Here is a 54265-nt window from a genome sequence, read left to right on the forward strand (position 1 = left end):
GCGGGCCTGGCCGAAGTCATCAAGTACGGTCCTATTGCCGACATGGAATTCATGGCCTGGCTCGAGGACAACCTCGATGCGCTGCTGGTCGGCGACAAGGCGGCGCTGGCGCATGCGGTCAAGCGCAGCGTGGAGATCAAGGCCTGGGTCGTGAGCCAGGACGAGCGCGAAGGCGGGCTGCGCGCGGTGCTCAACTTCGGTCATACCTTCGGCCACGCGATGGAAGCCGGCATGGGCTATGGCGTCTGGCTGCACGGCGAAGGCGTGGCCGCGGGCATGGTCATGGCCGCGCGCCTGTCGCGCCGCCTGGGTCTGGTCGACGAGGAATTCGTGCAGCGCCTGGTGCGCCTGATTGCGCGCGCGGGCCTGCCCACGCGCGGCGCGATCATCGCCAGCCGCGACAACGCGGGCCACTACCTGCAGCATATGCGTGTCGACAAGAAGGCCGAAGGCGGCGAGATCCGTTTCGTGCTGATCGCCGAGCCGGGCAAGGCCATGGTGCGTTCGGCGCCCGACAAACTGGTGCGCGAAGTGATAGACGCTTGCTGCCTCTGAGCAACAACCAGCCCATGGACGCGCATCCGACAGGCCTGGCGCGCTGGGCCTGCAGGCCCGCGGACACGCGTGGCCGGCTGCACGAGGAGGCGCCCGCGCCCACGCGTTCCGATCACCAGCGCGACCGCGATCGTATCGTGCACTCGTCGGCGTTTCGCCGGCTGGTCTACAAGACCCAGGTGTTCCTGAACCACGAGGGCGATCTGTTTCGCACGCGGCTCACGCATTCGCTCGAAGTCGCGCAGTTGGGCCGTTCGATCGCGCGCTCGCTGCGGCTCAACGAAGACCTGGTTGAAGCCATCTGCCTGGCGCACGACCTGGGTCATACGCCGTTCGGCCACGCGGGCCAGGATGCGCTCAATGAATGCATGCGCGAGTGGGGCGGTTTCGAGCACAACCTGCAAAGCCTGCGCGTGGTCGACCGGCTCGAAGAGCGTTACCCCGGCTTCGACGGCCTGAATCTCACTTTCGAGACACGCGAAGGCATTCTCAAGCACTGCTCGCACGCCAACGCCGAGCGCATAGAGCAGCGCGAGCCCGGCGGCATTGCCCAGCGTTTTCTGCGCGGCGAGCAGCCTTCGCTCGAAGCCCAGCTGTGCAATCTGGCCGACGAGATTGCGTACAACGCCCATGATGTCGACGACGGCGTGCGCTCGGGTCTGATCGGCATGGAGCAGCTGCTGGCCGTGCCGCTGTTTGCGCGCTACCACGCGCTGACGCTCGATCAGTACCCGCAGATTGCGGCGCAGCCGCATGGCCAGCGCCGGCTGCTCTACGAAACCATACGCCGCATGCTCAGCGACCAGGTCTATGACGTGGTGGCCGAGAGCCAGGCGCGGCTGGCGCTGACAGACCCCGCCGACGCCCATGCCGTGCGGCTGGCGCCGCCGCTGGTCGCCTTCAGCGCTTCGATGCGCGCCGAATCCACGCAGCTCAAGCGCTTTCTGTTCCAGAACCTCTACCGTCATCCTCAGGTGATGCAGACCACCGACCTGGCCCAGGTCGTGGTGCGCGAGCTGTTTGCGATTTACCTTGTACGCCCGCAGGAAATGAAGCCGCGCTATGCCGAGCGCGCGCACGACGCGGGCGACGCCACTGCGCTGGCGCGCGTGGTCTGCGACTTCATTGCGGGCATGACCGACCGCTATGCGGCGCGCGAGCACGCCAGACTCACCGGCAGGCAGCTGCTGAGCTGAAGGCGCGCGCGCGATTGCCCGTGGCCCAGCGCCGGCGCGCCGTGATCGCTACAATTGCCGACCCCCACCAACGCTTTCGCATGGCCGCGCCGCCCACAATGCGCGCAGCCCTGGCGCACGCGTGCACGACAAGGCTTTCCCATGACCGAATTTTCCTCTGCGCCTGATCTGCAGGCCTATCCCACTGACCTGGTCATCGAAGACACCCGGCGCTGGCTCGAAAAGGCGGTCATAGGACTGAACCTGTGCCCGTTCGCCAAGGCGGTGCATGTCAAGAACCAAGTGCATTACGTGGTCAGCGAAGCCACGGATGCGCGCGGCGTGGCCGAGCAGCTTCAGGTCGAGCTCGAGGCACTGGCCGAAATCTCGCCCGAGAAGCGCGACACCACCTTGCTGATCGTGCCGCATGCGCTGCAGGACTTCCTCGATTTCAACGACTTCCTGGAACTGGCCGACGAGCTGGTCGAAGCCATGGACCTGGGCGGCATCCTGCAGGTGGCCTCGTTCCACCCGCAGTTCCAGTTCGAAGGCACGGAAGTCGACGACGTGACCAACTGCACCAATCGCGCGCCGTACGCCATCCTGCATCTGCTGCGCGAAGACAGCATAGACAAGGCCGTGGAAGCGTTTCCCGAAGCCGAGGCCATCTACGAGAACAACATGCAGACGCTGGAAAAGCTGGGCATCGTCGGCTGGCTGGACCTGGGCGTGGGGGCGAGCTGCCCGGTGACGGGCCATACGGCGGCCGCCAAGGAAAGCGCATAAATGGCGCGACAGGACAAACAGAGCGCGAAGAAGGCGCCGCAGGATCCGTTCGCGCAGCTCGAGCTGCGCCCCGGCCAGTCCATCGAGCTGCTCAAGGCGCTGCACATTCTCACGCGCGAAGGCAAGATCAACCAGGATTCGCGCCGCAAGCTCAAGCAGGTCTACCACCTCTATCAGTTCATTGAGCCCTTGCTCAAGGAGCTGTCGGCGGACGAGCACGCGGTGACGCTGGCCGACCATGGCGCGGGCAAGTCGTACCTGGGCTTCATTTTGTACGACCTGTTCTTCAAGGCCCTGGGCCGCGGCCAGATCTACGGCATCGAAACCCGCGCGCCGCTGGTCGAAGCTTCGCAGGCGCTGGCCGCGCAGCTGGGCTTTGACCGCATGCACTTCCTCAACATGTCGGTGGCCGAATCGGCACGTCTGGAATCCATGCCTGAGCGCTTTGACGTGGTCACGGCCCTGCATGCCTGCGATACCGCGACCGACGATGCGATTGCGTTCGGCCTCGAGAAGAAGGCCAGGGCGATGGTGATCGTGCCCTGCTGCCAGGCCGAAGTCGCGGCCTGCCTGCGCGAGACCAAGGCGCTGAGCCTCACGCGCACGCCGCTGGCCGAGCTCTGGCGCCATCCCATCCACACGCGCGAAATGGGCAGCCAGATTACCAATGTGCTGCGCTGCCTGTTTCTCGAAGCCTCGGGCTACCAGGTCACCGTGACCGAGCTCGTGGGCTGGGAGCACAGCATGAAGAACGAACTGATCGTCGCGCGCTTCACGGGCAACCGCAAGCGCAGCGCGGCCGAGCGCCTGCAGCAGCTGCTCAAGGAATTCGGGCTCGACAGCCTGGGCGAGACGCGGTTTCGGTTGCCGTCCGTGGCCCAGGACTGATCCGCCAGCCTTGCCGGGATAATGGGGTTGCGCCCTTCGACAAGCTCAGGGCGAACGGCGGGTGGATTCCGTTCGCCCTGAGGTTCTATGGTTTTCGTCAAGCGTTTACCGCCATCCGTGAACCATCGAAGCAGCTTTTCTGCTTGAACAGCGCGAACGCTACACGCAGCAGTTTTCGAGCAAGCACGATCAGCGCAGCTGTCGTGCTCAATCCCTTTTTGCGCTGAGCCTCATACAACCCGCTCCAAGTCTTGGTTCGCGCAGCTGACATCGCGGCTGCAAACAGCAGGCGCCGGATCTCCGGCCAACCCCGCTTGGACAGCCGCCTTTGGCCCATCTTCTTGCCCGAATCATTCGGGCGTGGGTCCAGTCCGGTGAATGCAACCACTGCATCCGAACTACGTTCTTGCATACGCCCGAACAGCATCACAAGCAGCGATCCGCAGACCAGACCCAGTCCTGGTACAGAGGTAATGTGTTCGAATGCCTGTTGGCTGGGTGGGTCCATCTTGATGGCCGCAGCAAGTTTCGCATCGACGCGCTCGATGGCTTGCTTCAACGCCTGAAGCACCGGGGCATCCAAGCTCTTGAGCATCTTGCTGTGGCTGCCCGCTTGCGTCAGCGCGCTGCGCTGACGCACCAAGGTTGCGCGGTGGCCAATGAGTTCACGCACTTCTTCTTGGGTCTGTGTGGGCGGCTGCCATTGGCGCAGTTGCTCATGCTCACGGCAAACGTAGCGCGCCAGCATAAGGGCATCAATGCGGTCGGTCTTGCCGCGCTGGCCCACAGACTGCGCATAGCGGCGCGCGTCCAGCGGGTTGAGCACATAAACGCTCAGGCCTGCTGCATGTGCAGCCTGTGCCAGCGCCTGGTGATAGCGGCCTGTCGATTCAAGCCCTATCGCGCATCCACAAGGCAGTGCGCGCAGCAACTGGGCTATACCTTTGGCGGTGTTGTCGAATCGCTGCACACGAGTCTGTCCCTGAATGGCGACGTCCAAATGCGCGCTTGCCACATCCACACCAACAAAATTAGTAGCTTGTTGGATCTTCATCGCTCAAAATACGAGTGCCGGGGTGGACCCTGCTGTCGGCGTGAGCTTGCAAGAATTGGCGATCGAGACTGCAAATGCAGGTGACGTCGCCAGGTTCCTTATCGACGCTCGGCGCAGGGATGGGGTAATGACTCAAGAAGTCGGTCCGTTGGGTCTAAAGCAACGGCCGATGCCTGTCGATGTCCCTCCATCCCGGCTCCTCGCCCTTTCTTGAAGTTTGGTTGATGGAGACCAAACCATACAAGCTTGTCGAAGGGTGAACGGCCCTGCCTCAAGGCAAAGGCATGTATCTCCATTCCCAGAGCGTTCCTCCAACATGGCCCGTCTCCCCCGCCTGACCCTCGCATCCCTGCCGCACCACATCATCCAGCGCGGCAACAACGGCGCGGAGATCTTTGTCGACACCGCCGACTGCAACCAGATGCTGGACCTGCTGCGCGAGATGGCCAGGCGCTTCGCGGTCGACATCCATGCCTATGTGCTGCTGCCCGACCAGTTCCAGCTGCTGCTGACGCCCGAGACCGACACCGGCCTGCCGCAGTTCATGCAGTCGGTGGGGCGCAGCTATGTGCGTTACTTCAACAACCGCCATGGCCGCAGCGGCACGCTGTGGAACGGGCGCTACCGCGCCAATGTGGTGGACCCCAACCAATATCTGCTGGCCAGCATGGTCGCGCTGGACTGGAGCCCGGTGCGCGCGGGCCTGGCGCGCGAACCCGCCGACTACGCCTGGTCCAGCTATGCGCACAACGCGGGCCTGCGCTACACCACGCTGGTCCATCCGCATCCCTCGTTCTGGGCGCTGGGCAATACGCCGTTTGCGCGCGAAGCCGGCTACAAGGCCGCGGTCAATGAAGGCCTTTCGGCCGAGAAGCTGGAGAGCATAGAACAGGCCGCACTGCGCGGCTGGGCCCTGGGTTCGCCGCAGTTTGTCGCCGAGCTGCAAAGCCGCACCCAGCGCCGCGTGGTGCGCCAGCGCGCGGGCCGTCCGCCGAAAAACCCTTCAGAAATGCCGAACTGACGCGGCTGCTTGAATTCCTTGCTTGCCAAATAAGGGTTTCTTGCTCCTGATTTTGATGTGTCCCTAATTTATTATCCGAATAAAATCATCGGGTAATAATTGAATCTGACCCCAATTATATTTTCTTGCATAGGTTGATGCACTGTCGTAATCTCGGGCTCCCTGCGAAAATAACTGAGGATTCCGCCATGACTACGGCTGCCGAGATCACCCATCTCCAAGAACACGGTCTGTATTCCAAGAGCAATGAGCACGACGCGTGCGGCTTGGGATTTGTCGCCCACATCAAAGGTGAGAAGCGCCACGACATCGTGACCGGTGCGCTCAAGATCCTCGAGAACATCGACCACCGTGGCGCCGTGGGCGCAGACAAGCTCATGGGCGACGGCGCAGGTATCCTGATCCAGATCCCCGACCAGCTGTACCGTGAAGAGATGGCGCTGCAGGGCGTCGCGCTGCCGCCCGCGGGCGAGTATGGCGTGGGCATGATCTTCCTGCCCAAGGAACACGCTTCGCGCTTGGCCTGCGAGCAGGAGATGGAACGCGCGATCAAGGCCGAAGGCCAGGTGCTGCTCGGCTGGCGCGATGTGCCCGTGAACCTCGACATGCCCATGTCGCCCACGGTGCGCGCCAAGGAGCCCGTGCTGCGCCAGGTGTTCATCGGCCGCGGCAACGACGTGATCGTGCAGGACGCGCTCGAGCGCAAGCTGTATGTGATCCGCAAGACCGCCAGCGCCGCCATCCAGGGCCTCAAGCTCAAGCACAGCAAGGAATACTACGTTCCCAGCATGAGCAGCCGCACCGTGGTCTACAAGGGCCTGCTGCTGGCCGACCAGGTGGGCGTTTACTTCAAGGACCTCGAGGACGAGCGCTGCGTCTCGGCCATCGGCCTGGTGCACCAGCGCTTCTCGACCAACACCTTCCCCGAATGGCCTCTGGCCCACCCCTACCGCTACGTGGCGCACAACGGTGAAATCAACACCGTCAAGGGCAACTACAACTGGATGCGCGCGCGCGAAGGCGTGATGGCTTCGCCCGTGCTGGCCGAAGACCTCAAGAAGCTCTATCCCATCAGCTTTGCCGACCAGTCCGACACCGCGACGTTCGACAACTGCCTCGAGCTGCTGACCATGGCCGGCTACCCCATCAGCCAGGCCGTGATGATGATGATTCCCGAACCCTGGGAACAGCACGAGTCCATGGACGAGCGCCGCCGTGCTTTCTATGAATACCACGCCGCGATGATGGAACCCTGGGACGGCCCGGCATCGATCGTGTTCACCGACGGCCGCCAGATCGGCGCCACGCTGGACCGCAACGGCCTGCGTCCTTCGCGCTATGTGATCACCGACGACGACCTCGTGATCCTGGCTTCCGAAGTCGGCGTGCTGCCCGTGCCCGACAGCAAGATCATCCGCAAGTGGCGTCTGCAGCCCGGCAAGATGCTGCTGATCGACCTGGAGCAAGGCCGTCTGATCGAAGACGAGGAGCTCAAGGCCAACATCGTCAACACCAAGCCCTACAAGCAGTGGATCGAGAACCTGCGCATCAAGCTCGACGACGTCGGCGGCAAGGGTTCGGTCCAGCCGCCCGTCGCCACGCTGCCGCTGCTCGAGCGCCAGCAGGCCTTCGGCTTCACGCAGGAAGACATCAAGTTCCTGCTGGCCCCCATGGCCGCCAAGGGCGAGGAGGGCGTGGGCTCGATGGGCAACGACAGCCCGCTGGCCGTGCTGTCGGACCGCAACAAGCCGCTGTACAACTATTTCCGCCAGATGTTCGCCCAGGTGACGAACCCGCCCATCGACCCGATCCGCGAAGCGATCGTGATGTCGCTGGTGTCGTTCATCGGCCCCAAGCCCAACCTGCTGGACATCAATCAGGTCAACCCGCCGATGCGCCTCGAAGTGCACCAGCCGGTGCTCGACTTCGAAGCCATGGACAAGCTGCGCAACATCGAGCAGCACACCCAGGGCAAGTTCAAGAGCGTGACCATCGACATCACCTACCCGCTGTCGTGGGGCAAGCAGGGCGTCGAAGCCAAGCTGGCTTCGCTGTGCGCCCAGGCCGTCGATGCGATCCGCGGCGGCGCCAACATCCTGATCATCAGCGACCGTGCGCTGTCGGCCACCCAGGTCGCGATTCCCGCGCTGCTGGCGCTGTCGGCCATTCACCAGCACCTGGTGCGTGAAGGCCTGCGCACCACAGCCGGTCTGGTCGTTGAAACCGGTACGGCGCGCGAAATCCACCATTTCGCCGTGCTTGCCGGCTACGGCGCCGAAGCCGTCCATCCCTACCTGGCGATGGAAACTCTGCTGCACATGGGCAAGGACCTGCCCGACGACCTGTCGGGCGAGAAGGCCGTCTACAACTACGTCAAGGCCATCGGCAAGGGCCTGTCGAAGATCATGTCCAAGATGGGCGTGAGCACCTACATGAGCTACTGCGGCGCGCAGCTGTTCGAGGCCATTGGCCTGAGCACCGACACCGTCGACAAGTACTTCACTGGCACGGCCAGCCGCATCGAAGGCATCGGTGTCTTCGAGATCGCCGAGGAAACCATTCGCAACCACCTGGCCGCGTTCAGCGACGACCCGGTGCTCGAGACCATGCTCGAAGCCGGCGGCGAGTACGCCTGGCGCGCGCGCGGCGAGGAGCACATGTGGACGCCCGACGTGATTGCCAAGCTGCAGCACGCGACGCGCTCCAACAACTTCAGCACCTTCAAGGAATACGCCCAGCTGGTCAACGACCAGAGCCAGCGCCACATGACGCTGCGCGGCCTGTTCGAGTTCAAGGGCGACCCGGCCCAGGCCATCGCGCTGGACGAAGTCGAGTCGGCGGCGGAGATCGTCAAGCGTTTCGCGACCGGCGCGATGTCGCTGGGCTCGATCTCGACCGAAGCCCATGCGACGCTGGCCGTGGCCATGAACCGCATCGGCGGCAAGAGCAACACCGGCGAAGGCGGCGAGGATCCCAAGCGCTATCGCAACGAACTCAAGGGCATCCCGATCAAGCAGGGCGAAACCCTGGGTTCGGTGATCGGCGCCGACCAGGTCGAAGTCGATGTTCCGCTGCAGGACGGCGATTCGCTGCGCTCCAAGATCAAGCAGGTCGCGTCGGGCCGCTTCGGTGTCACCGCCGAGTACCTGTCGTCGTCGGACCAGATCCAGATCAAGATGGCCCAGGGCGCCAAGCCCGGCGAAGGCGGCCAGCTGCCCGGCGGCAAGGTCACCGAATACATCGGCCGCATGCGCCACTCGGTGCCGGGCGTGGGTCTGATCTCGCCCCCACCGCACCATGACATCTACTCGATCGAAGATCTGGCACAGCTGATCCACGATCTGAAGAACGTCGCTCCGCATGCCGACATCTCGGTCAAGCTGGTGTCCGAAATCGGCGTCGGCACGATTGCCGCGGGCGTCACCAAGTGCAAGAGCGACCACATCGTGATTGCCGGCCATGACGGCGGCACCGGCGCTTCGCCGCTGTCGTCCATCAAGCATGCTGGCGGTCCCTGGGAAATCGGCCTGGCCGAAACCCAGCAGACGCTGGTGCTCAACCGCCTGCGCGGTCGTGTGCGCGTCCAGGCAGACGGCCAGATGAAGACCGGCCGCGACGTGGTCATCGGCGCACTGCTGGGCGCCGACGAGTTCGGCTTCGCCACCGCTCCGCTGGTGGTCGAAGGCTGCATCATGATGCGCAAGTGCCATCTGAATACCTGCCCCGTGGGCGTGGCCACGCAGGACCCCGTGCTGCGCAAGCAATTCAGCGGCAAGCCCGAGCATGTCGTGAACTACTTCTTCTTCGTTGCCGAAGAAGTTCGCCAGATCATGGCCCAGCTGGGCATTCGCAAGTTCAACGACCTGATCGGTCGCTCCGACCTGCTCGACACCCGCAAGGGCCTGGAGCACTGGAAGGCCCAGGGCCTGGACTTCAGCCGCCTGTTTGCCCAGCCCATCGTTCCCGCCGACGTGCCGCGTTTCCATGTCGACACGCAGGATCACCTGCTGGACAAGGCGCTCGACGTCAAGCTGATCGAGCGCTGCAAGCCCGCGATCGAGAACGGCGAACCCGTGCGCCTGATGGAAGTCGCGCGCAACGTGAATCGTTCGGTCGGCGCGATGCTGTCGGGCGCCGTGACGCGCTCGCATCCCGAAGGTCTGCCGGATGACACCATCCGCATCCACTTCGAAGGCACGGGCGGCCAGTCGTTCGGCGCCTTCCTGTGCAAGGGCATCACGCTCAACGTCACCGGCGACGCCAACGACTACACCGGCAAGGGCCTGTCGGGCGGCCGCATCATCGTGCGCCCCAGCCATGCCTTCCGCGGCGCTTCGGTGTCCAACACCATCGTCGGCAACACCGTGATGTTCGGTGCGACCAGCGGCGAAGCCTTCTTCAGCGGCGTGGCCGGCGAACGTTTCGCGGTGCGCCTGTCGGGCGCGACGGCCGTGGTCGAAGGCACGGGCGATCATGGTTGCGAATACATGACCGGCGGCACCGTGGTGGTGCTGGGCAAGACCGGCCGCAACTTCGCGGCTGGCATGAGCGGCGGCGTGGCCTATGTGTATGACGAGGACGGCAAGTTCGCCCAGCGCTGCAACACCGCGTCGGTGACGCTCGAGAAGGTGCTGCCGCACAGCGAATTCGCGACCACCGTGAACCCGGGCATCTGGCACCGCGGCGAAAGCGACGAACAGCAGCTGCGTGCGCTGGTCGAAGCCCACAGCCGCTGGACCGGCTCCAAGCGGGCGCGCGAGCTGCTCGACAACTGGGCCGCGGCGCGTGCCAAGTTCGTCAAGGTCTTCCCGTCCGAATACCAGCGTGCCCTGTCTGAAATCCATGAACGAAAAGCGAAGGAAGCCATTGCTGCGAAAGCAGAACTAGCTACAGAGTCCGAGCCAGTCGTGGCCATTTGATCGCCCGACAAGCCAAAGCCATTCGCCAATCATTCAAGGACAGTTTCATCATGGGAAAAGCCACCGGTTTTCTGGAGTACGAGCGCATCGAAGAGGGCTACAAGCCCGTTGCCGATCGCCTCAAGAACTACAAAGAGTTCGTCATCGCGCTGACGCCCGAGCAGGCCAAGGTGCAGGGCGCGCGCTGCATGGACTGCGGCACGCCGTTTTGCAACAACGGCTGCCCGGTCAACAACATCATTCCGGATTTCAATGATCTGGTGTATCGCGGCGACTGGGAGAACGCGATCAAGGTGCTGCACAGCACCAACAACTTCCCCGAGTTCACGGGCCGCATCTGCCCCGCGCCCTGCGAAGCCGCCTGCGTGGTGAACATCAACGCCGCGCCTATCGGCATCAAGAGCATAGAGCACGCGATCATCGACCGCGCCTGGGCCGAAGGCTGGGTCAAGCCCATGCCCGCGGCCGTCAAGACCGGCAAGACCGTGGCCATCATCGGCGCCGGCCCGGCCGGCATGGCCGCGGCCCAGCAGCTGGCGCGCGCCGGTCACAGCGTGACGCTGTTCGAGAAGAACGACCGCATCGGCGGCCTGCTGCGCTACGGCATTCCCGACTTCAAGATGGAGAAGTCGCACATCGATCTGCGCGCCAAACAGCTCGAAGCCGAAGGCGTGACCATACGCTGCGGCGTGCTGGTTGCGGGCGCCGAAGGCCTGGGCAAGGACTCCAAGGTCACCAACTGGGCCAAGGAAACCGTCTCGCCCGAAAAGCTGATGGCCGAATTCGACGCCGTGCTGCTGTCCGGCGGTGCCGAGCAGTCGCGTGACCTGCCCGTTCCCGGCCGCGAACTCAATGGCGTGCATTTCGCCATGGAGTTCCTGCCCCAGCAGAACAAGGTCAACGCCGGCGACAAGCTCAAGAACCAGATCCGCGCCGACGGCAAGACCGTGATCGTGATCGGTGGCGGCGATACCGGCAGCGATTGCGTCGGAACCTCGAACCGCCATGGCGCCGTGAGCGTCACGCAGTTCGAGCTGATGCCCATGCCGCCCGAGCAGGAAAACAAGCCGCTGGTCTGGCCCTACTGGCCCTACAAGCTGCGTACCTCTTCCAGCCATGACGAAGGCTGCGAGCGCGAGTTCGCCATCGGCACCAAGGAATTTCTCGGCGAGAAGGGCCAGCTCACGGGCGTCAAGACCGTGCGCCTGGAATGGAAGGACGGCAAGATGACCGAAGTTCCTGGCTCCGAGCAGATTCTCAAGGCCGACCTGGTGTTCCTGGCGATGGGCTTTGTGAGCCCGGTGGCGTCCATCCTGGAATCGTTTGGCGTCGAGAAGGACCAGCGCGGCAACGCCAAGGCCACGACCGACGCCGCCGTGGGCTACGCCACCAGCGTGCCCAAGCTGTTTGCCGCCGGCGACATGCGCCGCGGCCAGTCGCTGGTCGTCTGGGCGATACGCGAAGGCCGCCAGGCCGCGCGTGCGGTCGATGCCTTCCTGATGGGCAAGAGCACGCTGCCGCGCTGAGCTACTTAGGCCCCGCCAAAAGGCGCTTCCGTTAGGGGGTGCCTTTTTCGCTTTCACAGCATGCTTTTTCTGCGGGCAGGAGCCGGGTCTCGGCCCGGCAGCCGAGGTACTTTTCTTTGCTTCGCCAAAGAAAAGTACCCAAAAGAAAGGCGAGCCCTGCTGTCTGCGACCCTGCGCTGCGCTCCGGGCAACCTGTCGTGCTCGGTCCCGGGCTGCGCCGCGGAACTCGCTACGCGCCTGCGGCGCTGCGCTCGGACAACCGCGGCGAGTCAGATGACGAAGCCTCCGTGTCCTTCGGCACTCCGGCCAGCCCGGGCCCTGCGCGCGCCAGGCGCAGCCAGAAGGGCGGGGGGCGGGATAGCTTCTTTGTGATGCTTACGTCATGTGCCGTTATTTAGCGAAGCAGTCGCAGGCGTGGGATGGCGTCCGCTCCGCACCAGACCACGGCGTTCTGTTCGTAGGTCCGGCCCCATTCGCTTGCCGCTTGTTCGCTCATTCCTTCGACAAGGCAGCCGGGTTCAGGCGGCCAGCCATTGGTAGGATGCCGGCCCACGGCAGGCAGCCAATGCCAGCCGGCCTGTTGCAACTCCTGCTCCAGCCGGGCCTGGCGCGCCTGATTCTCGGCATGGGGCAAAGACTGGCTAAAGGGATTCCAGGCCGTGATCACGCAGCCCGCGGCGATATGACGGCGCGTGTAGTACGTGGCCAGCGCAGCACAGGGCTGGTCGATGCGCAGCACGAAGTCCGGCCCGGCGTGGACGATGTAATCGGTCTCGCGATAGGCCCGTATCGTTGCGGGATCCATGAAGATACGTTCAGATGGTGGCATAGTGGTGGAAAACACAAGTGAAACCAGGGGAGGTTTGACGCGCCCTTATGCGTTTTGAGCAGGTCTGGGCGACAATAGCTGCCTCCCTTGCATGTCGGCAGGCGCAGCGCGCGCCTCTCGCACACTGCTTTTGCCGTGTTTCCTCATTTTTACCGCCATGAAAAAACGTAATCTCGTCGCGATGCTGGCCCTGAGCGCCATTTTGGCTGCCTGTGGCAAGAATGAGCCCAAGCCTGCCACCGATGTGGCGCCTGCGCCTGCGGCTGCCGTGACCAAGGTGGTGGTCGGCCTGGACGACAACTTCCCGCCCATGGGCTTCCGTGACGAGAAGAACGAACTGGTCGGTTTCGACATCGACCTCGCCCGCGAAGCCGGCAAGCGCATGGGCCTGGACATGCAGTTCAAGCCCATCGACTGGAGCGCCAAGGAAGCCGAACTCGCGGGCAAGCGCGTGGACATGCTGTGGAACGGCCTGACCATCACCGAGCAGCGCAAGGAAAAGATCGCGTTCTCCACGCCCTACATGGAAAACCACCAGATCATCGTGGTGCTGGCCAACGGCGGCATCAAGACCAAGGCCGATCTGGCGGGCAAGGTCGTGGGCGCGCAGGACGGCAGCTCGGCCGTCGACGCGATCAAGAAGGACGAAGCCGTGGCCAAGAGCTTCAAGGAATTGAAGACTTTCGGCGACAACATCACCGCGCTGATGGACCTGTCCGCAGGCCGTCTCGATGCCGTGGTGGTCGATGAAGTCGTTGGCCGCTTCCACGTCGCCAAGAAGGCCGAAGAGTACCGCGTGCTCGACGAGAACTTCGGTGTCGAGGAATATGGCGTGGGCCTGCGCAAGGAAGACACGGAACTGCTGACCAAGCTCGAAGCCTCCATGGCTGAAATGAAGAAGGACGGCAAGGCCGCAGAAATTGCCACCAAGTGGTTCGGCAAGGACATCATCAAGTAAGCAGACAGTCCAGCGCCAGGCACCGGCTGCGCCCTCATAGGCCTGCCGGTGTTTTGCGTTTCTGGACCACAAGGCAATTGCATGGAATACGTTCTCTCCCTCCTGGGGCCCCTGTCCCAGGGGGCGCTGGTCACACTGAAGCTGTTCGTGGTGACGCTGGTCCTGGCGGTGCCGCTGGGGCTGGCGCTGGCGCTGGCGCGCGTCTCGCGCTTCCGCGCGCTGGCGCGGCTGGTCAACGGCTATATCTGGCTGATGCGCGGCACGCCGCTGATGCTGCAGATGCTGTTCATCTACTTCGCGCTGCCGTTCGTGCCCGTGATCGGTGTCCGCTTTGACGACTTTCCCGCTGCTGTTGTCGCCTTCTCGCTCAATTACGCTGCCTACTTCGCGGAAATCTTCCGTGCGGGCATACAGTCGATAGACCGTGGCCAGTACGAGGGTGCAAAAGTGCTGGGCCTGACCTATGGCCAGACCATGCGCCGCATCGTGCTGCCGCAGATATGGCCGCGCATCCTGCCGCCCATGAGCAACGAGACCATCACGCTGGTCAAAGACACTTCGCTGATCTACGTGCTCGCGCTCAACGACCTGCTGCGCGCCGCGCGCGGCATCGTGCAGCGCGACTTCACGACCACGCCGTTCATCGTGGCCGCGTGCTTTTATCTTGTCATGACCCTGGTGCTGACCTGGGGCTTCCAGTACCTGGAGAAACGCTATGCCAAATACGACGCTTGAGAAGACGGCCGCGTCGGCGGCAGGCAGCGACGTGATGATCAGCGCGCGCGACATCTGCAAGGGCTTCAACGGCCTGCCCGTGCTGCGCAATGTGTCGCTCGACCTGCTGCGCGGCGAGGTCGTGGCGGTCATCGGTCCGTCGGGCTCGGGCAAGAGCACGTTCCTGCGCTGCCTCAACCACCTCGAGACCATAGACAGCGGTCACATCCATATCGAAGGCGAGCTGCTGGCTGAAACCAGCGCCGCGGGCGTCTGCAGCTATGTGCCCGACGCGCAGATCCGCCACATCGGCCGCAAGATGGGCATGGTGTTCCAGTCGTTCAATCTGTTTCCCCACCTCACGGTGCTGGAGAACGTGATCGAGGCGCCGATGGTCGTCAAGGGAATGGCGCGCGGCCAGATCGTGCCGCGCGCCGAAGCGCTGCTGCAGAAGGTCGGCCTGTTGGAAAAGCGCAACAGCTACCCCGCGCGCCTGTCGGGCGGGCAGAAGCAGCGCGTGGCGATCGCGCGCGCGCTGGCCATGGAGCCCGACATCCTGCTGTTCGACGAACCGACGTCGGCGCTGGACCCCGAACTCACGGGCGAAGTGCTGCGCACCATGCGCGAGCTGGCCCAGGAGAGCATGACCATGCTCGTGGTCACCCATGAAATGGGCTTTGCGCGCGAAGTCGCGCACCGCGTGGCGTTCATGGACCGCGGCGAACTGATCGAATCGGGGCCGGCCGCGGAATTCTTTGCGCAGCCAAAACACGCACGCACGCAGGCATTTCTGCACAATATGCTTTAACCCAATTGCCGCTGCAGCCCCTAAAACGGGGGCTGTTTCCGGAAGGTTAGTGTCAGCAAACATACATGGATGTATGTAATCGTTTAACATCACGTACGTGATGAATTCTTGTTTTTTCCTGTAGGAACCGTCGGTCCATGACAGCACCCGCGCCACTGGTCGAACTGCGCAACGTAACGTTTGGTTATGGTGAGCGGGTGATCCTGCGCGACCTCAGTCTGCAGATACCGCGCGGCAAGGTCACGGCGCTGATGGGGGCATCGGGCGGCGGCAAGACCACGGTGCTGCGCCTGATCGGCGGCCAGCAGCGTGCCCAGCAGGGCCAGGTGCTGTTCGACGGCCAGGATGTCGGCGCCATGGACCAGGCGCAGCTCTATGCCGCGCGCCGGCGCATGGGCATGCTGTTCCAGTTCGGCGCGCTGTTCACCGACATGAGCGTGTTCGACAACGTGGCCTTCGCGCTGCGCGAGCACACCGACCTGCCTGAAGCGCTGGTGCGCGACATCGTGCTGATGAAGCTCAATGCCGTGGGCCTGCGCGGCGCGCGCGGCCTCATGCCCAGCGAGATTTCGGGCGGCATGGCGCGGCGCGTGGCGCTGGCGCGCGCGATCGCGCTGGACCCCGAACTGATCATGTATGACGAGCCTTTCGCCGGCCTGGACCCGATTGCGCTGGGCACGGCCGCGCACCTGATACGCGAGCTCAATGACGCGATGGGCCTGACCACGGTGCTGGTCTCGCACGATGTGTTCGAGACCTTCCAGGTCGCCGACCATGTGATCATTCTCGGCCCGGCCTGTGTCGCGGCCCAGGGCACGCCTGCCGAAGTCATGGCCAGCACCGACCCGCTGGTCGACCAGTTCGTGCATGCGCGCGCCACGGGTCCCGTGCCATTTCATTACCCAGGCCCCGATGCGGCCCAGGACTTCGGTCCGGGAGGTCGCGCATGAACCGCTTTCACCCGGCGCGCATAGGCCGCGCCGCGCGCGAACAATGCACCGCCATCGGCCAGGCCACGCGCCTGCTGCTGCGTCTCATAGGCCTGCTGGGCGCGACGCTGCGCCGGCCGCGGCTGATGGGCGACCAGATCCATTTTCTCGGCAACTACTCTCTGGCCATCATCGGCGTGTCGGGCCTGTTCGTCGGCTTCGTGCTGGGCCTGCAGGGCTATTACACGCTGCAGCGCTATGGTTCGGCCGAAGCGCTGGGCCTGCTGGTCGCGCTGTCGCTGGTGCGCGAGCTCGGCCCCGTGATCACGGCGCTGCTGTTCGCGGGGCGCGCGGGCACGGCGCTGACGGCGGAGATCGGCTTGATGAAGGCCGGCGAGCAGCTCAGCGCGATGGAGATGATGGCCGTGGACCCGGTGCGCCGCATTCTCGCGCCGCGTTTCTGGGCCGGCGTGATCGTGCTGCCCTTGCTTGCCGCGGTGTTCAGCGCCGTGGGTGTGATCGGCGGCTGGATTGTCGGCGTGCTGATGATTGGCGTGGACGGCGGCGCATTCTGGGGCCAGATGCAGCAGGGCGTCGACTGGTGGGCCGATCTGGGCAACGGCGTTCTCAAGAGTCTGGTGTTCGGCGTGGCCGTGACCTTCGTGGCGCTGCTGCAGGGTTATCTGGCCAAGCCTACGCCCGAAGGTGTTTCCCGCGCGACAACGCGCACCGTGGTGATGGCCTCGCTGGCCATCTTGGGGCTGGACTTCCTGCTCACCGCGACGATGTTCAGTATTTGATGCTCCCACCAGGTGGGTGAGAGGAAGATTCATGCAGCAATCCAAAAGTGACGTGTGGGTGGGCCTGTTTGTGCTGCTTGGCGCAGCGGCCCTGGTGTTCCTGGCCTTGCAGTCGGCCAATCTGCTGAGCCTGAGCTTTCAGCAGACCTATTCCGTGAGCGCGCGTTTCGACAACATCGGCGGGCTCAAGCCCAAGGCCGCGGTGCGCAGCGCCGGCGTGGTCGTGGGCCGCGTGCAGTCGATCACGTTCGACGACAAGACCTTCCAGGCCAGCGTCAACCTGGCGCTGGAAAAGCAATACAGCTTTCCCAAGGACAGCTCTCTCAAGATCCTGACCAGCGGACTGCTGGGCGATCAATATATAGGCATAGAGGCCGGAGCGGATGAAGCCGTGCTCGCTCCCGGCGACCGCATCATCGCCACCCAGTCGGCCGTGGTGCTGGAAAACCTCATTGGACAGTTCCTTTACAACAAGGCGGAAGATGGTGGCTCCAGCGCTCCTGCACCGGAAAAACAATGACCACAACCAACTTGGCGGGTGCGCCCCGCAAACCAATTCTCCTGGCTCAGCGTGGCCTGTGTGGCGCCGCACTGATGCTGGCGCTCGCGCTCACCGGTTGCGCCACCACGGCCGACCCCCGGGCCGCGGGTGACAGCGCGACGCCCACCACGGCGTCCAATCCTGCCGACCCGTTCGAGTCGTTCAACCGCAGCATCTACAGCTTCAACACTGCGCTCGACGACGCGGTGCTCAAGCCCGTGGCCACCCTGTACCGCGATGTCACGCCCGCAGTCGCGCGTGACGGTGTCGGCAATTTCTTCTCCAACCTCGGCGATGCCTGGTCGTTCGTCAACAACCTGGCCCAGGCCAAGGGCGAAGGCGCCTATTACAGCATCGTGCGCTTCAGCGTCAACACGGTGTTCGGTATCGGCGGGCTGTTCGACGTGGCCAGTGAAATGGGGCTGCCGCGCCGTCCCCAGGACTTCGGCCTGACGCTGGGCCGCTGGGGCGTGCCCACCGGCCCTTACGTAGTGCTGCCGCTGCTGGGGCCGTCGACGGTACGTGACACCGCGGCCATGCCTGTCGACGTCAAGGGCAACCTTCTTGGATATACCCATGACGTGCCGGTGCGCAACAGCATGGCGGTGCTGGGTCTGGTCGACAAGCGCGCGCGCCTGCTGCAGGCGGGCGACATGCTCGATGCCGTGGCGCTCGACAAGTACAGCCTGACGCGCGATGTCTACCTGCAGCTGCGGGGTCAGCGTGCCCCGGGTGACGGGCTTGACGCCGATGATTTCAGCAGCGACGACGATGCCGGCATGCTGCCGCCCGAAGAATAAGGGCTGCTTGCATCTGCTTGCATCCCTTGACATGCGCGTCATCATCCACACGGCGCGCTCAAGCACAATTGGAAGCGACGAGGTCTGCAAGGCCTGCGCTTCAAAAAGGAAAATACGATGATGAATCGACGTATCTGGGCCACCACCGCTGCCGCCTGGCTGGCTTTGTCGGCGGCCCTGCCGATGGCGGCGCAGGCCGCCGAAGAAACTCCCGACGCGCTGGTCAAGCGCGTGTCGGCCGATGTGCTGGACACGATACGCAATGACAAGACGCTCAAGTCCGGCGATGTGGCGCGCGTCAGCGCACTGGTCGACAAGGTGGTGATGCCGCATGTGAACTTCCAGCGCATGACTTCCGCGGCGGTGGGCCCCAAGTGGCGCGAAGCCACGCCCGAACAGAAGCAGCGGCTGCAGGCCGAGTTCAAGGCCTTGCTGATCCGCACCTATTCGGGCGCGCTGGCCCAGGTCAATGACCAGACCGTGGTGGTCAAGCCCATGCGCGCCGCAGCCGGCGACAAGGATGTGCTGGTGCGCACCGAAGTGCGCGGCAAGGGCGATCCCATTCAGCTCGACTACCGGCTGGAGCAAAAGGACGACGGCGCCTGGAAGATCTACAACCTGAACGTGCTGGGCGTGTGGCTGGTCGAAACCTATCGCAGCCAGTTTGCCCAGGAAATCAATGCGCGCGGCATCGACGGCCTGATCCAGGCGCTGGCTTCGCGCAACAAGGCCTGAGGCGCAGCGCAATGGAGGCCGCACGCCTGCAACTGCCCGCCGAACTGACGCACGCGCAGGCGCGGGCCTGCGCGCAGACGCTGTCTGCGCAGATAGCCGCCGCATCCGAAGTCCGTCTGGACGTCGATGCGTCGGCGCTGGTGAGCTTCGACTCGTCGGCGCTGGCGGTGTTGCTGGAATGCCGGCGCGCGGCGCTTGCGGCCGGTAAATCGCTGGCGGTCGCGGGCCTGCCCGCGGGCTTGCAGTCCATGGCCAGGCTCTATGGCGTGCAGGCGCTGCTGGTGCCCGACGGCGCGCTGCCGGCCGCTTAAGGCGCGCAGCACCGTCGGCGCACGCGGCTTTCGGCGCACCGGCAGCGAACAATGCGGGGTCGGGCTTAAAATGCCAAGTTCCCATGCCCGCTGTCTCATTCCAATCCATCTCCAAGACCTACCGCACGCCCAAGGGCGTGTTCCGGGCCCTCAATGACGTCAGCCTGGACATCGAGGAGGGCGAGTTCTTCGGCCTGCTCGGGCCCAACGGGGCGGGCAAGACCACCTTGATCAGCATTCTGGCTGGCCTGGCGCGCGCCGACAGCGGCCATGTGCTGGTCCAGGGCAGCGATGTCCAGGCCGATTACGCCCAGGCGCGCCGCAAGCTGGGCATCGTGCCGCAGGAACTGGTGTTCGATCCGTTCTTCAATGTGCGCGAGGCGCTGCGCTTCCAGTCGGGCTACTTCGGCGTCAAGCACAACGATGCCTGGATAGACGAGCTGCTGCACAGCCTGGGCCTGACCGACAAGGCCGATGCCAACATGCGCCAGCTCTCGGGCGGCATGAAGCGCCGCGTGCTGGTCGCGCAGGCGCTGGTGCACAAGCCGCCCATCATCGTGCTCGACGAACCGACGGCCGGCGTCGACGTCGAGTTGCGCCAGACCCTGTGGCACTTCATCGCCAAGCTCAACAAGCAGGGCCATACCGTGCTGCTCACCACCCATTACCTCGAAGAGGCCGAAGCGCTGTGCAGCCGCGTGGCCATGCTCAAGCAGGGCGAAGTCGTCAAGCTGTCGAGCATGTCCGACCTGCTCAAATCGGCCTCGGCCAATGTGCTGCAGTTCAAGACCAACAGCCTCCTGCCCGAACACCTGCGCGCCGCGGCGCGCGTCACCGGGCGCATCGTGCAGATGCCCGCGCATGACGCGGGCGACATCGAACGCTACCTGTCCGCGCTGCGTGAAGCCGGCGTGGTGATCGAAGACATGGAAATCCGCCGCGCCGATCTGGAAGATGTATTCCTCAACGTCATGGGCGAAGCCAAGGCCACGGCGCAGACCGGGAGCGTCGCATGAGAGGCTGGCAGACCCTGTTCTACAAGGAAGTGCTGCGTTTCTGGAAAGTCAGTTTCCAGACCGTGGCCGCGCCCGTGCTCACGGCCGTGCTGTACCTGCTGGTGTTCGGCCATGTGCTCGAAGGCCGGGTGCTGGTCTATGACCGCATCAGCTACACCGCGTTCCTGATTCCCGGCCTGGTGATGATGAGCGTGCTGCAGAACGCGTTCGCCAACAGTTCCTCGAGCATCGTGCAGAGCAAGATCATGGGCTCGATGGTGTTCATCCTGCTGACGCCGCTGTCGCACTGGGCCTGGTTCACGGCCTATGTGGGCTCGTCGGTGCTGCGCGGGCTGCTGGTCGGTCTGGGCGTGTTCATCGTCACGCTGTTCTTCGCCGTGCCCGAATTCGCCGCGCCGGTCTGGATCCTGGTGTTCGTGGTGCTGGGCGCCGCGCTGCTGGGCACGCTGGGCGTGATTGCCGGGTTGTGGGCCGACAAGTTCGACCAGATGGCCGCGTTCCAGAATTTCCTGATCATGCCCATGACCTTCCTGTCGGGCGTGTTCTATTCGATACAGTCGCTGCCGCCGTTTTGGCAGACAGTAAGCCACCTGAACCCGTTCTTCTACATGATCGACGGCTTCCGCTACGGCTTCTTTGGCCAGAGCGATGTATCGCCCTGGGTCAGCCTGGCCATCGTCGGCGGTGCCTGGCTTGCCGTGAGCGCGCTGGCCGTGCATCTGCTGCGCACCGGTTACAAGATTCGCCATTGAGTCGCTTCGCGATGACTCTTTTTGTTTGCCCCCTTGCCCCGGCCTCTGTGGCCGAGGCTTCGCAGGCCGCGACAGCGGCGCTGCGCGAGATCTGACATGACTGCCGACCAACTCAAAGCCATCATCAGCGCAGGCCTGGCCTGCGAAATCCTGGAAGTCGAAGGTGACGGAAGTCACTGGTACGCGACCATCGTCAGCACCGCCTTCGAAGGCCAGCGTCCGCTGCAGCGCCAGCGCCTGGTCTACGGCACGCTGGGCGACCGCATCCAGACCAATGAGGTCCATGCACTGTCCATGAAGACTTTCAGCCCCGCCGAGTGGGCCAACAAGGCCTGAGGCCTGCGAACAACGCCTTCGCGCCTGCGTTCAAGGCCGTTTTAACTTTTATTTAGGCCTACCAGCCATGGACAAACTCCTGATTCGCGGCGGTCATCCGCTGCACGGTGAAGTCTCGATTTCCGGCGCAAAGAACGCCGCCTTGCCCGATCTGTGCGCCGCGCTGCTCACCGACGAGCCGGTGGTGCTGCGCAATGTGCCGCGTCTGCAGGACGTGTCGACCATGCTCAAGCTGATCCGCAACATGGGCGTCGAGGCCGAGCATGCGTCCGACGGCTCGGTGCGCATAGACGCCAGCCGCCTGTCGACACCCGAAGCCCCGTACGAGCTGGTCAAGACCATGCGCGCCTCGGTGCTCGCGCTGGGCCCGCTGCTGGCGCGCTTCGGCGAAGCCACGGTGTCGCTGCCCGGCGGCTGCGCGATCGGCTCGCGCCCCGTGGAGCAGCACATCAAGGGCCTGCAGGCCATGGGCGCGCAGATCGTGGTCGAGCATGGCTACATGATCGCCAAGCTGCCCGCGGGCCGCACGCGCCTGCAGGGCACGCGCATCACGACCGACATGGTGACCGTGACCGGCACCGAGAACTTCCTGATGGCCGCGTCGCTGGCCGAAGGCGAAACCGTGCTGGAAAACGCGGCAATGGAGCCCGAAATCGTCGATCTGGCCGAAATGCTGATCAAGATGGGTGCGCGCATCCAGGGCCATGGCACCAGCCGCATCACCATCCAGGGTGTGGAGCGCCTGCACGGCTGCGATCACCAGGTGGTCGCCGACCGCATCGAAGCCGGTACCTTCCTGTGCGCCGTTGCCGCCACGGGCGGCGATGTGCTGCTGCGCCATGCGCGCGTGGACCACCTCGGCGCCGTGCTCGACAAGCTGCGCGACGCGGGCGTGCACATCGAGGAAGTCGAAGGCGGGTTGCGCGTGCAGTCGCAAGGCCGTCTCAAGGGCCAGAGCTTCCGCACCACCGAATACCCGGGTTTCCCGACCGACATGCAGGCCCAGTTCATGGCGCTGAACGTCATTTCCAACGGTGCGGTGTCGGTCACCGAAACGATTTTCGAGAACCGCTTCATGCATGTCAACGAACTGGTGCGCCTGGGCGCGAAGATCCAGATCGACGGCAAGGTGGCGCTGGTCGAAGGCGTGGAACGCCTGTCGGGCGCGACCGTGATGGCCACCGACCTGCGCGCTTCGGCCAGCCTGGTGATCGCCGGCCTGGTCGCCACGGGCGAGACCGTGGTCGACCGCATCTACCACCTCGACCGTGGCTACGACTGCATGGAAGCCAAGCTGCGCGCGATCGGCGCCGATATTGAAAGAGTCTGATGATTACCCTTGCCCTGTCCAAAGGCCGGATCTTTGAAGAAACCCTGCCGCTGCTGGCGGCCGCCGGCATCGAAGTGCTGGAAGATCCCGAAAAATCGCGCAAGCTGATTTTGACCACCAACCAGCCCGACCTGCGCGTGGTGCTGGTGCGCGCCACCGATGTGCCGACCTATGTGCAATATGGCGGCGCCGACCTGGGCGTGACCGGCAAGGACACGCTGATCGAGCATGGCGCCCAGGGCCTTTATCAGCCGCTGGACCTGCGCATCGCGCAGTGCCGCGTGAGCGTCGCCGTGCGCGCCGATTTCGACTATGCGCTGGCCGTGAAGCAGGGCTCGCGCCTCAAGGTCGCGACCAAGTACACCGAGATCGCGCGCAACTTCTTCGCCAGCAAGGGCGTGCACGTCGACATGATCAAGCTCTACGGCAGCATGGAACTCGCGCCGCTCACGGGCCTGGCCGACGCCATTGTCGATCTGGTCTCCACGGGCAATACGCTCAAGGCCAACCATCTGGTCGAAGTCGAGCGCATCATGGACATCAGCTCGCATCTGGTCGTCAACCAGGCGGCACTCAAGCTCAAGCAGGCGCCCATGCGCCGCCTGATCGACGTGTTCGCGCGCGCCACGCAGGCCCAGGCCTGAACCCACGCCCTCATTGAAGCCGGAAAAAATGAAAGCCACGCCTCTTCGCCTGCGCACCGACAGCGCCGATTTTGAAACCGCCTTCCAGGCCCGCCTGCATTGGTCGGCCGACACCGATGCGGCCATCGAGCAGCGCGTGGCCGACATCCTGGCCGACGTGCAGCAGCGCGGCGACGCCGCGGTGCTCGAGTACACGCAGCGCTTTGACGGTCTTGCAGCCACCGACATGGCGGCGCTGGAACTCACGGCCGAGGAACTCAAGGCCGCGTTTGACGGCCTGCCCGACGAGCAGCGCCAAGCGCTGCAGTCGGCCGCCGAGCGCGTGCGCCGCTATCACGAGGCGCAGAAGAAGGCCAGCGGCGAAAGCTGGAGCTACCGCGACGAGGACGGCACGCTGCTGGGCCAGAAGGTCACGCCGCTGGACCGCGTGGGCATCTATGTGCCCGGCGGCAAGGCGGCTTACCCGTCGAGCGTGCTGATGAACGCGATTCCGGCGCATGTGGCCGGTGTCGGCGAAATCATCATGGTCGTTCCCACGCCCCAGGGCGCGAAGAACGCGCTGGTGCTGGCCGCGGCCCACGTGGCCGGCGTGCACCGCGCGTTCACCATAGGCGGCGCCCAGGCCGTGGGCGCGCTGGCCTACGGCACGCAGACCGTGCCCAAGGTCGACAAGATCACCGGCCCGGGCAATGCCTATGTGGCCAGCGCCAAGAAGCGCGTGTTCGGCACCGTGGGCATAGACATGATTGCCGGCCCTTCGGAAATCCTGGTGCTGGCCGACGGCAGCACGCCCGCCGAATGGGTGGCCATGGATCTGTTCAGCCAGGCCGAGCATGACGAGCTGGCGCAAAGCATTCTGCTGAGCCCAGACGCCGACTACCTCGACGCCGTGCAGCGCGAGATCGACCGCCTGCTGCCCGAGATGCCGCGCGCGGCCATCATTGCCAAGAGCCTCAACGACCGCGGCGCGCTGATTCTCACGCGCGACATGGAAGAAGCCTGCGCGATCAGCAACCGCATCGCGCCCGAGCATCTGGAAGTCTCCAGCCAGGACCCGCACCGCTGGGAGCCGCTGCTGCGCCACGCGGGCGCGATCTTCCTGGGTGCCTACACCAGCGAATCGCTGGGCGACTACTGCGCCGGCCCCAACCACGTGCTGCCCACCAGCGGCACGGCGCGCTTTTCCTCGCCGCTGGGGGTCTACGACTTCCAGAAGCGCTCCAGCCTGATCGAAGTCAGCGAAGCCGGCGCGCAGACGCTGGGGCGCATTGCCTCGGTGCTGGCGCATGGCGAAGGCCTGCAAGGCCATGCGCGCGCCGCCGAAATGCGCTTGAAAGACTGATTTTTCCCGGATCCTGCCGCAAGGCAGCCAAGCCACGGTCTTGCAGCAAGCCGTGGCTTTTTTATTGCACGGCAAAAATGCACGAAAACCGTGAGACACGAATTTCGTGTCACACGAAGTTCGTGTAAACTTGCAGCCATGAAGAACGTGACCATCACCGTGGACGACAACGTGCTTGAATGGGCACGCGTGGAAGCGGCCCGGCGTGGCACCAGCGTGTCGCGCATGGTCGGCGACTTCCTGGCCGAAATGCAGCGCCGCGAAGACGCCTACGAGCGCGCCTACCTGGCCTGGCGCACCGACGAACGCACCTGGGAGGCGGGCGAGGCCAGCCCCGCGGCGCGCAGCGTGTGCTTTGCGCGCACCGGAGACGCCGCATGAGCCGGCCCAATCCGCTGCGCCAGCCGGTGTTTGTCGACACCTCGGTGCTGGTGTGCGCCGAGAACATTGCCGATCCCGCGCAGGCCGCCGTGCTGGCCTGGCTGGACCGCCTGTGGCGCGAGCGCCTGGGCCGCGTGAGCGCGCAGGTGCTGGCCGAGTTCTACGAAACCGTGACCGGCGCACGCCAGCCGCCCATGCCCCAGGGCGATGCGCGCGCGGCCATGCGCCGCTATCAAACCTGGACGCCGTGGCAGATCGATGCCGCGACGTTCGAGACCGCCTGGGCCGTCGAGGCCCGCCACCAGCTCGCCTGGGGCGATTGCCTGGCGCTGGCCGCGGCCCAGCACAGCGGCTGCGAGACGCTGCTGTCGCTGCAGCTGCCGCACGGCGCGCAGTATGGCGGCGTAGAGATCATTCATCCCGTCCAGCAGCCCGTCGTGGAGTTGGCTGGCGCCGGGGCAGAGGACTGAAGTCATGACACAACCGCAGAATCTTTCGCGCGCGCTGGAGCGCATCCGTGCCGACGTTCGCGCCATGCACGCCTATGTGGTGCAGCCCGCGACCGGCATGCTCAAGATGGACGCGATGGAAAATCCGTTCGGCCTGCCGTCCGGATTGCAGGCCGCGCTGGGCGCGCGCCTGGGCGCCTTGCCGCTGAACCGTTATCCCGGCGAGCGGCTCGAGGACCTCAAGCAGGCGCTGATGGACTACGCGGGCGCGCCCGCGGGCTCGGCCATCCTGCTGGGCAACGGCTCGGACGAGATCATTTCGCTGCTGGCCCTGGCCTGCGCCCAGGCGGGCGAGCGCGCCAAGCTGCTCGCGCCCATGCCGGGCTTCGTGATGTACCCGATGAGCGCGCAGCTGCAGGGCCTGGACTTCGTCAACGTCTCGCTGGACGCCGATTTCGCGCTCGACGAGGCCGCGATGGTCGCGGCGATTGCCGAGCATCGTCCGGCAATCACCTATCTGGCCTACCCCAACAATCCCACGGCCACGCTCTGGGACGAAGCCGTGGTGCAGCGCGTGATCGACGCCGCCGGCGCCCAGGGCGGCCTGGTGGTCATGGACGAAGCCTACCAGCCGTTCGCCAGCCGCAGCTGGATCACGCGCATGCACGCCGAGCCCGAGCGCAATGCGCATGTGCTGCTGATGCGCACGCTCAGCAAGTTCGGCCTGGCCGGTGTGCGCCTGGGCTATCTGATCGGCCCCGCGGCCCTGGTCGGCGAGATCGACAAGGTGCGCCCGCCCTACAACGTGAGCGTGCTCAACGCCGAAGCCGCGCTGTTCGCGCTTGAGCACACCGAGGTGTTCGCGGCCCAGGCCGCCGAACTGTGCGCAGCGCGCGGCGAACTTCTGAGCGCGCTGCGCGCCATGCCCGGCGTGCACAAGGTCTGGGACAGCGAAGCCAACATGGTGCTGATACGCGTGGCCGACGCCGCCGGCGCCCATGCGCGCATGAAGGCGCGCGGCGTGCTGGTGAAGAATGTTTCGGCCATGCACCCCTTGCTCGATCAATGTTTGCGTCTGACCGTGGGCAGCACGGCCGACAATGCCCTTATGCTTGCCGCATTGGAAGCTTCGATATGACCTCCTCCGCCCTCATTCCCTCCTCCGCCAGCGCGCCGCGCACCGCGGAAGTCAGCCGCAACACGGCCGAAACCCGCATCACCGTGCGCATCAACCTTGATGGCACGGGCCAGAACCAGCTCAGCAGCGGCATCGGTTTTCTCGACCACATGCTCGAGCAGATCGCGCGCCACGGCCTGATCGACATGGACGTGCAGTGCGAAGGCGACCTGCACATCGATGGCCACCATACGGTCGAAGACATAGGCATCACGCTGGGCCAGGCCTTTGCGCGCGCCGTCGGCGACAAGAAGGGCCTGCGCCGCTATGGCCACGCCTATGTGCCGCTCGATGAGGCGCTGTCGCGCGTGGTGATCGACTTCTCGGGTCGCCCGGGCCTGCACATGGACGTGAAGTTCACCGCCGGACGCATTGGTCAGCTCGACACGCAGCTGGTCTACGAGTTCTTCCAGGGCTTCGTGAACCATGCAGGCGTCACCGTGCACATCGACAATCTCAAGGGCTTCAACGCCCACCACCAGTGCGAGTCGGTGTTCAAGGCGTTCGCGCGCGCGCTGCGCGCCGCGCTGGAAATTGACCCGCGTGCGGCCACCACCATTCCCTCGACCAAGGGCTCTCTGTGACAATGGGGATGACGGCGCGCTGATGCGCGCTCCAATCTCGATCCGACAGCTATGAATATGCAAGCAAATACCGTCGCCGTGGTCGACTATGGCATGGGCAATCTGCGTTCGGTCTCGCAGGCCGTCAAGGAGGCAGCAAAGGGCACGGGCTGGCAGGTCGTGGTGACCGCCGATCCCGACGTGGTGCGCGCCGCCGACCGCGTGGTGCTGCCCGGCCAGGGCGCGATTCCCGACTGCATGCGCGAACTCACGGATTCGGGCCTGCGCGAGCCGGTGCTAGAAGCCGCACGCAGCAAGCCGCTGTTTGGCGTCTGCGTCGGCATGCAAATGCTGCTGGACCACAGCGAGGAGGGCGATACGCCCGGCCTGGCGCTGATTCCCGGCGAAGTGCGCAAGTTCCAGCTCGAAGGCCGTACCCAGCCCGATGGCAGCCGCTTCAAGGTGCCGCAGATGGGCTGGAACCGCGTGCACCAGACTGTGCATGGCGGCCAGGCCCACCCCATCTGGCAAGGCGTGCCCGACGACAGCTTCTTCTATTTCGTCCACAGCTTCTACGCGCAGCCGCTTTCGGCCGCGCATTGCGCGGGCGAGGCCGACTACGGCGGTCGCTTTGCCGCGGCCATTGCGCGCGACAATATTTTCGCCACCCAGTTCCATCCCGAGAAAAGCGCCGACCAGGGCCTGGCCCTGTTTCGCAATTTTCTGCACTGGAAACCCTGATTCCTGTTCCCCGCCGGCCCTGCCGGCAATCTTTCCTCTCCAATCATCATGCTGCTCATTCCCGCCATTGACCTCAAGGACGGCCACTGCGTTCGCCTCAAGCAGGGCGACATGGACCAATCCACCACTTTCGGTGAAGACCCCGGGGCCATGGCCCGCAAGTGGGTCGATGCGGGCGCGCGCCGCCTGCATCTGGTCGATCTCAATGGTGCGTTCGCGGGTGCGCCCAAGAACAATGCGGCGATCAAGTCCATTCTTGCGGAAGTCGGCAACGAGATTCCGGTGCAGCTCGGCGGTGGCATTCGCGACCTCGACACCATCGAGCGCTACATCGACGCCGGCATGCGCTACGTGATCATCGGCACGGCCGCGGTGAAGAACCCCGGCTTCCTGCAGGACGCCTGCACGGCGTTCGCCGGCCACATCATCGTGGGCCTGGACGCCAAGGACGGCAAGGTGGCCATCGACGGCTGGAGCAAGCTCACGGGCCAGGACGTGATGAGCGTGGGCAAGCGCTTCGAGGACTGGGGCGTCGAGTCCATCATCTATACCGACATCGGCCGTGACGGCATGCTGTCGGGCATCAACATCGATGCCACGGTCAAGCTCGCGCAATCGCTGACGATTCCCGTGATCGCTTCGGGCGGCCTGGCCGGCATGAGCGACATCGAGCAGCTGTGCGCCGTGGAGAAAGAAGGCGTGCAGGGCGTGATCTGCGGCCGTGCCATCTATTCGGGCAACCTCGACTTCGCGGCCGCTCAGGCGCGCGCCGATGAACTCGCCGGTGCTTGAATCGGGCTTCGCCGCCTGCGCCGCCGACTGGCAGGGCCTGCCGGCCATCTGCCTGACGCTGCCCGGCGGTGACAGCGCGCTGGTCGCGCTCCAGGGCGCCCAGGTGCTCTCCTGGGTGACCGGCGGGCAGGAGCAGCTGTTCCTGAGCCCGCATGCCGCCCATGATGGCCATACGCCCATACGCGGCGGCATTCCCGTGTGCTTTCCCCAATTCAATCAGCGCGGCCCGCTGGTCAAGCATGGCTTTGCGCGCACGCTGGCCTGGCAGGCCCAGGCCGACGCTGCGCGCATTGACGGCGACGGCCTGCGGCTCGTGCTGCGCCTGGCCGACAGCGCCGCGACGCGCGCCGTATGGCCGCAGGCGTTCGCGGCCGAACTGAGCGTCTGGCTGCAGCCCGCGGCGCTGACCGTGGCGCTGACGGTACACAATCCGGGCGACGCCCCGCTGGCCTTCACGGCCGCGCTGCATACCTATCTGCGCGTCGATGACGTGGCCGCGACCACGCTGTCGGGCCTGCAAGGCCTGCGCTACTGGGATGCCGTGGCCGACACCCATCCCTTGCAGGAGGGCGAAGTGCGCTTCGGCCCCGAACTCGACCGCGTGTATCCGCGGCCCGCGCAGGCCATGGCCTTGCACGCGGGCGGCGCGCCGCGGCTGCGCATCACGCAGGACGCGGGCTGGGCCGATACCGTGGTCTGGAATCCCGGCGCCGCGCTGTGCGCGCGCCTGGCCGACATGCCGGCCAACGGCCATGCCCATATGCTGTGTGTGGAGGCTGCGGCCATCGATGCGCCCGTGGTGCTGGCGCCGCAAGCGCATTGGCAGGCCGCGCAGAGGCTGGAGCGGCCGCAGGCCGCGCCGGGCGGCGCCCATGGTATTGCGTCCGCGTGCTAATCTTTTCACCCGTCCCTTTTCCAGAGATCCCAGCGCCATGCTTGCCAAACGCATCATTCCCTGCCTTGACGTGACCGGAGGCCGTGTCGTCAAGGGTGTCAATTTCGTCGAGCTGCGCGACGCCGGCGATCCGGTGGAAATCGCCGCCCGCTACAACGGCCAGGGTGCGGACGAACTGACTTTTCTCGACATCACCGCGACCAGCGATGGCCGCGACCTGATACTGCCCATCATCGAAGCCGTCGCCAGCCAGGTGTTCATTCCGCTCACCGTGGGCGGTGGCGTGCGCACCGTCGAAGATGTGCGCCGGCTGCTCAACGCGGGTGCGGACAAGACCAGCTTCAACTCGGCGGCGCTGGCCAATCCCGACGTCATCAACGCGGCATCGCAGAAATACGGCGCGCAGTGCATCGTCGTGGCGATCGACGCCAAGCGCCGCACGCCCGAAGACGCGCAGCGCGTGGGCGCCAACGGCCTGCCCGTGGGGCCGGGCTGGGATGTCTACAGCCATGGCGGGCGCAAGAACACCGGCCTGGACGCCGTGCAGTGGGCCAGCGAAATGGCACGCCGCGGCGCGGGCGAAATCCTGCTGACCAGCATGGACCGCGACGGCACGAAGTCGGGCTTCGACCTGGCGCTCACGCGCGCCGTGAGCGATGCCGTCAGCGTGCCCGTGATCGCTTCGGGCGGCGTGGGCAATCTCGATCACCTCGCCGATGGCGTGCAGCAGGGCGGCGCCGACGCCGTGCTCGCGGCCAGCATCTTCCACTATGGCGAATACACCGTGGGCCAGGCCAAGCAGCGCATGGCCGAACGCGGCATTCCGGTACGGATTTAAGCAATATGAACTGGCTCGATCAAGTGAAATGGGACGCGCAGGGGCTGGTGCCCGTCATTGCGCAGGAGCGCGCCACGGGCGATGTGCTGATGTTTGCGTGGATGAACCGCGAGGCGTTGGCCAAGACCGCGGAGCTGGGCCGCGCGGTGTATTTCAGCCGCTCGCGCAACCGCCTGTGGTTCAAGGGCGAGGAGTCGGGCCATGTGCAGCTGGTGCATGAAATGCGCCTCGACTGCGACAACGACGTGGTGCTGCTGAAGATCACCCAGCAAGGCCACGAGCCCGGCATTGCCTGCCACACGGGCCGCCACAGCTGTTTCTACAGCGTGCTCAAGGACGGCGTCTGGACCCCCGTGGATCCGGTGCTCAAGGACCCTGAATCCATTTATCGGTGAATGTTCATGACAGCTTCTGACAATTTTTCGGCGTCTAGCGAAGGCGCGCTGGCGCGACTGGCCGCGGTGATAGAAAGCCGCAAGGTGGCCAATGGCGGCGACCCCGAGAAAAGCTATGTGGCACGGCTGCTGCACAAGGGGCCCGACGCTTTCCTCAAGAAGATTGGCGAGGAAGCCACCGAGGTGGTGCTCGCCGCCAAGGACGCCGACCATGGCGGCGACAAAGCCAAGCTGCTGTACGAGGTCGCCGATCTCTGGTTTCATACGATGATTGCGCTGTCGCACTATGGCCTGACACCCGACCAGGTGGTCGCCGAGCTCGAGCGCCGTGAAGGCACGAGCGGCCTGGCGGAAAAGGCCGCGCGCCCGGCCCAGTAGCCTACCCCGTAAGGAGATTTGCATGCGTGATGACATCATAGAAGTCCGAGCCGTGGACCCCCAGCAGATGGAGGGTCTCAAGGCCTGGGGCTGGGTCAGCTATGTGCTGCACCTGATCGTGGCCGTGGCCGCGGTCCTGCCCAGCGCCCAGCCCAGCATCGTGCTGCTGGTCATCGCCCTGATCATCGACCTGGTCAAGCGCAGCGATGCCGTAGGCACCTGGCAGGCCAGCCATTTTTCCTGGCGCATTCGCAGCGTGATCTGGGCCGGGGTGCTGTACCTCGTCACCGCACCGCTGTGGCTGCTGCTGGTGTTCCCCGGCTGGATCGCCTGGGTGGTGATTTCCATCTGGTTCCTCTATCGCATCGTGCGCGGCATGGTGGCGATGAACAGGAACCAGGCTATCGAAGCTTGATGAACCGGATCTGATTGACATGCACGACCCCGACTGCCTTTTCTGCAAGATCATTGCCGGCCAGATTCCCTCGCGCAAGGTGTACGAGGACGATCAGGTCTTTGCCTTCCATGACATCCATCCAGGCGCTCCCATCCACTTCCTGATGCTGCCGAAAAAGCACATCGCGTCGATGGCCCAGGTGCAGCCCGAGGATGCGGGCCTGCTGGGCCACATGCTCACGCTCGCCCCGCGGCTGGCCCAGGAACAGGGCTGCAATCCCTATCCCGAAGGCGGCTTTCGCGTGGTGATCAACACCGGCACCGAAGGCGGCCAGGAAATCCACCACCTTCATATGCATGTCATGGGCGGCCCCCGCCCGTGGTTGAAGGGCTGATGCCGTCTGTGTGACAAAAAGGGCGATTCATCAACGCTTCACGCGCGCCCGTCTAAAATGTTCTGAATTCGTTAGGAGATACTCATGGGTTCCTTTTCCATCTGGCACTGGCTGATCGTGCTGCTCATCGTCGTCATGGTGTTCGGCACCAAGAAACTCAAGAACCTGGGCTCCGATCTCGGCGGCGCGGTCAAGGGTTTCAAGGACGGCGTCAAGGACGGCGGCACGGATGCAGCAGCAGCGCCTGGCGCTACGCCCGCTCCCGGCCAGGTCCTGAACCAGACCGCGGCTGACAAGACCACGATCGACGTCGAAGCCAAGCAGAAGAGCTGAAGCGCCCAGGCGCTGCTTCCATGATTGATATTGGCCTGTCCAAGATGGCGCTGATCGGCGCGGTGGCATTGATTGTCATCGGGCCGGAAAAGCTGCCGCGCGTGGCGCGAACCGTGGGGACCTTGCTGGGCAAGGCCCAGCGCTATGTCGCCGATGTAAAAGCCGAGGTCAACCGCTCGATGGAGCTCGACGAGCTCAAGAAGATGAAGGAAACGGTGGAAGGGGCTGCGCGCGATGTCGAGCAGACCATTCATACCAGTGCCAGCGACTTCGAGAAGGACTGGAACGCCAGCACCGGCGACGGACTCGACAACGCGTCCAGCAGCTATACGTCTTCCTATGAAGACGCCGGCCGCAACGTGGTGCCAGCCTATGCCAAGCCGCGCAAGAACTGGCGCATCAAGCGCACTGCCGTGCCCCAGTGGTACAAGGCGCGCGCAGGTGTGCGCAGCAAGGCACAATCAGGCGCTGCCCGCGTGGCGCGCTTTCGTCCGCAGAAGTTCCGCTAGGCGCTTCGCCGGGCGACAGGGCTGGGCGGTCTCGCAGCGCAGGCACCGCGCTGCGGGCGTGCTTTTTTACTGGTCTTTCCGAAAAGTGTCAGGGCCTGAGGGCCCGCAATCCCCACCATGTCAGACATTCCATCCAAAGACGACGAGCTGGCCGGCACCGAGCAGCCATTTGTGCAGCATCTGCTGGAGCTGCGCAATCGCCTGCTTTATTGCATCTACGGCGTTGCGCTGGCGGTGGCGCTTCTGGCAATGTGGCCAGGCCCCAACGGGCTGATCGATTTCATTGCCCTGCCGATCAAGGCGCATATGCCGCCCGATGCCAAGCTGATCGCGGTCGGCGTGTTCACGCCGTTCTTCGTGCCCATCAAGGTGCTGGGCATGGTCGGCGTGCTGGCCGTGCTGCCTTGGATCATGTACCAGATGTGGGCTTTCGTTTCGCCCGGCCTGTACAGCCATGAAAAGCGCTTCGCGCTGCCGCTGATCCTGTTCGGCAGCCTGCTGGCCTATGTGGGCATCGCGTTCGTGCAGTTCTTCGTGCTCGACAAGATGTTCGGCTTCATCCAGGGCTTCACGCCCGACAGCGTCGCCGCGACGCCCGATATCGCCTCCTATGTCGAAGCCATCCTGTCGCTCTATCTGGCCTTCGGCATGGCGTTCCAGGTGCCCATCGTGGTGATGCTGCTGGTGCGCTTCAAGCTGGTCGAGATCGAGAAGCTCAAGGCTTTCCGCGGCTACTTCGTCGTGGTGGCATTCGTGATCGCCGCCGTGGTCACGCCGCCCGATGTCATCTCGCAGCTGGCGCTGGCGATTCCCATGTGCATCCTGTACGAAGTCGGCATCCTGGGCGCGGGCTGGTTCAGCCGCGTGTCGCGCTCGCCCGACAGCGAGGAAGACGAGACAGAGGCGTCGACGGAAAAATAATCTGCGGTATCTGCAGACATGAAAAAAGCGGCCATTGGCCGCTTTTTTCATGGGTGCCGGAAGTCAATCAGCGGCGCTGCTGGGCGCCGCGCTGCGCCTGGTTGGGGCGCGCGGTGGGCGTGACCTTGATCGTGACTTCGCTGTCGCCGCGGCGCAGCTGGAAGTCGGCAGCGGTGCCGGGAGTGAGGCTGGCAACCGTGGTCAGCAGCTCGGAGACCGTGCGCACCGGCTTGTCTGCGACCTGCAGGATCACGTCGCCGGGGCGCATGCCGGCCTGGGCCGCGGGGCCGGCCTGCAGCACGCCGGTGACGATCACGCCCGCGCCGGGCTTGACGCCGAAAGTCTCGGCGAGTTCAGGCGACAGTTCGTTGGGCTCGACGCCAATCCAGCCGCGCGTCACATGGCCGTCCTTGACGATGCTGTCGAGCACCATCTTGGCCGTGGACACGGGAATCGCGAAGCCTATGCCCATGCTGCCGCCCGAGCGCGAGTAGATGGCGGTATTGATGCCCATCAGGTTGCCGTAGACATCGACCAGCGCACCGCCCGAGTTGCCGGGGTTGATCGCGGCGTCGGTCTGGATGAAATTCTCGAAGGTGTTGATGCCCAGTTGGCTGCGGCCCAGCGCGCTGACGATGCCGCTGGTCACGGTCTGGCCCACGCCGAACGGGTTGCCTATGGCCAGCACCTGGTCGCCGACGTCGAGCTGGTCGGAGTTGCCCAGCACGATCACCGGTAGCTTGTCGAGCGCGATCTTGAGGATGGCCAGATCGGTCTCGGGGTCGGTGCCTATCACGCTGGCCTTGGCCTGGCGGCTATCGGGCAGCGTGACTTCGATGTCGTCCGCGCCTTCGACCACATGGTTGTTGGTCAGGATATAGCCGTCGGGGCTGATGATCACGCCGCTGCCCAGGCCGGTCTGCTCCTGCGTTCCCTGGTCGCCGAAGAAGAACTGGAACCAGGGGTCGTTGCTGCGCGGATGGCGCACGGCCTTGCTGGTGTTGATGCTCACGACGGCGGGCGCGGCCTTGCGCGCGGCGCCGCTGAAGCTGCCCGGGGCGGGCGTGCCTGCCGGGGTGGCCGGGGCCTCGAGCAAGGCCACGCCGGCGCCGGAGCGGGTCATTCCGCCGCGCAGCCAGTCGGGTTGCAGGGTGGCGACAACGAAGTAGGCGGCAACCAGGATGGTCACGGCCTGGGAAAACAAAAGCCAAGAGCGCTTCATGAAATCCATCAGCAAAGGTCAAACAAGTAGCCATTGTGCTGCAAGGCCCGATGCTTGCAAGTGCCGACTGCGCATTGGCGAGTAGTGGGGTTGTCCATGCAGGTTAAGTAGAAACCCTAGAATGACCTTTGACTGCGCCAGGCTGCGTTCACTACGGCTCCGTCCTATCTGTTCGGGCTGCTAGATATTCTTTCCTCACCCAGGCATTGGAAGAACCGGTTGCCGACCACCTATCCGGTGGGTCGGCAGCTGCGCTGTCTTGTTGTTGACTTTTTCCTGCGAACACCATGACTACGCTTGACTACTCCACCGGCAAGGCCTTGCCCGACGGTGCGCCGGCCCGACCGCTGACCAAGAAGGACTACAAGACCCTGGGCCTGTCGGCGCTCGGCGGCACGCTCGAGTTCTACGACTTCGTCGTCTACATCTTCTTCGCCAATGTGCTCGGACGGCTGTTCTTTCCCGAGCAGATGCCCGAATGGCTGCGCCAGCTGCAGACGCTGGGAATCTTTGCCGCGGGCTACCTCGCGCGCCCGCTGGGCGGCATCATCATTGCGCACTATGGCGACATCCTGGGTCGCAAGAAGATGTTCACGCTGTCGATTTTCCTGATGTCGCTGCCGACGCTGGTCATCGGCCTGCTGCCGACCTACGAGGCGATCGGCATCGCCGCGCCGCTGCTGCTGCTCGCGATGCGCGTGCTGCAGGGTGCGGCCATCGGCGGCGAAATGCCCGGCGCCTGGGTGTTCGTTGCCGAACATGTGCCGCAAAAGCATTACGGCCTGGCCGTGGGCACGCTCACGGCCGGCATCACCGGCGGCATCCTGCTGGGCTCGCTGATCGCCGTGGGCATCAACAGCTGGTACAGCACCAGCGAAATCAATGCCTATGCCTGGCGCATTCCGTTCATCCTGGGCGGCGTGTTCGGCATGGTGTCGGTCTATCTGCGCCGTTTCCTGGAAGAAACCCCGATTTTCAAGGAGCTTGCCGAGCGCAAGAAGATCGGCCGCGAACTGCCGCTCAAGACCATCCTGCGCGAACACCGCCCCGCCATCGTGCTGGTGGCGCTCATGACCTGGGTGCTGTCGACGGCCATCGTGGTCGTGATCCTGTTCACGCCGGCCTATCTGCAGAAGGTGTTCCAGATTCCCGCCGCGCTGTCGCTGCAGGCCAACGTCGCCGCGACGCTGATGCTGACCATTGGCTGCCTGTTGACCGGCTGGGCCACGGACCGCTTCGGCACCAAGGCGGTGATGATCGTCGGTTGGGGCGGCATGACCGTGACCGCCTATCTGTTCTATCTGGGCCTGCCGGGAACGCCCACGTCGCTGATCGCGATGTATGCGCTGGTCGGCTTCTTCGTCGGTTCGATTTCGCTGTTGCCCATCGTCGGCGTACGGGCTTTCCCGCCCGCCGTGCGTTTCTCGGGTCTGTCGTTCTCCTACAACATGGCCTATGCGGTGTTCGGCGGACTCACGCCCGTGCTGATCAGCGTCGGCCAGCAGTATGACCACCTGTTCCCCGCCCATTACGTGGGCGCGATGGGCCTGTTGGGCGTGGCGCTGGCGTTCTGGCCGCTGTCGTACAAAGGCTGGCAAGTGCGCGACGGCGCCAAATCCTGAAATCCGTCATCGGGGTGCGCGGCAGTGGATGCGACAATCGCGCCATGACCCTCTCGCGACAAGACCTGCTGGGCAGTCTCGACGACCTGCTGCAGCCCCAACGCTTCAAGGACTACGGGCCCAACGGCCTGCAGGTGGAAGGCAAGCCCCGCATCTCCCGGCTGGTCAGTGGCGTCACTGCCAGCCGCGCGCTGATCGAGGCCGCCATCGACCTGCGCGCCGATGCCGTGTTCGTGCACCACGGCCTGTTCTGGCGCGGTTATGACGGCCGTGTCACGGGCTGGATGAAGGAGCGTCTGCGGCTGCTGCTGGCGCACGACATCAACCTGTTTGCCTACCACCTGCCGCTCGATGCCCATCCCGAACTGGGCAATAACGCCCAGCTGGGCCTGCGCCTGGGCTGGGAAGGGCGGGGGCGCTTTGGCGAGCAGGAACTCGGCTGGCTGGGCGCCTCGACCATGGGCGAGGCCAGCGCGGAAGATCTCGCCGCCCATGTGGAGAACGTGCTGGGCCGCAGCGCTACCTGCCTGCCGGGCGACGGCCGACCGATTCGCCAGCTTGCCTGGTGCACGGGCGGTGCCCAGGGCTTCTTCGAGTCCGCGATTGCCGCCGGCGCCGACCTGTTCCTCACCGGTGAAATCTCCGAGCCCCAGGCCCACCTGTCGCGCGAAACCGGCGTGGCCTTCATCGCCGCCGGCCACCATGCGACCGAACGCTACGGCGCACCCGCGGTCGCCGCGCATATCGCCGCGGCCCACGGCCTGGACCACGTATTCGTTGAAATCGACAATCCCGCCTGAGTTTCCTGTTTCTGGAGTCGTTCGTGCTTTCCTTGCCTGATCACATCGCGGCCGTGCCGACCGGTCGCAGCATTGCCATCACCCAGGGCGACTGCGCAGGCATAGGCCCGGAAACCATCGTCAAGGCGTTTCGCGATGCGCCCGATGCCTTGCGCGGCTGTTTCATCGTCGGAGAAGTTGCGACGCTGCGCCGCGCGGCCGCGGTTGTGTTGCGGCATGGCGACACTTCCATGCCGGTCGCTGTTATCGGAAACCCGGACGAAGCCTGGTCCGTGCCGCCGCGTTGCCTGCCGGTGCTGGCGCTGGCCGGCCTGGCCGGACCCGCTCCCTGGGGGCAGATTTCGCGCGAAGCGGGCGAGGCGGCGGCGCGCTGCGTCGAATGGGCGGCGCAGGCGGCGCTCGACGGCCGGGTCGCCGCGCTGGTGACCGCGCCGCTGCACAAGGAAGCGCTGGCGCTCGCGGGCGTGGATTTTCCCGGTCATACCGAATTGCTGCAGGCCGCGGCCGCGGCGCACGCGGGCGTGGCGCTGGCCGACATGCCGGTGCGCATGATGCTGGCCAACGACGAACTGCGCACGGTGCTGGTGAGCATCCATGTCGCGCTGCGCGCGGCGCTGGACGCCGTGACCCGGCCGCAGATCCTGGAGACGCTGCGCATCACCCACGCAGCGCTGGCGCGCACGCTGGGCCGCGCGCCGCGCATTGCGGTGGCCGGGCTCAACCCGCATGCGGGCGAGGGCGGGCGTTTCGGCCGCGAGGAAATCGACACCATCGTGCCGGCGATCGAGGCCGCGCAGGCGCTGGGCATGGACGTGCACGGGCCGTTCGCGCCCGACACCGTATTCATGCGCGCGCGCAACGCGCCGGGTCATCCCGGCGAGTTCGACGTGGTGCTGGCGATGTACCACGACCAGGGCCTGATTCCGGTCAAGTACCTGGGCGTGGAGAAGGGCGTCAATGTGACGCTGGGCCTGCCGCTGGTGCGCACCAGTCCCGACCATGGCACGGCGTTCGATATCGCCGGCCAGGGGATTGCCGATGCGTCCAGCCTGATCGAGGCCGTGCGCATGGCACGACAGCTCGCGGGCTGAAGCCGCTCAGGGCGTCTGGCGGTTCAGGCTGTCGCGGATCTCGCGCAGCAAAACGATGTCTTCGGGCGTGGCGGGCGCCGCGACCGGTGCTGGCGGAGCGCTGCGCTTGAGGCGGTTGATCTGCTTGATCATCAGGAAAATGATGAACGCCAGAATGATGAAATTGACGGCCACGGTGATGAAATTGCCGTAGGCCAGCACCGGAACGCCCGCCTTGCGCAGGCCGTCCAGCGTCTGCACCGTTCCTTCGGGCACCGTGCCCAGCACCAGGAACAGGTTGGAGAAATCGAGCTTGCCGAACACCAGGCCGACGACCGGCATGATCAGATCGGACACCACCGAGTCGACGATCTTGCCGAACGCGCCGCCGATGATCACACCGACCGCCAAGTCAATCACGTTTCCCTTGACCGCGAATTCGCGGAATTCTTGCATCATGCCCATACGCTCAGCTCCTTTTGTTCAAACGAAGATCTGAGTATTGCTTGACTTGCGTCAGTGTCAACTGGCAAACAGCGCATGGAATAACCCCACTCACTCCGCTACAATTTGTAGCTGACCCCCAAATAATAGCGATCTACATCGAGGATCCCCATGAGTGATACTCCAATCGACTCCAGCAAGCGCACGTGGATCATCACGTCGGCCTGTGCTGGTGCGGTGGGCGGCGTGGCAACAGCCGTACCCTTTGTGAGCACCTTCCAGCCGTCTGAAAAGGCCAAGGCTGCAGGCGCGGCAGTAGAGGTGGATATTTCCGCCCTCAAGCCCGGCGAGAAGGTCACGGTGGAATGGCGCGGCAAGCCCGTCTGGATCATCAAGCGCTCGCCCGAGCAGTTGGCCGAGTTGCCGTCGCTCGACGGTCAGCTCGCCGATCCCAAGTCGCAGCGCAAGCCTTCGGAACTGACGCCCGAATACGCGCGCAACGAACACCGCTCCATCAAGCCCGAAATCATGGTGGCCGTAGGCATCTGCACCCACCTGGGCTGCTCGCCGGTGGACAAGCTGCACGCGGGTCCGCAACCCTCGCTGCCCGACGATTGGAAAGGCGGCTTTCTGTGCCCCTGCCATGGTTCGACCTTCGACCTGGCCGGCCGTGTGTTCAAGAACAAGCCCGCGCCCGACAATCTGGAAGTGCCGCCCCACAAGTACCTGTCGGAGACCAAGCTCCTGATCGGTGAAGACAAGGCCTGAGGGAAAACGACATGGCTCACGAATTCAAGGACATCTCTCCGAACGCCACCGCGGGCGCGAAGGTCACGAACTGGTTTGAGAACCGGTTTCCCACGGCTTTCGACGCGTATCGCGTTCACATGTCGGAGTACTACGCTCCGAAGAACTTCAACTTCTGGTACATCTTCGGCTCGCTGGCGCTGCTGGTGCTGGTGATCCAGATCGTGACCGGGATCTTCCTGGTGATGCACTACAAGCCCGACGCCGCCAAGGCGTTCGAGTCGGTCGAGTACATCATGCGCGACGTGCCCTGGGGCTGGCTGATCCGCTACATCCACTCGACCGGGGCCTCGGCGTTCTTCATCGTCGTCTACCTGCACATGTTCCGCGGCCTGCTCTACGGTTCGTACCGCAAGCCGCGCGAGCTGGTCTGGATCTTCGGCTGCGCCATTTTCCTGGCGCTGATGGCCGAAGCCTTCATGGGCTACCTGCTGCCCTGGGGCCAGATGTCGTACTGGGGCGCACAGGTGATCGTCAACCTGTTTGCCGCGATTCCATTCATCGGTCCTGATCTCGCGCTGCTGATCCGCGGCGACTATGTGGTCGGTGATGCGACGCTCAACCGCTTCTTCGCCTTCCACGTGATCGCCGTGCCGCTGGTGCTGCTGGGCCTGGTCGTGGCCCACCTGCTGGCGCTGCACGATGTCGGCTCGAACAACCCCGACGGCGTCGAGATCAAGGGCCCCAACGCTCCCAAGGATGAAAAGGGTCGTCCGCTTGACGGCGTGCCTTTCCATCCGTACTACACGGTGCATGACATCCTGGGCGTGTGTGTGTTCCTGTTCCTGTTCTCGGCCGTGGTGTTCTTCGCGCCCGAGTTCGGCGGCTACTTCCTCGAGTACAACAACTTCATCCCGGCCGATCCGCTGAAGACGCCGTCGCACATCGCTCCGGTCTGGTACTTCACGCCGTTCTATTCGATGCTGCGCGCGATCACCACCGAGATGATGTACGTGCTGATCGCCTGCGTGGCGCTGGGTGCGGGCTTTGGCGTGTTCAAGTCGCGACTGCCGTCGGTGGTCAAGGGCGGGGTGGCCATAGTGGCGCTCGTGGCCATCGCGCTGATGCTGTCGATCGACGCCAAGTTCTGGGGCGTGGTCGTGATGGGCGGCGCCGTGATCATCCTGTTCGCGCTGCCATGGCTGGACCACAGCCCGGTCAAGTCGATCCGCTACCGTCCCGACTGGCACAAGTATGTCTACGCGGTGTTCGTCGTCAACTTCGTGGTGCTGGGCTACCTGGGCGTGAAGCCGCCGTCGCCGGTGTTCGAGCGCATCTCCCAGGTCGGAACGCTGTTCTATTTCGGCTTCTTCCTGCTGATGCCCTGGTGGAGCCGCCTGGGTACGCCCAAGCCCGTGCCTGACCGCGTGACGTTCAAGCCGCATTGAGCCGGAGAAAAATAATGAAGAAACTGATACTCACGCTGATCGCTGCCTTCGGGTTTGTCGCGGGCGCCCAGGCTGCCGAAGGCGGCATCGCCTGGGACAAGGCGCCGGTCGACACGACCAACCAGGCTTCGCTGCAAAACGGTGCCAAGCTGTTCGTCAACTACTGCCTGAGCTGCCACTCCGCGGCATTCATGCGCTACAACCGCCTGCAGGACATCGGTCTGACCGAGCAGGAGATCAAGGACAACCTGCTGTTCACGACCGACAAGGTCGGCGAGACCATGAAGGCTGCGATCGATCCCAAGCAGGCCAAGGACTGGTTCGGCGGCAATCCGCCCGATCTGACGGTGATCGCGCGCTCGCGCGCCGGCGCCGGCGGCTCGGGCGCCGACTATCTCTACACTTTCCTGCGCACGTTCTACAAGGACGAGACCAAGCCCACGGGCTGGAACAACCTGGCCTTCCCCAGCATAGGCATGCCGCATGCGCTGTGGCAGCTCCAGGGCGAGCGCCGCGCGGTGTTCGAAGAGCATGACGTCCATGGACAGAAAACCCAGGTTTTCAAAGGCTGGGAACAGCTCAGTCCAGGGTCAATGACGCCTGTGCAGTACGATCGGGCCGTTGGCGACTTGGTGAATTACCTCCAATGGATGGGTGAGCCTGCACAAAACAGCCGTGTACGCATAGGCGTGGGCGTGCTGATCTTCCTTGGAATTTTCATCGTGATTGCCTGGCGCTTGAACGCTGCATTCTGGAAAGACGTCAAGTAACGGACGGTCCACACGCCTGAAGGCGCGCTTGCCGCGTGCCTTCGGACGGATCGGTACAGAGTGGGCGCTTCAGGCGTTCCACTCTTTTTGATTTTTAGGAGCCTTCACCATGATGGTGCTTTACTCGGGAACAACCTGCCCCTTCTCTCACCGCTGCCGCTTCGTGCTGTTTGAAAAGGGCATGGACTTCGAGATCCGTGATGTGGACCTGTACAGCAAGCCCGAAGACATCAATGTGATGAACCCCTACGGCCAGGTGCCCATCCTGGTCGAGCGCGACCTGATTCTGTACGAGTCGAACATCATCAATGAGTACATTGACGAGCGCTTCCCCCATCCCCAGCTGATGCCCGGCGACCCGGTGGACCGCGCCCGCGTGCGTCTGTTCCTGCTGAACTTCGAGAAGGAACTGTTCGTGCACGTGAACATCCTCGAGGCGCGCAACGTCAAGGGCAACGAGAAGGCCATCGAAAAGGCGCGCGCGCATATCCGCGACCGCCTCACGCAGCTGGCTCCGGTGTTCCTCAAGAACAAGTACATGCTGGGCGAGAACTTCTCCATGCTCGACGTGGCCATCGCTCCGCTGCTGTGGCGCCTGGACTACTACGGCATCGAGCTCAGCAAGAATGCTGCGCCCCTGCTCAAGTACGCCGAGCGCATCTTCTCGCGCCCGGCCTACATCGAAGCGCTCACACCTTCCGAAAAGGTGATGCGCAAGTAAGCGCCTGCCTGCTGCCAGAGACCCCGCCATGAATGCATTGGAATCCAGTTCTACCCGGCCCTACATGATCCGCGCGCTCCACGAGTGGTGCACGGACAATGGGCTGACGCCTTATCTCGCGGTGCGCGTGGACCATACGGTCCAGGTGCCGCAGGAGTTCGTCAAGGACGGGGAAATCGTGCTCAACACCAGCTATGACGCCACCGGCGGGCTGCAGCTGGGCAACGACTTCATCGCGTTCAAGGCGCGCTTTGGCGGCCAGCCGCGCGATATCTCGGTGCCCGTGGAGCGCGTGATCGCGATCTATGCGCGTGAAACCGGCGAAGGCATGGCGTTTCCGCTGGCCCCGGAAGCATCAGAGCGCAAGCCCGCGGGCGCGACGCCCCCGGCACTGAGCTCCGTTCCCTCCGAGGCCGGCGCCGATGCGCCCATCATGCAACTGGTGCAGGACGACGACGATGCACCGGTGCCGCCGCGCACGCCGCCTTCGGGTCCGCGTCCGGCGCTCAAGCGCGTCAAATAAATACGCGCTTTTGGATTTTTGCCCATTTTCTATGCGCTAGAATTCGGGCTTCGCCGGTTTAGCTCAGTTGGTAGAGCACCCGCCTTGTAAGCGGTAGGTCGTCAGTTCGATTCCGACAACCGGCACCATCTTTTCGACGAATACGCCCGTTCCGGCCCAGGCATTCACTGCCCGGCGCTCAGGACTTCACTCTCAGGCGTATTTCAGTCACATCCCACCCCTTTACGCGCAGATGCGCAGCAAACGCCGGCAGCAGCTGGCGCAGCTTGGCCGCGGCCGCATTGCTGTTGACCAGCAGGCACCAGCAGCTGCCTTCGATAGGCCCGGCCTGCACCACCTTGCGCAAGGTGATGGGTATCAGCGGCTGTATCGCCTGCAGGCGTGCCGAGGAGTCCTGCGTCATCGCCACCAGCTTGGACAGCGTGGGAGAGGACTGGGCGGCCTGCTGCAGGGAAATAGGGTAGTTGCGTCGGGTCATTGGCCTGGGAAAATCGGTGCCGCAGCGCGCCTGCGCGCCGGCTGCAAGGGGAATGATGGGCAAAAGCCCGCTGGCTCTGGAGCGCTTGCGACTGCGCTTTGCGCAGGGATGTGGGCTGCAGGCATGTGCCGTACGAGATCAGGCAGTTAGAATCATTGAATCAGTCTTCCGCATTATGGGTTCTTGCTGTAGAAATTCCATGGCGCGGCCCCATCTGAAATACATTCTTCTTAGGGACTCTGGTTTCCTTGAATGCCCTGGTGCAGGCAAGGTGAATCTGTTTGCATGGCCACCAACTTCCTCACCAAATTATTCGGCAGCCGCAATGACCGGCTTCTCAAGCAATACCGCAAGACGGTGGCTCGCATCAATGCGATGGAGCCCGAACTTGAAAAGCTCAGCGACGATGCCTTGCGCGCCAAGACCCAGGAGTTCAAGGAGCGGGTGAGTCAAGGCCAAAGCCTGGACGATCTGCTGCCCGAAGCCTTCGCGGTCGTGCGTGAAGGCTCCAAGCGCGTCATGAAGATGCGCCACTTCGACGTTCAGTTGCTCGGCGGCATGGCCTTGCACTACGGCAAGGTCGCTGAAATGCGCACCGGCGAAGGCAAGACCCTCACGGCAACGCTGCCCGTATACCTGAACGCGCTGGCAGGCTTGGGCGTGCACGTCGTGACCGTCAACGACTACCTCGCCAACCGCGATGCGCAGTGGATGGCGCGCCTGTACAACTTCCTCGGCCTGACGGTGGGTATCAACCTGCCCAACATGCCGCGCGAGGAAAAGCAGGCGGCCTACCAGGCCGACATCACCTACGGCACGAACAACGAGTACGGCTTCGACTACCTGCGCGACAACATGGTCTACGAGTCGGGCGACCGCGTGCAGCGCCAGCTGAACTATGCGATAGTCGACGAAGTGGACTCGATCCTGATCGACGAAGCGCGCACGCCGCTGATCATCAGCGGCCAGGCCGATGACAACACCGCCATGTACCTGGCGATGAACACCATCGTGCCCATGCTGCAGCGCCAGATCGGCGAAGCCGATCCGCGCACCGGCGAAGGCGTGACCACGCCCGGCGACTTCACGCTCGACGAGAAGACCCAGCAGGTGTTCCTGACCGAGCAGGGCCATGAAACCGCGGAGCGCGTGCTGGCCAACGCCAAGCTGATTGCCGAGGGCGCTTCGCTCTACGATCCGGCAAACATCACGCTGATGCACCACCTGTACGCCGCGCTGCGTGCCAATCACCTGTATCACCGCGATCAGCACTATGTGGTGCAGAACGGCGAGATCGTGATCGTCGATGAGTTCACCGGTCGCCTGATGTCGGGCCGCCGCTGGAGCGACGGCCTGCACCAGGCCGTGGAAGCCAAGGAAGGCGTGACCATCCAGGCCGAGAACCAGACGCTGGCCTCGATCACCTTCCAGAACTACTTCCGCCTCTACGGCAAGCTCGGCGGCATGACCGGCACGGCCGACACCGAAGCCTACGAATTCCAGGAAATCTACGGTCTCGAGACCGTGGTCATTCCGCCCAATCGCCAGAGCCGGCGCGAAGACCAGCTCGACCGCGTCTACAAGACCACGGCCGAGAAGTACGCGGCTGCGATCAAGGACATTCGCGAATGCTATGAGCGCGGCCAGCCGGTGCTGGTCGGCACGACGTCGATTGAGAACTCGGAAATCATCGACGAGCTGCTCAACGAAGCCAAGCTGCCCCACCAGGTGCTCAACGCCAAGCAGCATGCGCGTGAGGCCGACATCGTCGCCCAGGCCGGCCGCACGGGCATGATCACCATCGCCACCAACATGGCGGGCCGCGGCACCGACATCGTGCTTGGTGGCAACCTCGAAAAGCTGCTGAGCGTGGTCGAAGCCGACACCTCGCTGGACGAAGCAACGCGCGCGCGCCGCCTGGAAGAAGTGCGCGCGCAGTGGCAGATCGAGCATGAGAAAGTCGCGGCCCTGGGCGGCCTGCGCATCATCGCCACCGAACGCCACGAGTCGCGCCGCATCGACAACCAGCTGCGCGGCCGCTCGGGCCGCCAGGGTGACCCCGGCTCCTCGCGCTTCTACCTGAGCCTGGACGACACGCTGCTGCGCATCTTTGCCGGCGACCGCGTCAAGGCGATCATGGAACGCCTGAAGATGCCCGATGGCGAAGCCATCGAGGCCGGCATCGTCACGCGCTCCATTGAATCGGCGCAGCGCAAGGTCGAGGCGCGCAACTTCGACGTGCGCAAGCAGCTGCTCGAATACGACGACGTCGCCAACGACCAGCGCAAGGTGATCTACCAGCAGCGCAACGAGATCCTCGATGCGGTCGACCTGAACGAGCTCATTGGCGTGATGCGCGAAGAGACCGTGACCGACATCGTGCGCCAGCATGTGCCCGCCGACTCGATGGAAGAGCAATGGGATCTGCCGGCGCTGGAAAAGCACCTCAACGACGAATGGCGACTGGACCTGCCGCTGGTGCAGGAAGTCGGCGCGGCCGAAGCCATCACCGACGAGGAAATCCTCGAAAAGGTGTTGCAGGCCGCTCAAGCCGCGTTCGACGCCAAGCTGGCGCTGATCGGCCACGAGAACTTCACCCAGTTCCAGCGCGCCGTGCTGCTGCAGAGCTTCGACTCCAACTGGCGCGACCACCTGGCCGCGCTCGACTACCTGCGCCAGGGCATCCATTTGCGCGGCTACGCGCAAAAGCAGCCCAAGCAGGAGTACAAGCGCGAGGCCTTCGAGCTGTTCCGTCAGCTGATCGATCAGGTCAAGAACGAAGTCACGCGCGTGCTGATGACGGTGCAGGTGCAGTCCAACGAACAGCTGGACCAGGCCACCGAAGTGCTGGGCCAGCGCGCCGAGCACATCGCCAACGTGACCTACACTTCGCCCACCGAAGACGGCAGCCAGACCACGGTGCGCGCCGATGAAGCCGAAGCCGCTGCTCCTATGATGCGCGTGGGCCGCAACGATCCCTGCCCTTGCGGCAGCGGCCTGAAGTTCAAGCAATGCCACGGCAAACTCGCTTGAGCCTGCGCTACCGGCGCTGAAACAGCACGCACGGGCTACGGCCCGTGTTTGCATTGGCGCCGGGCATTTTTCCGGATAATCCCTTCGACATCCTTTTACGAAAGACATTCGCATGCCTGTGAATCTCTCCGCCCCTGTTGCCGCCGAGCTGCTTGCGATCGACGGTGTCCGTATTGGCGTCGCCGAAGCCGGCGTGCGCAAGGCCAACCGCAAGGACCTGACGGTGTTTCTGCTCGATGAAGGCGCGGCCGTGGCCGGCGTGTTTACGCAGAACCGTTTCTGCGCCGCGCCGGTGCAGGTCAGCCGCGAGCATCTGGCCCAGGGCGGCGCGGTGCGCGCCATGGTGATCAACACCGGCAACGCCAATGCCGGCACGGGCGCGCAAGGCCTGGCCGCCGCACGCGCCACCAGCGCCGCGCTGGCCGAGCTGCTGGGCGTGGCCGCACACCAGGTGCTGCCGTTCTCCACGGGCGTGATCATGGAGCCGCTGCCGGTCGAGCGCATCGTCGCCGGCCTGCCGGCCGCGCTGGCCGACGCCCAGCCCGCGCACTGGGCGCGTGCCGCCGAAGGCATCATGACCACCGACACCCTGCCCAAGGCCTTCAGCCGCCAGGTGCAGATCGGTGAGGCGACGGTCTCGATCACCGGCATCAGCAAGGGCGCAGGCATGATCCGCCCCAACATGGCGACCATGCTGGGCTTTCTGGCCACCGATGCGAACATCGCGCCCGAGCTGCTGCAGCCGCTGGTGTCGGGCCTGGCCGAAGCCTCGTTCAACCGCGTGACCATTGACGGCGACACCTCGACCAACGACTCGTTCGTGCTCGTGGCCACCAACCGTGCCAAGCATGCCCAGATCACATCGCTGTCCAGCGCCGAAGGCCAGGCCCTGCAGGCCGCGCTGCTGGAAGTCTCGCAAAAGCTGGCCCAGGCCATCGTGCGCGACGGCGAAGGCGCGACCAAGTTCATTACCGTGCGTGTCGAAGGCGGCAAGACCGGCGCCGAGTGCCGCCAGGTGGCCTATGCGATCGCGCATTCGCCGCTGGTCAAGACCGCGTTCTACGCCAGCGACCCAAACCTGGGCCGCATCCTGGCAGCCGTGGGCTATGCGGGCATTGCCGACCTCGACCAGACCGGCATCGACCTGTACCTCGACGACGTGCATGTGGCCGTGAAGGGCGGGCGCAATCCCGACTACCGCGAGGAAGACGGCCAGCGCGTGATGAAGCAGCAGGAAATCACCGTGCGCGTGCTGCTGGGCCGCGGCGATGCGGTCGACACCGTCTGGACCTGCGACTTCAGCCACGACTACGTGACCATCAACGCTGACTATCGTTCCTAAGCGCCTGCCGATGGATTGAACCGTTCGTGGTGAGCTTGTCGAACCACACCCTTCGACAAGCTCAGGGTGAACGGATATTTTTGACTGGCGTCGGGCTCTGAGGGGCTTGCGACCAGAACCGACCGAGACACGAGAGCTCTGCCATGACCCTGCCTGCCGATACCAACCCTCTCGAGCGCCTGGTGGCGCGTGCCGAACAGCTGATGCAGCGCATCGAAGCCGTGCTGCCCCAGCCGCTGCAGTCGCCCCAGGACTGGAGCGAGGCGATTGCCTGGCGCTACCGCAAGCGCGCCAATGGCTGCGGTCTGCTCGAGCCGGTGCGCCATATCGGTGCGATGGAACTGTCCGATCTGCAGAACATCGACGGGCAAAAGGAAAAGATCGCGCGCAACACCGAGCAGTTCGTGCAGGGCCGCACGGCCAACAACGTGCTGCTCACGGGCGCGCGCGGCACGGGCAAGTCCTCGCTGATTCGCGCCTGCCTGCATGCCTATGCGGCCCAGGGCCTGCGCCTGATCGAAGTCGATAAGCAGGACCTCACTGACCTGCCCGACATCGTCGACGTGGTTGCTGGCCGCCCCGAGAAGTTCATCATCTACTGCGATGACCTGAGCTTCGAGGAAGGCGAGCCCGGCTACAAGGCGCTCAAGTCGATTCTCGACGGTTCGGTCTCGGCCGCAAGCCCCAACGTGCTGGTCTACGCGACCAGCAACCGCCGCCATCTGCTGCCTGAATACATGACCGACAACCTGTCGGTGCAGCGCGGCGACGACGGTGAAATCCATCCCGGCGAAGTGATCGAGGAGAAGATCTCGCTGTCGGAGCGCTTTGGCCTGTGGGTCAGCTTCTACCCGTTCAGCCAGGACGAATACCTGCGCGTGGTCGCGCAGTGGCTGTCGGCGCTGGGCGTGGATGCCGCGGCGATTGCCGCGGCGCGCGCCGAAGCCCTGGTGTGGGCATTGGAGCGCGGTTCGCGCAGCGGCCGCGTGGCCCACCAGTTCGCGCGCGACTATGCGGGCCGCGACACCCATGCGGTGGCCGGCAGTGGCATCGCCGATGTCAGCGGCCTGTCCGAGGAATCCGAGCTGTGAACGCGCCGCGCAAGCACACGGAAGTCGCCGTGGGCGTGCTGATGCGCGCCGACGATGCGCTGCTGCTGACTTCGCGTCCCGCAGGCAAGCCCTGCGCGGGCTTCTGGGAGTTTCCCGGCGGCAAGCTCGAGGCCGGCGAGACGGTCGAGCAGGCGCTGCGCCGCGAGCTGATCGAGGAGCTGGGCATCACCATTGGCGCGGCCGAAGTCTGGAAAGTCACCGAGCATGACTATCCGCATGCGCTGGTGCGCCTGCACTGGTGCAAGGTGCGTGAATGGCAGGGCAACTTTGAGATGCGCGAAGGCCAGGACATGGCCTGGCAGCAGCTGCCGCTCGATGTGAAGCCCGTGCTGCCCGGCGCGCTGCCGGTGCTCGAATGGCTGGCGCAGGAGCGCGGTCTGGCGTTTGACGCCGAGTACTACACGCGCGAACTGCCCGCCACGGCCTGAGGCCGCCGGCGCTTAATCCTGTTCCCTGGGGTCGCCGTGCGGCGCGCCTTCGGGCGGAATGGGGGAGGGCACGCGAAACTCTTCATTGGCCCAGGCGCCCAGGTCGATCTGGCGGCAGCGCTCGCTGCAGAACGGGCGCCAGCGGTTTTGCGGTGCAAACACGCTGGGGCCGCCGCAGGTGGGGCAGCGCACGATGGGAGCTGCCGGCTTGGAATCGTTCGTCATGGGCGTTTCAGGCACACAGGGTGATTTCGAAATTCGCGTCTTCGGCGCAGGGCTGGAGCTTGCCGTTGGCATCGGCGCGCATCAGGCGCACCGAAACCAGCAGCCGGTTGCCGCTGATCTCGGGCACCAGATCCAGCGCGGGATCGATGCGCAGGCGCAATAGCTGGAAGCTGCGTCCCGTGGGCAGGTTCTGCTGGAACTGGCCGTTCTCCGCGGCCACGCGCTGCGGCACGCCGGTATCGCGCAGCATCTGCATCAGCACGAACAGCGCATCGGCCAGCGGCGTGAGCGCCGCGGTCCAGCCTTCGAGCGCGCGCTGGCGCGCCTCGCTGTCCTGGTGCTGCCAGGCGTGATAGGCGGGCAGATCGAAGCCGCAGGTGCCGCCGGGAATGCTGATGCGGCTGCGAATGGCCATCAGCCAGTCGTTTTCCGTGAGGATCTGGCCGGTCTTGCCGTTCTGCGCATTGAGCGCGGCAAAGCACTCGTCCATGCGGCCTATGATCTGGTCTAGCAGTTCCGTCGCGATCGAGGGGTTGCCGCGGTAGCTGTCGAGCAGCGCTTTCTGCTTCTCGAGGTCCTTGAGCACATCGGACTTGAGGTCGACGCGGGCGGCGACATCCATGATCTCGAAGATCGTGACCAGTGCGAAATGGTGATCGGTCGGATAGGGGCGTGCAATCAGTTCGCCGAGACGGCGGAACAGGGACTCGAGCCGGAGATAGGTTCTCAGGCGTTCGTTAAAAGGGTATTCGTAGAGGATCACGCTTGCAGGGCTCCTAGGGCCTGTTCACCTTGTTTTCATCGGCGCAAACAGGACAAAACCGCGCCAATCCAGCGCGTAAAGACGCCCAGGCCGGCCGCCCGGGCCCTGCGGCATCAGCCAAGCCATGTCCCATCATAGCCCGAACAACGCAGCGATCCGAACCGCTTGCGCGCGCAAACGCTCCAGATCCTGTGTGTCATTGTAAATAATCATATCGGCAACCGCTCTGCGCGCCTTGCGCGTGGCCTGGGCGGCAAGGATGCGTTCTATGGCGGCACGCGTCAACTGGTTGCGTTCGATCACGCGGCGGATCTGCGTCTCCTCGCTGCAATCGACCACCAGCACCTGGTCGAGCGCGCCGCTCCAGCGGCCCGATTCGACGAGCAGCGGAATGTCCAGCACGATCAGCGCCGCACCCGCCTGTTCGGCCTGCACGATGCGCTGTGCCGTTGCCTGGCCCACGAGAGGGTGGACGATGGCTTCGAGGCGCTGGCGTGCCGAGGCATCGGCAAAGGCCAGTGCGCGCATGCGTTCGCGGTGCAGGCCGCCGTCTTCGGCGATCAGTTCCGCGCCGAAGGCCGCGGCAATGGGTGCCATCGCCAGGCCGCCCGCGGCCGTGACGCCGCGCGCTATCTGGTCGGCGTCGATATGGATGGCGCCGCGCGCGGCCAGCAGCGCCGCAAAAGTGCTCTTGCCGCTGCCTATGCCGCCGGTCACGCCCAGGCGTGGCGTGCGCCAGCGGCTGGTCGGCAGCATGCTTGCGGGAATGCGGTCCATCACAAGCCCAGCAGTCCCAGAAAGCGCTCGAGCATGCGCTGCGGACCGAACAGCAGCGCGGCGAAGCCCGCACCCGCGAGAAACGGGCCGAACGGGATATAGCCGCCGGCGCGCAGCTGGCTGCGAAACTTCATGACGATGCCGATGATGGCACCTATGACCGATGCCGCGAGAATGATGGGCACCAGCGCCTGCCAGCCGAACCAGGCGCCGAGCGCGGCAAACAGCTTGAAGTCGCCATAGCCCATGCCGTCCTTGCCGGTCGCGAGCTTGAAAGCCCAGAAAACCAGCCACAGCGACAGGTAGCCCGCGGCCGCGCCCCAGACGGCATCGGCCAGCGGCACGTCCGTCCAGCGCAGCGCTGCGGCGATCAGTCCGGCCCAGAGCAAGGGCAGGGTGATGTCGTCGGGCAGCAAGGTCGTATCCCAGTCGATCAGCGCCAGCGTGAGCAGCGCGGCGCTGAAGCCGCACCAGGCAAGACCCGCAGGGCTGATGCCCCATTTGCCCAGGCAGAAGGCAAACAGCGCGGCTGTCGCCAGCTCTACCAGCGGATAGCGCGCGCTGATGCCCGTCTTGCAGCCCGCGCAGCGACCGCGCAGCGCGAGATAGCTCAGCACCGGAACGTTCTCATACCAGCGGATCGCATGGCCGCAGTGCGGGCAGCGCGAACGCGGCGCACTGAGGCTGATGCGTTCGCCGGCCGCCGCTGCCGGCGCTGGCAGGCCCGCGGCCAGAGCCTGTTCCTCGGCGTGCTGCCGGCATTCGTCGGCCCATTGCTGCTCCATGATCCTGGGCAGCCGGTGGATCACCACATTCAGGAAACTGCCGATGAGCAGCCCCAGCACGCCGCCCAGGGCGGCTCCTTCCCAAGCTATCGACATCAGACCACCTGTCCCAGCTGGAAAATGGGCAGGTACATGGCGACCACGATGCCGCCGATGATGACGCCGAGAAACACGATTATGATGGGCTCCATCAGGCTCGACAGCCCGGCGACCATCTCATCGACTTCCTCCTCGTAGAAGTCGGCGGCCTTGCCCAGCATGTGGTCGATGGAGCCCGACTCCTCGCCGATCGCGCACATCTGCAGCACCATGGACGGGAATACGTTGGCCGAAGTCATCGCCGAAGTCAGGCTGGTGCCGGTCGACACTTGCTGCTGTATCTTCTCGGTCGCGAGCGCATAGACCGCGTTGCCCGAGGCGCCGCCCACCGAGTCGAGCGCTTCCACCAGCGGCACGCCGGCGGCAAACATCGTCGACAGCGTGCGCGTCCAGCGCGCGATGCAGGATTTCTCGACCAGGATGCCGAAGATCGGCAGGCGCAGCATGAGCCTGTCCATCGTCATCTGTATGCGCGGGCTGCGCCGCCAGGCCTGGAGGAAGAAATAGGTGCCGCCGCCTATCAGGCCGAAGATCAGCCACCACCACTGCACGAAGACTTCGCTGATCGCCATGACCAGCAAGGTGGGCGCGGGCAGGTCGGCGCCAAACGAGCTGAACACGTCCTTGAAGGCCGGCACCACAAAAATCATGATCACCGCGATCACGGCGAAGGTCACGATGATCACCGCGCTCGGATACATCAGCGCCGATTTGATCTTTCCCTTGATGGCCTCGGTCTTTTCCATGTAGACCGCGAGCCGGTCGAGCAGCGTTTCGAGAATACCCGCGGACTCGCCGGCTTCCACCAGATTGCAGTAGAGGCTGTTGAAGTACAGAGGATGCTTGCGGAAGGCCGCGCTCAGCGAGGTGCCCATCTCGACGTCCGTGCGTACGTCGTTGAGCAGCCGGGTGACGCTGGTGTTGGTGTTGCCGCGCCCGACGATGTCGAACGACTGCAGCAGCGGCACGCCGGCCTTCATCATCGTCGCCAGCTGGCGCGTGAACAGCGCGATGTCCTTGGGCTTGATCTTCTTGCCCGAGCGCGTGCGGCGCTTCTTGATCTTCGTGGGAAAGATGCCCTGGCGCCGCAACGTGGCCTGCACCTGGTTTTCGCCGCCCGCGCGGGTTTCGCCGCGCACGATCTTTCCGTGCCGGTCCTTGCCTTCCCATTCGAAGACAAAATCCTGGATGCCTGCAGTCGCCATGCGATTCCCTCTCGTGTGCTGGGCTGTTTTATTCGTTGGTCACGGCCAGCACTTCTTCGAGCGATGTCAGCCCCTGGCGCGCCTTGTGCAGGCCGGACGCGCGCAACGAGCGCACGCCTTCGAGCTTGGACTGGGCGGCGATTTCAAGGGCACTGCCATCGCGCAGGATGATGCGCTGCATTTCTTCGGTGATGGGCATCACCTGGTAGATGCCGACCCGGCCCTTATAGCCGTTGTTGCAGGCCTTGCAGCCCACCGCCTTGTAGGTGACCCAGCTGCCGTCTATCTCGTCCTCTTCATAGCCGGCATCGAGCAGCGCCTGGTGCGGAATGTCGGCGGGCTGCTTGCATTGCGGGCACAGGCGGCGTGCCAGACGCTGGGCCGTGATCAATATCACGCTGGACGCAATGTTGAACGGCGCTATGCCCATGTTACGCATGCGCGTGAGCGTGGCCGGGGCGTCGTTGGTGTGCAGTGTGGACAGCACCAGGTGACCGGTCTGCGCGGCCTTGATAGATATGTCGGCGGTTTCGATATCGCGGATTTCGCCGACCATGATGATGTCGGGATCCTGGCGCAGAAAGGCCTTGAGCGCGGTCGCGAAGCTCAGGCCGGCCTTCTCGTTGACGTTGACCTGGTTGACGCCGGGCAGGTTGATTTCGGACGGGTCTTCTGCCGTGGCGATGTTGACGCCGGGCTTGTTCAGCAGGTTCAGGCAG

The 54265-nt window shown here is 64.6% G+C and carries 60 protein-coding genes and 1 tRNA gene (2 of these 61 only partly in view); 50 read left to right on the plus strand and 11 right to left on the minus strand.

Going from position 1 to position 54265, the window contains the following annotated elements; all coding sequences use genetic code 11:
- From aroB to ACSVDO_RS03360, 4 genes are all read left to right on the plus strand, one after another.
- Window positions 1–555: the 3' portion of a 3-dehydroquinate synthase gene (gene aroB, locus ACSVDO_RS03345; protein ID WP_332547990.1), read on the plus strand. Its footprint begins 564 nt before the window's first position; only the last 555 of its 1119 coding nucleotides appear in the window; the start codon falls outside the window, past its left edge; it ends in the stop codon at window positions 553–555.
- A gap of 14 nt (window positions 556–569) precedes the next feature.
- On the plus strand, window positions 570–1751 hold the full coding sequence (locus tag ACSVDO_RS03350; protein WP_489596321.1) for a deoxyguanosinetriphosphate triphosphohydrolase: 1182 nt from the start codon (window positions 570–572) through the stop codon (window positions 1749–1751).
- Window positions 1752–1892: 141 nt separating this feature from the next.
- Window positions 1893–2516, plus strand: a complete 624-nt coding sequence (locus ACSVDO_RS03355) for a DUF1415 domain-containing protein (protein ID WP_332534523.1) — start codon at window positions 1893–1895, stop codon at window positions 2514–2516.
- Complete coding sequence (locus tag ACSVDO_RS03360; protein ID WP_489594893.1) at window positions 2517–3404, plus strand: class I SAM-dependent methyltransferase; 888 nt, start codon at window positions 2517–2519, stop codon at window positions 3402–3404. It abuts the gene before it with no gap.
- Window positions 3405–3501: 97 nt separating this feature from the next.
- On the opposite strand, the gene ACSVDO_RS03365 is transcribed toward ACSVDO_RS03360, so the two are convergent.
- Window positions 3502–4458 carry an IS110 family RNA-guided transposase gene (locus ACSVDO_RS03365; RefSeq protein ID WP_489593684.1) on the minus strand — a complete coding sequence of 319 codons (957 nt, stop codon included), beginning with the start codon at window positions 4456–4458 and terminating at the stop codon, window positions 3502–3504.
- Between the two features lie 316 nt (window positions 4459–4774).
- Here ACSVDO_RS03365 and ACSVDO_RS03370 point away from each other — a divergent pair, with 316 nt between their 5' ends.
- The 3 genes from ACSVDO_RS03370 (at window position 4775) to ACSVDO_RS03380 (ending at window position 11924) form a co-directional block, all read left to right on the plus strand.
- Complete coding sequence (locus ACSVDO_RS03370) at window positions 4775–5479, plus strand: transposase (RefSeq protein WP_489594895.1); 705 nt, start codon at window positions 4775–4777, stop codon at window positions 5477–5479.
- Window positions 5480–5667: 188 nt separating this feature from the next.
- Window positions 5668–10398: a glutamate synthase-related protein gene (locus ACSVDO_RS03375; protein ID WP_332547991.1), complete on the plus strand. Its 4731-nt coding sequence runs from the start codon at window positions 5668–5670 to the stop codon at window positions 10396–10398.
- Window positions 10399–10448: 50 nt separating this feature from the next.
- The gene (locus ACSVDO_RS03380) at window positions 10449–11924 is read left to right on the plus strand and encodes a glutamate synthase subunit beta (protein WP_332547992.1); all 1476 of its coding nucleotides are present in this window, start codon (window positions 10449–10451) and stop codon (window positions 11922–11924) included.
- 394 nt (window positions 11925–12318) lie between these two features.
- Here the strand turns inward: ACSVDO_RS03380 and ACSVDO_RS03385 are convergent, their stop codons facing one another.
- Entirely contained in the window at window positions 12319–12729 is a 411-nt protein-coding gene (locus ACSVDO_RS03385) for a DUF3293 domain-containing protein (protein WP_489594897.1), read from the minus strand.
- A 181-nt stretch (window positions 12730–12910) separates the two neighbouring features.
- Here ACSVDO_RS03385 and ACSVDO_RS03390 point away from each other — a divergent pair, with 181 nt between their 5' ends.
- From ACSVDO_RS03390 to tatC, 30 genes are all read left to right on the plus strand, one after another.
- Window positions 12911–13711, plus strand: a complete 801-nt coding sequence (locus tag ACSVDO_RS03390; protein ID WP_332534512.1) for an amino acid ABC transporter substrate-binding protein — start codon at window positions 12911–12913, stop codon at window positions 13709–13711.
- A gap of 81 nt (window positions 13712–13792) precedes the next feature.
- Window positions 13793–14446 carry an amino acid ABC transporter permease gene (locus ACSVDO_RS03395; RefSeq protein WP_213302368.1) on the plus strand — a complete coding sequence of 218 codons (654 nt, stop codon included), beginning with the start codon at window positions 13793–13795 and terminating at the stop codon, window positions 14444–14446.
- On the plus strand, window positions 14427–15233 hold the full coding sequence (locus ACSVDO_RS03400; RefSeq protein WP_332534510.1) for an amino acid ABC transporter ATP-binding protein: 807 nt from the start codon (window positions 14427–14429) through the stop codon (window positions 15231–15233). Before ACSVDO_RS03395 ends, ACSVDO_RS03400 begins: the two co-directional genes overlap by 20 nt.
- 137 nt (window positions 15234–15370) lie before the next feature.
- On the plus strand, window positions 15371–16183 hold the full coding sequence (locus ACSVDO_RS03405; RefSeq protein ID WP_489594899.1) for an ABC transporter ATP-binding protein: 813 nt from the start codon (window positions 15371–15373) through the stop codon (window positions 16181–16183).
- A complete protein-coding gene (gene mlaE, locus ACSVDO_RS03410) occupies window positions 16180–16962 on the plus strand; it encodes a lipid asymmetry maintenance ABC transporter permease subunit MlaE (protein WP_332534506.1) in 783 nt (260 codons plus the stop codon). Before ACSVDO_RS03405 ends, mlaE begins: the two co-directional genes overlap by 4 nt.
- A gap of 31 nt (window positions 16963–16993) precedes the next feature.
- The gene (mlaD, locus tag ACSVDO_RS03415) at window positions 16994–17482 is read left to right on the plus strand and encodes an outer membrane lipid asymmetry maintenance protein MlaD (RefSeq protein WP_332534505.1); all 489 of its coding nucleotides are present in this window, start codon (window positions 16994–16996) and stop codon (window positions 17480–17482) included.
- Window positions 17479–18303 carry an MlaA family lipoprotein gene (locus ACSVDO_RS03420; protein ID WP_489594901.1) on the plus strand — a complete coding sequence of 275 codons (825 nt, stop codon included), beginning with the start codon at window positions 17479–17481 and terminating at the stop codon, window positions 18301–18303. The genes mlaD and ACSVDO_RS03420 overlap by 4 nt, the downstream gene beginning before the upstream one ends.
- A gap of 117 nt (window positions 18304–18420) precedes the next feature.
- Window positions 18421–19038, plus strand: coding sequence for an MlaC/ttg2D family ABC transporter substrate-binding protein (locus ACSVDO_RS03425; protein WP_332534503.1), 618 nt, complete (start codon window positions 18421–18423; stop codon window positions 19036–19038).
- A gap of 11 nt (window positions 19039–19049) precedes the next feature.
- On the plus strand, window positions 19050–19349 hold the full coding sequence (locus tag ACSVDO_RS03430) for an STAS domain-containing protein (RefSeq protein ID WP_489594904.1): 300 nt from the start codon (window positions 19050–19052) through the stop codon (window positions 19347–19349).
- Between the two features lie 83 nt (window positions 19350–19432).
- Window positions 19433–20365, plus strand: coding sequence for an ABC transporter ATP-binding protein (locus ACSVDO_RS03435; RefSeq protein WP_332534499.1), 933 nt, complete (start codon window positions 19433–19435; stop codon window positions 20363–20365).
- A complete protein-coding gene (locus ACSVDO_RS03440; RefSeq protein ID WP_332534497.1) occupies window positions 20362–21117 on the plus strand; it encodes an ABC transporter permease in 756 nt (251 codons plus the stop codon). The genes ACSVDO_RS03435 and ACSVDO_RS03440 overlap by 4 nt, the downstream gene beginning before the upstream one ends.
- 96 nt (window positions 21118–21213) lie before the next feature.
- Window positions 21214–21453 (plus strand): BolA family protein, encoded by a 240-nt coding sequence (locus ACSVDO_RS03445; RefSeq protein WP_332534495.1) that lies wholly within the window; start codon window positions 21214–21216, stop codon window positions 21451–21453.
- Window positions 21454–21520: 67 nt separating this feature from the next.
- The gene (gene murA, locus ACSVDO_RS03450; RefSeq protein ID WP_332534494.1) at window positions 21521–22783 is read left to right on the plus strand and encodes a UDP-N-acetylglucosamine 1-carboxyvinyltransferase; all 1263 of its coding nucleotides are present in this window, start codon (window positions 21521–21523) and stop codon (window positions 22781–22783) included.
- The gene (hisG, locus tag ACSVDO_RS03455; RefSeq protein ID WP_489594906.1) at window positions 22783–23427 is read left to right on the plus strand and encodes an ATP phosphoribosyltransferase; all 645 of its coding nucleotides are present in this window, start codon (window positions 22783–22785) and stop codon (window positions 23425–23427) included. The genes murA and hisG overlap by 1 nt, the downstream gene beginning before the upstream one ends.
- A gap of 28 nt (window positions 23428–23455) precedes the next feature.
- On the plus strand, window positions 23456–24769 hold the full coding sequence (gene hisD / locus ACSVDO_RS03460; RefSeq protein WP_332683414.1) for a histidinol dehydrogenase: 1314 nt from the start codon (window positions 23456–23458) through the stop codon (window positions 24767–24769).
- 138 nt (window positions 24770–24907) lie between these two features.
- Window positions 24908–25150 carry a DUF6364 family protein gene (locus ACSVDO_RS03465; RefSeq protein WP_489594908.1) on the plus strand — a complete coding sequence of 81 codons (243 nt, stop codon included), beginning with the start codon at window positions 24908–24910 and terminating at the stop codon, window positions 25148–25150.
- The gene (locus ACSVDO_RS03470; protein ID WP_489594910.1) at window positions 25147–25620 is read left to right on the plus strand and encodes a PIN domain-containing protein; all 474 of its coding nucleotides are present in this window, start codon (window positions 25147–25149) and stop codon (window positions 25618–25620) included. The genes ACSVDO_RS03465 and ACSVDO_RS03470 overlap by 4 nt, the downstream gene beginning before the upstream one ends.
- 4 nt (window positions 25621–25624) lie before the next feature.
- Entirely contained in the window at window positions 25625–26737 is a 1113-nt protein-coding gene (locus ACSVDO_RS03475; protein ID WP_489594912.1) for a pyridoxal phosphate-dependent aminotransferase, read from the plus strand.
- Window positions 26734–27360, plus strand: coding sequence for an imidazoleglycerol-phosphate dehydratase HisB (gene hisB / locus ACSVDO_RS03480; RefSeq protein ID WP_332534484.1), 627 nt, complete (start codon window positions 26734–26736; stop codon window positions 27358–27360). Before ACSVDO_RS03475 ends, hisB begins: the two co-directional genes overlap by 4 nt.
- Window positions 27361–27411: 51 nt before the next feature.
- Window positions 27412–28080 (plus strand): imidazole glycerol phosphate synthase subunit HisH, encoded by a 669-nt coding sequence (gene hisH, locus ACSVDO_RS03485; protein ID WP_332534482.1) that lies wholly within the window; start codon window positions 27412–27414, stop codon window positions 28078–28080.
- Window positions 28081–28128: 48 nt separating this feature from the next.
- The gene (hisA, locus tag ACSVDO_RS03490; RefSeq protein WP_332534480.1) at window positions 28129–28872 is read left to right on the plus strand and encodes a 1-(5-phosphoribosyl)-5-[(5-phosphoribosylamino)methylideneamino]imidazole-4-carboxamide isomerase; all 744 of its coding nucleotides are present in this window, start codon (window positions 28129–28131) and stop codon (window positions 28870–28872) included.
- Entirely contained in the window at window positions 28853–29767 is a 915-nt protein-coding gene (locus ACSVDO_RS03495; RefSeq protein WP_489594913.1) for a D-hexose-6-phosphate mutarotase, read from the plus strand. The genes hisA and ACSVDO_RS03495 overlap by 20 nt, the downstream gene beginning before the upstream one ends.
- 37 nt (window positions 29768–29804) lie before the next feature.
- A complete protein-coding gene (gene hisF / locus ACSVDO_RS03500; protein ID WP_332534477.1) occupies window positions 29805–30605 on the plus strand; it encodes an imidazole glycerol phosphate synthase subunit HisF in 801 nt (266 codons plus the stop codon).
- A 5-nt stretch (window positions 30606–30610) separates the two neighbouring features.
- A complete protein-coding gene (gene hisI, locus ACSVDO_RS03505) occupies window positions 30611–31000 on the plus strand; it encodes a phosphoribosyl-AMP cyclohydrolase (protein ID WP_332534475.1) in 390 nt (129 codons plus the stop codon).
- 6 nt (window positions 31001–31006) lie between these two features.
- The gene (locus tag ACSVDO_RS03510; RefSeq protein WP_332683423.1) at window positions 31007–31378 is read left to right on the plus strand and encodes a phosphoribosyl-ATP diphosphatase; all 372 of its coding nucleotides are present in this window, start codon (window positions 31007–31009) and stop codon (window positions 31376–31378) included.
- A 22-nt stretch (window positions 31379–31400) separates the two neighbouring features.
- Entirely contained in the window at window positions 31401–31793 is a 393-nt protein-coding gene (locus tag ACSVDO_RS03515; RefSeq protein WP_332534472.1) for a DUF4870 family protein, read from the plus strand.
- Window positions 31794–31812: 19 nt separating this feature from the next.
- Window positions 31813–32169 carry a histidine triad nucleotide-binding protein gene (locus tag ACSVDO_RS03520; protein ID WP_332534470.1) on the plus strand — a complete coding sequence of 119 codons (357 nt, stop codon included), beginning with the start codon at window positions 31813–31815 and terminating at the stop codon, window positions 32167–32169.
- Window positions 32170–32253: 84 nt separating this feature from the next.
- Window positions 32254–32502, plus strand: coding sequence for a Sec-independent protein translocase subunit TatA (gene tatA, locus ACSVDO_RS03525; RefSeq protein ID WP_332534468.1), 249 nt, complete (start codon window positions 32254–32256; stop codon window positions 32500–32502).
- Between the two features lie 20 nt (window positions 32503–32522).
- Window positions 32523–33011 carry a Sec-independent protein translocase protein TatB gene (gene tatB, locus ACSVDO_RS03530; protein WP_332534466.1) on the plus strand — a complete coding sequence of 163 codons (489 nt, stop codon included), beginning with the start codon at window positions 32523–32525 and terminating at the stop codon, window positions 33009–33011.
- A 117-nt stretch (window positions 33012–33128) separates the two neighbouring features.
- Window positions 33129–33932: a twin-arginine translocase subunit TatC gene (gene tatC, locus ACSVDO_RS03535; RefSeq protein ID WP_489594915.1), complete on the plus strand. Its 804-nt coding sequence runs from the start codon at window positions 33129–33131 to the stop codon at window positions 33930–33932.
- 67 nt (window positions 33933–33999) lie between these two features.
- Here the strand turns inward: tatC and ACSVDO_RS03540 are convergent, their stop codons facing one another.
- A complete protein-coding gene (locus ACSVDO_RS03540) occupies window positions 34000–35154 on the minus strand; it encodes a Do family serine endopeptidase (protein WP_489594917.1) in 1155 nt (384 codons plus the stop codon).
- Between the two features lie 287 nt (window positions 35155–35441).
- Between ACSVDO_RS03540 and ACSVDO_RS03545 the strand changes: the two genes are divergently transcribed.
- From ACSVDO_RS03545 to pdxA, 3 genes are read left to right on the plus strand one after another with little or no spacing between them, the layout of a single operon-like run.
- On the plus strand, window positions 35442–36776 hold the full coding sequence (locus tag ACSVDO_RS03545; protein ID WP_332548142.1) for an MFS transporter: 1335 nt from the start codon (window positions 35442–35444) through the stop codon (window positions 36774–36776).
- A gap of 44 nt (window positions 36777–36820) precedes the next feature.
- Window positions 36821–37576: a Nif3-like dinuclear metal center hexameric protein gene (locus ACSVDO_RS03550; protein WP_489594919.1), complete on the plus strand. Its 756-nt coding sequence runs from the start codon at window positions 36821–36823 to the stop codon at window positions 37574–37576.
- 23 nt (window positions 37577–37599) lie between these two features.
- Window positions 37600–38667, plus strand: a complete 1068-nt coding sequence (gene pdxA / locus ACSVDO_RS03555; RefSeq protein WP_489594921.1) for a 4-hydroxythreonine-4-phosphate dehydrogenase PdxA — start codon at window positions 37600–37602, stop codon at window positions 38665–38667.
- Between the two features lie 6 nt (window positions 38668–38673).
- Here the strand turns inward: pdxA and mscL are convergent, their stop codons facing one another.
- Window positions 38674–39111 (minus strand): large conductance mechanosensitive channel protein MscL, encoded by a 438-nt coding sequence (gene mscL, locus ACSVDO_RS03560; RefSeq protein WP_332540329.1) that lies wholly within the window; start codon window positions 39109–39111, stop codon window positions 38674–38676.
- Between the two features lie 150 nt (window positions 39112–39261).
- Here mscL and petA point away from each other — a divergent pair, with 150 nt between their 5' ends.
- The 6 genes from petA (at window position 39262) to ACSVDO_RS03590 (ending at window position 43427) form a co-directional block, all read left to right on the plus strand.
- Window positions 39262–39858 (plus strand): ubiquinol-cytochrome c reductase iron-sulfur subunit, encoded by a 597-nt coding sequence (gene petA, locus ACSVDO_RS03565; RefSeq protein WP_332548144.1) that lies wholly within the window; start codon window positions 39262–39264, stop codon window positions 39856–39858.
- Between the two features lie 11 nt (window positions 39859–39869).
- Window positions 39870–41285: a cytochrome b gene (locus ACSVDO_RS03570; protein ID WP_332548145.1), complete on the plus strand. Its 1416-nt coding sequence runs from the start codon at window positions 39870–39872 to the stop codon at window positions 41283–41285.
- A 14-nt stretch (window positions 41286–41299) separates the two neighbouring features.
- A complete protein-coding gene (locus ACSVDO_RS03575) occupies window positions 41300–42055 on the plus strand; it encodes a cytochrome c1 (RefSeq protein WP_332548146.1) in 756 nt (251 codons plus the stop codon).
- 109 nt (window positions 42056–42164) lie between these two features.
- On the plus strand, window positions 42165–42776 hold the full coding sequence (locus tag ACSVDO_RS03580) for a glutathione S-transferase N-terminal domain-containing protein (protein WP_175505044.1): 612 nt from the start codon (window positions 42165–42167) through the stop codon (window positions 42774–42776).
- A 28-nt stretch (window positions 42777–42804) separates the two neighbouring features.
- The gene (locus ACSVDO_RS03585; protein ID WP_332548147.1) at window positions 42805–43299 is read left to right on the plus strand and encodes a ClpXP protease specificity-enhancing factor; all 495 of its coding nucleotides are present in this window, start codon (window positions 42805–42807) and stop codon (window positions 43297–43299) included.
- Between the two features lie 52 nt (window positions 43300–43351).
- Window positions 43352–43427, plus strand: a tRNA-Thr gene (locus ACSVDO_RS03590).
- A 50-nt stretch (window positions 43428–43477) separates the two neighbouring features.
- Here the strand turns inward: ACSVDO_RS03590 and ACSVDO_RS03595 are convergent.
- Window positions 43478–43777, minus strand: coding sequence for a hypothetical protein (locus ACSVDO_RS03595; protein WP_489594923.1), 300 nt, complete (start codon window positions 43775–43777; stop codon window positions 43478–43480).
- A 285-nt stretch (window positions 43778–44062) separates the two neighbouring features.
- Here ACSVDO_RS03595 and secA point away from each other — a divergent pair, with 285 nt between their 5' ends.
- The 4 genes from secA to ACSVDO_RS03615 all read left to right on the plus strand — a co-directional run bounded on the left by secA (window position 44063) and on the right by ACSVDO_RS03615 (window position 49692).
- Window positions 44063–46810: a preprotein translocase subunit SecA gene (gene secA, locus ACSVDO_RS03600; protein ID WP_332539336.1), complete on the plus strand. Its 2748-nt coding sequence runs from the start codon at window positions 44063–44065 to the stop codon at window positions 46808–46810.
- Between the two features lie 112 nt (window positions 46811–46922).
- Entirely contained in the window at window positions 46923–48152 is a 1230-nt protein-coding gene (argJ, locus tag ACSVDO_RS03605; RefSeq protein ID WP_332539337.1) for a bifunctional glutamate N-acetyltransferase/amino-acid acetyltransferase ArgJ, read from the plus strand.
- Between the two features lie 143 nt (window positions 48153–48295).
- Window positions 48296–49243 carry an ATP-binding protein gene (locus ACSVDO_RS03610; RefSeq protein WP_489594926.1) on the plus strand — a complete coding sequence of 316 codons (948 nt, stop codon included), beginning with the start codon at window positions 48296–48298 and terminating at the stop codon, window positions 49241–49243.
- 41 nt (window positions 49244–49284) lie between these two features.
- On the plus strand, window positions 49285–49692 hold the full coding sequence (locus ACSVDO_RS03615) for a (deoxy)nucleoside triphosphate pyrophosphohydrolase (RefSeq protein WP_332539354.1): 408 nt from the start codon (window positions 49285–49287) through the stop codon (window positions 49690–49692).
- A 12-nt stretch (window positions 49693–49704) separates the two neighbouring features.
- Here the strand turns inward: ACSVDO_RS03615 and ACSVDO_RS03620 are convergent, their stop codons facing one another.
- The 6 genes from ACSVDO_RS03620 to pilB form a co-directional block, all read right to left on the minus strand.
- Complete coding sequence (locus ACSVDO_RS03620) at window positions 49705–49917, minus strand: DNA gyrase inhibitor YacG (RefSeq protein WP_332539339.1); 213 nt, start codon at window positions 49915–49917, stop codon at window positions 49705–49707.
- 7 nt (window positions 49918–49924) lie between these two features.
- The gene (zapD, locus tag ACSVDO_RS03625; RefSeq protein WP_332539340.1) at window positions 49925–50680 is read right to left on the minus strand and encodes a cell division protein ZapD; all 756 of its coding nucleotides are present in this window, start codon (window positions 50678–50680) and stop codon (window positions 49925–49927) included.
- 132 nt (window positions 50681–50812) lie between these two features.
- Complete coding sequence (coaE, locus tag ACSVDO_RS03630; RefSeq protein ID WP_489594928.1) at window positions 50813–51457, minus strand: dephospho-CoA kinase; 645 nt, start codon at window positions 51455–51457, stop codon at window positions 50813–50815.
- Window positions 51457–52338: a prepilin peptidase gene (locus ACSVDO_RS03635; RefSeq protein WP_332539342.1), complete on the minus strand. Its 882-nt coding sequence runs from the start codon at window positions 52336–52338 to the stop codon at window positions 51457–51459. The genes coaE and ACSVDO_RS03635 overlap by 1 nt, the downstream gene beginning before the upstream one ends.
- Window positions 52338–53546, minus strand: coding sequence for a type II secretion system F family protein (locus tag ACSVDO_RS03640; protein WP_489594930.1), 1209 nt, complete (start codon window positions 53544–53546; stop codon window positions 52338–52340). The genes ACSVDO_RS03635 and ACSVDO_RS03640 overlap by 1 nt, the downstream gene beginning before the upstream one ends.
- A gap of 28 nt (window positions 53547–53574) precedes the next feature.
- Window positions 53575–54265, minus strand: partial view of a type IV-A pilus assembly ATPase PilB gene (gene pilB, locus ACSVDO_RS03645; RefSeq protein ID WP_489594932.1) — the 3' end only. The gene runs 1055 nt beyond the window's last position; the window shows 691 of its 1746 coding nt (coding positions 1056–1746); its start codon lies beyond the right edge, outside the window; its stop codon occupies window positions 53575–53577.

The organism is Comamonas sp. DB36 (assembly GCF_057914905.1).

What these genes read in the sequence shown, in the direction of transcription:
- ACSVDO_RS03350 (WP_489596321.1), top strand. Translation starts at nt 570, where the DNA reads ATGGACGCGCATCCGACAGGCCTGGCGCGCTGGGCCTGCAGGCCCGCG.
- ACSVDO_RS03355 (WP_332534523.1), top strand. Translation starts at nt 1,893, where the DNA reads ATGACCGAATTTTCCTCTGCGCCTGATCTGCAGGCCTATCCCACTGAC.
- ACSVDO_RS03360 (WP_489594893.1), top strand. Translation starts at nt 2,517, where the DNA reads ATGGCGCGACAGGACAAACAGAGCGCGAAGAAGGCGCCGCAGGATCCG.
- ACSVDO_RS03365 (WP_489593684.1), bottom strand. Translation starts at nt 4,458, where the DNA reads ATGAAGATCCAACAAGCTACTAATTTTGTTGGTGTGGATGTGGCAAGC.
- ACSVDO_RS03370 (WP_489594895.1), top strand. Translation starts at nt 4,775, where the DNA reads ATGGCCCGTCTCCCCCGCCTGACCCTCGCATCCCTGCCGCACCACATC.
- ACSVDO_RS03375 (WP_332547991.1), top strand. Translation starts at nt 5,668, where the DNA reads ATGACTACGGCTGCCGAGATCACCCATCTCCAAGAACACGGTCTGTAT.
- ACSVDO_RS03380 (WP_332547992.1), top strand. Translation starts at nt 10,449, where the DNA reads ATGGGAAAAGCCACCGGTTTTCTGGAGTACGAGCGCATCGAAGAGGGC.
- ACSVDO_RS03385 (WP_489594897.1), bottom strand. Translation starts at nt 12,729, where the DNA reads ATGGATCCCGCAACGATACGGGCCTATCGCGAGACCGATTACATCGTC.
- ACSVDO_RS03390 (WP_332534512.1), top strand. Translation starts at nt 12,911, where the DNA reads ATGAAAAAACGTAATCTCGTCGCGATGCTGGCCCTGAGCGCCATTTTG.
- ACSVDO_RS03395 (WP_213302368.1), top strand. Translation starts at nt 13,793, where the DNA reads ATGGAATACGTTCTCTCCCTCCTGGGGCCCCTGTCCCAGGGGGCGCTG.
- ACSVDO_RS03400 (WP_332534510.1), top strand. Translation starts at nt 14,427, where the DNA reads ATGCCAAATACGACGCTTGAGAAGACGGCCGCGTCGGCGGCAGGCAGC.
- ACSVDO_RS03405 (WP_489594899.1), top strand. Translation starts at nt 15,371, where the DNA reads ATGACAGCACCCGCGCCACTGGTCGAACTGCGCAACGTAACGTTTGGT.
- mlaE (WP_332534506.1), top strand. Translation starts at nt 16,180, where the DNA reads ATGAACCGCTTTCACCCGGCGCGCATAGGCCGCGCCGCGCGCGAACAA.
- mlaD (WP_332534505.1), top strand. Translation starts at nt 16,994, where the DNA reads ATGCAGCAATCCAAAAGTGACGTGTGGGTGGGCCTGTTTGTGCTGCTT.
- ACSVDO_RS03420 (WP_489594901.1), top strand. Translation starts at nt 17,479, where the DNA reads ATGACCACAACCAACTTGGCGGGTGCGCCCCGCAAACCAATTCTCCTG.
- ACSVDO_RS03425 (WP_332534503.1), top strand. Translation starts at nt 18,421, where the DNA reads ATGATGAATCGACGTATCTGGGCCACCACCGCTGCCGCCTGGCTGGCT.
- ACSVDO_RS03430 (WP_489594904.1), top strand. Translation starts at nt 19,050, where the DNA reads ATGGAGGCCGCACGCCTGCAACTGCCCGCCGAACTGACGCACGCGCAG.
- ACSVDO_RS03435 (WP_332534499.1), top strand. Translation starts at nt 19,433, where the DNA reads ATGCCCGCTGTCTCATTCCAATCCATCTCCAAGACCTACCGCACGCCC.
- ACSVDO_RS03440 (WP_332534497.1), top strand. Translation starts at nt 20,362, where the DNA reads ATGAGAGGCTGGCAGACCCTGTTCTACAAGGAAGTGCTGCGTTTCTGG.
- ACSVDO_RS03445 (WP_332534495.1), top strand. Translation starts at nt 21,214, where the DNA reads ATGACTGCCGACCAACTCAAAGCCATCATCAGCGCAGGCCTGGCCTGC.
- murA (WP_332534494.1), top strand. Translation starts at nt 21,521, where the DNA reads ATGGACAAACTCCTGATTCGCGGCGGTCATCCGCTGCACGGTGAAGTC.
- hisG (WP_489594906.1), top strand. Translation starts at nt 22,783, where the DNA reads ATGATTACCCTTGCCCTGTCCAAAGGCCGGATCTTTGAAGAAACCCTG.
- hisD (WP_332683414.1), top strand. Translation starts at nt 23,456, where the DNA reads ATGAAAGCCACGCCTCTTCGCCTGCGCACCGACAGCGCCGATTTTGAA.
- ACSVDO_RS03465 (WP_489594908.1), top strand. Translation starts at nt 24,908, where the DNA reads ATGAAGAACGTGACCATCACCGTGGACGACAACGTGCTTGAATGGGCA.
- ACSVDO_RS03470 (WP_489594910.1), top strand. Translation starts at nt 25,147, where the DNA reads ATGAGCCGGCCCAATCCGCTGCGCCAGCCGGTGTTTGTCGACACCTCG.
- ACSVDO_RS03475 (WP_489594912.1), top strand. Translation starts at nt 25,625, where the DNA reads ATGACACAACCGCAGAATCTTTCGCGCGCGCTGGAGCGCATCCGTGCC.
- hisB (WP_332534484.1), top strand. Translation starts at nt 26,734, where the DNA reads ATGACCTCCTCCGCCCTCATTCCCTCCTCCGCCAGCGCGCCGCGCACC.
- hisH (WP_332534482.1), top strand. Translation starts at nt 27,412, where the DNA reads ATGAATATGCAAGCAAATACCGTCGCCGTGGTCGACTATGGCATGGGC.
- hisA (WP_332534480.1), top strand. Translation starts at nt 28,129, where the DNA reads ATGCTGCTCATTCCCGCCATTGACCTCAAGGACGGCCACTGCGTTCGC.
- ACSVDO_RS03495 (WP_489594913.1), top strand. Translation starts at nt 28,853, where the DNA reads ATGAACTCGCCGGTGCTTGAATCGGGCTTCGCCGCCTGCGCCGCCGAC.
- hisF (WP_332534477.1), top strand. Translation starts at nt 29,805, where the DNA reads ATGCTTGCCAAACGCATCATTCCCTGCCTTGACGTGACCGGAGGCCGT.
- hisI (WP_332534475.1), top strand. Translation starts at nt 30,611, where the DNA reads ATGAACTGGCTCGATCAAGTGAAATGGGACGCGCAGGGGCTGGTGCCC.
- ACSVDO_RS03510 (WP_332683423.1), top strand. Translation starts at nt 31,007, where the DNA reads ATGACAGCTTCTGACAATTTTTCGGCGTCTAGCGAAGGCGCGCTGGCG.
- ACSVDO_RS03515 (WP_332534472.1), top strand. Translation starts at nt 31,401, where the DNA reads ATGCGTGATGACATCATAGAAGTCCGAGCCGTGGACCCCCAGCAGATG.
- ACSVDO_RS03520 (WP_332534470.1), top strand. Translation starts at nt 31,813, where the DNA reads ATGCACGACCCCGACTGCCTTTTCTGCAAGATCATTGCCGGCCAGATT.
- tatA (WP_332534468.1), top strand. Translation starts at nt 32,254, where the DNA reads ATGGGTTCCTTTTCCATCTGGCACTGGCTGATCGTGCTGCTCATCGTC.
- tatB (WP_332534466.1), top strand. Translation starts at nt 32,523, where the DNA reads ATGATTGATATTGGCCTGTCCAAGATGGCGCTGATCGGCGCGGTGGCA.
- tatC (WP_489594915.1), top strand. Translation starts at nt 33,129, where the DNA reads ATGTCAGACATTCCATCCAAAGACGACGAGCTGGCCGGCACCGAGCAG.
- ACSVDO_RS03540 (WP_489594917.1), bottom strand. Translation starts at nt 35,154, where the DNA reads ATGAAGCGCTCTTGGCTTTTGTTTTCCCAGGCCGTGACCATCCTGGTT.
- ACSVDO_RS03545 (WP_332548142.1), top strand. Translation starts at nt 35,442, where the DNA reads ATGACTACGCTTGACTACTCCACCGGCAAGGCCTTGCCCGACGGTGCG.
- ACSVDO_RS03550 (WP_489594919.1), top strand. Translation starts at nt 36,821, where the DNA reads ATGACCCTCTCGCGACAAGACCTGCTGGGCAGTCTCGACGACCTGCTG.
- mscL (WP_332540329.1), bottom strand. Translation starts at nt 39,111, where the DNA reads ATGGGCATGATGCAAGAATTCCGCGAATTCGCGGTCAAGGGAAACGTG.
- petA (WP_332548144.1), top strand. Translation starts at nt 39,262, where the DNA reads ATGAGTGATACTCCAATCGACTCCAGCAAGCGCACGTGGATCATCACG.
- ACSVDO_RS03570 (WP_332548145.1), top strand. Translation starts at nt 39,870, where the DNA reads ATGGCTCACGAATTCAAGGACATCTCTCCGAACGCCACCGCGGGCGCG.
- ACSVDO_RS03575 (WP_332548146.1), top strand. Translation starts at nt 41,300, where the DNA reads ATGAAGAAACTGATACTCACGCTGATCGCTGCCTTCGGGTTTGTCGCG.
- ACSVDO_RS03580 (WP_175505044.1), top strand. Translation starts at nt 42,165, where the DNA reads ATGATGGTGCTTTACTCGGGAACAACCTGCCCCTTCTCTCACCGCTGC.
- ACSVDO_RS03585 (WP_332548147.1), top strand. Translation starts at nt 42,805, where the DNA reads ATGAATGCATTGGAATCCAGTTCTACCCGGCCCTACATGATCCGCGCG.
- ACSVDO_RS03595 (WP_489594923.1), bottom strand. Translation starts at nt 43,777, where the DNA reads ATGACCCGACGCAACTACCCTATTTCCCTGCAGCAGGCCGCCCAGTCC.
- secA (WP_332539336.1), top strand. Translation starts at nt 44,063, where the DNA reads ATGGCCACCAACTTCCTCACCAAATTATTCGGCAGCCGCAATGACCGG.
- argJ (WP_332539337.1), top strand. Translation starts at nt 46,923, where the DNA reads ATGCCTGTGAATCTCTCCGCCCCTGTTGCCGCCGAGCTGCTTGCGATC.
- ACSVDO_RS03610 (WP_489594926.1), top strand. Translation starts at nt 48,296, where the DNA reads ATGACCCTGCCTGCCGATACCAACCCTCTCGAGCGCCTGGTGGCGCGT.
- ACSVDO_RS03615 (WP_332539354.1), top strand. Translation starts at nt 49,285, where the DNA reads ATGCGCGCCGACGATGCGCTGCTGCTGACTTCGCGTCCCGCAGGCAAG.
- ACSVDO_RS03620 (WP_332539339.1), bottom strand. Translation starts at nt 49,917, where the DNA reads ATGACGAACGATTCCAAGCCGGCAGCTCCCATCGTGCGCTGCCCCACC.
- coaE (WP_489594928.1), bottom strand. Translation starts at nt 51,457, where the DNA reads ATGGACCGCATTCCCGCAAGCATGCTGCCGACCAGCCGCTGGCGCACG.
- ACSVDO_RS03635 (WP_332539342.1), bottom strand. Translation starts at nt 52,338, where the DNA reads ATGTCGATAGCTTGGGAAGGAGCCGCCCTGGGCGGCGTGCTGGGGCTG.
- ACSVDO_RS03640 (WP_489594930.1), bottom strand. Translation starts at nt 53,546, where the DNA reads ATGGCGACTGCAGGCATCCAGGATTTTGTCTTCGAATGGGAAGGCAAG.